The sequence below is a fragment of the Microvirga calopogonii genome (assembly GCF_003347665.1).
GTDB lineage: Bacteria > Pseudomonadota > Alphaproteobacteria > Rhizobiales > Beijerinckiaceae > Microvirga > Microvirga calopogonii.
Genome location: NZ_QDGA01000040.1, coordinates 1 through 43,451, shown reverse-complemented (window position 1 = coordinate 43,451; position 43,451 = coordinate 1). Strand labels below are relative to the sequence as shown.

The 43,451-nt window shown below is 59.6% G+C and carries 40 protein-coding genes and 1 pseudogene; 23 read left to right on the top strand and 18 right to left on the bottom strand.

The window, feature by feature from the left end; translation table 11 throughout:
- Positions 1-462: 462 nt before the first annotated feature.
- Positions 463-1,071 (bottom strand): PRC-barrel domain-containing protein, encoded by a 609-nt coding sequence (locus DDF70_RS22645; protein WP_114947081.1) that lies wholly within the window; start codon positions 1,069-1,071, stop codon positions 463-465.
- Positions 1,072-1,635: 564 nt separating this feature from the next.
- On the opposite strand from DDF70_RS22645, the gene DDF70_RS22640 reads away from it, so the two are divergent.
- Together DDF70_RS22640 and DDF70_RS22635 are read left to right on the top strand one after the other, a co-directional pair.
- Positions 1,636-2,178 carry a Ros/MucR family transcriptional regulator gene (locus tag DDF70_RS22640; RefSeq protein WP_114947077.1) on the top strand — a complete coding sequence of 181 codons (543 nt, stop codon included), beginning with the start codon at positions 1,636-1,638 and terminating at the stop codon, positions 2,176-2,178.
- 205 nt (positions 2,179-2,383) lie between these two features.
- Positions 2,384-3,064: a transglutaminase-like cysteine peptidase gene (locus DDF70_RS22635; RefSeq protein ID WP_114947076.1), complete on the top strand. Its 681-nt coding sequence runs from the start codon at positions 2,384-2,386 to the stop codon at positions 3,062-3,064.
- Here DDF70_RS22635 and DDF70_RS22630 read toward each other — a convergent pair.
- Both DDF70_RS22630 and DDF70_RS36835 read right to left on the bottom strand, forming a co-directional pair.
- Entirely contained in the window at positions 3,061-3,312 is a 252-nt protein-coding gene (locus tag DDF70_RS22630) for an NUDIX hydrolase (protein WP_114947075.1), read from the bottom strand. The genes DDF70_RS22635 and DDF70_RS22630 overlap by 4 nt on opposite strands.
- 262 nt (positions 3,313-3,574) lie before the next feature.
- On the bottom strand, positions 3,575-3,781 hold the full coding sequence (locus DDF70_RS36835) for a hypothetical protein (protein WP_162820583.1): 207 nt from the start codon (positions 3,779-3,781) through the stop codon (positions 3,575-3,577).
- A 444-nt stretch (positions 3,782-4,225) separates the two neighbouring features.
- Here DDF70_RS36835 and DDF70_RS22620 point away from each other — a divergent pair, with 444 nt between their 5' ends.
- A complete protein-coding gene (locus DDF70_RS22620; protein ID WP_114947073.1) occupies positions 4,226-5,206 on the top strand; it encodes an aldo/keto reductase in 981 nt (326 codons plus the stop codon).
- Between the two features lie 107 nt (positions 5,207-5,313).
- Here the strand turns inward: DDF70_RS22620 and DDF70_RS22615 are convergent, their stop codons facing one another.
- Positions 5,314-5,973, bottom strand: coding sequence for a gamma-glutamylcyclotransferase (locus DDF70_RS22615; RefSeq protein WP_114947072.1), 660 nt, complete (start codon positions 5,971-5,973; stop codon positions 5,314-5,316).
- A 296-nt stretch (positions 5,974-6,269) separates the two neighbouring features.
- A complete protein-coding gene (locus DDF70_RS22610; protein WP_114947071.1) occupies positions 6,270-7,352 on the bottom strand; it encodes an ABC transporter ATP-binding protein in 1,083 nt (360 codons plus the stop codon).
- A 97-nt stretch (positions 7,353-7,449) separates the two neighbouring features.
- Here DDF70_RS22610 and DDF70_RS22605 point away from each other — a divergent pair, with 97 nt between their 5' ends.
- The 7 genes from DDF70_RS22605 (at position 7,450) to DDF70_RS22575 (ending at position 14,087) form a co-directional block, all read left to right on the top strand.
- Positions 7,450-8,139 carry a GntR family transcriptional regulator gene (locus tag DDF70_RS22605; RefSeq protein WP_114947070.1) on the top strand — a complete coding sequence of 230 codons (690 nt, stop codon included), beginning with the start codon at positions 7,450-7,452 and terminating at the stop codon, positions 8,137-8,139.
- A gap of 8 nt (positions 8,140-8,147) precedes the next feature.
- Entirely contained in the window at positions 8,148-9,128 is a 981-nt protein-coding gene (locus DDF70_RS22600) for an alpha/beta hydrolase (RefSeq protein ID WP_205772465.1), read from the top strand.
- Positions 9,129-9,156: 28 nt separating this feature from the next.
- Positions 9,157-10,365, top strand: coding sequence for an ABC transporter substrate-binding protein (locus tag DDF70_RS22595; RefSeq protein WP_114947068.1), 1,209 nt, complete (start codon positions 9,157-9,159; stop codon positions 10,363-10,365).
- Between the two features lie 62 nt (positions 10,366-10,427).
- Positions 10,428-11,348, top strand: coding sequence for a carbohydrate ABC transporter permease (locus DDF70_RS22590; RefSeq protein ID WP_114947067.1), 921 nt, complete (start codon positions 10,428-10,430; stop codon positions 11,346-11,348).
- Entirely contained in the window at positions 11,345-12,181 is an 837-nt protein-coding gene (locus DDF70_RS22585) for a carbohydrate ABC transporter permease (RefSeq protein ID WP_162820582.1), read from the top strand. Before DDF70_RS22590 ends, DDF70_RS22585 begins: the two co-directional genes overlap by 4 nt.
- Before the next feature lie 32 nt (positions 12,182-12,213).
- On the top strand, positions 12,214-13,095 hold the full coding sequence (locus tag DDF70_RS22580; protein WP_114947066.1) for a sugar phosphate isomerase/epimerase family protein: 882 nt from the start codon (positions 12,214-12,216) through the stop codon (positions 13,093-13,095).
- A complete protein-coding gene (locus tag DDF70_RS22575) occupies positions 13,092-14,087 on the top strand; it encodes a Gfo/Idh/MocA family protein (RefSeq protein WP_114947065.1) in 996 nt (331 codons plus the stop codon). Before DDF70_RS22580 ends, DDF70_RS22575 begins: the two co-directional genes overlap by 4 nt.
- A 381-nt stretch (positions 14,088-14,468) precedes the next feature.
- Here DDF70_RS22575 and DDF70_RS22570 read toward each other — a convergent pair whose 3' ends face one another.
- Both DDF70_RS22570 and DDF70_RS22565 read right to left on the bottom strand, forming a co-directional pair.
- Positions 14,469-15,323 carry a 3-hydroxybutyrate dehydrogenase gene (locus tag DDF70_RS22570; protein ID WP_342633944.1) on the bottom strand — a complete coding sequence of 285 codons (855 nt, stop codon included), beginning with the start codon at positions 15,321-15,323 and terminating at the stop codon, positions 14,469-14,471.
- Positions 15,324-15,334: 11 nt separating this feature from the next.
- On the bottom strand, positions 15,335-16,333 hold the full coding sequence (locus DDF70_RS22565) for a hypothetical protein (protein ID WP_205772464.1): 999 nt from the start codon (positions 16,331-16,333) through the stop codon (positions 15,335-15,337).
- A gap of 368 nt (positions 16,334-16,701) precedes the next feature.
- Between DDF70_RS22565 and DDF70_RS36830 the strand changes: the two genes are divergently transcribed.
- The 6 genes from DDF70_RS36830 to DDF70_RS22535 all read left to right on the top strand — a co-directional run bounded on the left by DDF70_RS36830 (position 16,702) and on the right by DDF70_RS22535 (position 21,719).
- Entirely contained in the window at positions 16,702-17,772 is a 1,071-nt protein-coding gene (locus DDF70_RS36830; protein ID WP_162820581.1) for a helix-turn-helix transcriptional regulator, read from the top strand.
- Positions 17,773-18,098: 326 nt separating this feature from the next.
- A complete protein-coding gene (locus DDF70_RS22555) occupies positions 18,099-18,533 on the top strand; it encodes an amidase family protein (RefSeq protein ID WP_114947062.1) in 435 nt (144 codons plus the stop codon).
- A 355-nt stretch (positions 18,534-18,888) separates the two neighbouring features.
- Positions 18,889-19,290, top strand: a complete 402-nt coding sequence (locus tag DDF70_RS22550) for a pyridoxal-phosphate dependent enzyme (protein ID WP_114947061.1) — start codon at positions 18,889-18,891, stop codon at positions 19,288-19,290.
- Positions 19,291-19,377: 87 nt separating this feature from the next.
- Positions 19,378-19,599 carry a substrate-binding domain-containing protein gene (locus DDF70_RS22545; protein ID WP_114947060.1) on the top strand — a complete coding sequence of 74 codons (222 nt, stop codon included), beginning with the start codon at positions 19,378-19,380 and terminating at the stop codon, positions 19,597-19,599.
- Between the two features lie 50 nt (positions 19,600-19,649).
- On the top strand, positions 19,650-20,423 hold the full coding sequence (locus DDF70_RS22540) for an SDR family NAD(P)-dependent oxidoreductase (RefSeq protein WP_114947059.1): 774 nt from the start codon (positions 19,650-19,652) through the stop codon (positions 20,421-20,423).
- Between the two features lie 369 nt (positions 20,424-20,792).
- Positions 20,793-21,719, top strand: a complete 927-nt coding sequence (locus DDF70_RS22535) for a lysine/arginine/ornithine ABC transporter substrate-binding protein (protein ID WP_425374103.1) — start codon at positions 20,793-20,795, stop codon at positions 21,717-21,719.
- 133 nt (positions 21,720-21,852) lie between these two features.
- Here DDF70_RS22535 and DDF70_RS22530 read toward each other — a convergent pair whose 3' ends face one another.
- The gene (locus DDF70_RS22530) at positions 21,853-22,551 is read right to left on the bottom strand and encodes an IS6 family transposase (RefSeq protein WP_114947058.1); all 699 of its coding nucleotides are present in this window, start codon (positions 22,549-22,551) and stop codon (positions 21,853-21,855) included.
- A gap of 213 nt (positions 22,552-22,764) precedes the next feature.
- On the opposite strand from DDF70_RS22530, the gene DDF70_RS22525 reads away from it, so the two are divergent.
- On the top strand, positions 22,765-23,079 hold the full coding sequence (locus tag DDF70_RS22525; protein WP_245435605.1) for a transposase: 315 nt from the start codon (positions 22,765-22,767) through the stop codon (positions 23,077-23,079).
- A 111-nt stretch (positions 23,080-23,190) separates the two neighbouring features.
- On the opposite strand, the gene DDF70_RS22520 is transcribed toward DDF70_RS22525, so the two are convergent.
- The 6 genes from DDF70_RS22520 to DDF70_RS22495 form a co-directional block, all read right to left on the bottom strand.
- Positions 23,191-25,338, bottom strand: coding sequence for a beta-galactosidase (locus tag DDF70_RS22520; protein WP_114947057.1), 2,148 nt, complete (start codon positions 25,336-25,338; stop codon positions 23,191-23,193).
- A gap of 350 nt (positions 25,339-25,688) precedes the next feature.
- The gene (locus DDF70_RS22515) at positions 25,689-27,395 is read right to left on the bottom strand and encodes an ABC transporter ATP-binding protein (RefSeq protein ID WP_114947056.1); all 1,707 of its coding nucleotides are present in this window, start codon (positions 27,393-27,395) and stop codon (positions 25,689-25,691) included.
- 7 nt (positions 27,396-27,402) lie between these two features.
- A complete protein-coding gene (locus DDF70_RS22510; protein WP_114947055.1) occupies positions 27,403-28,596 on the bottom strand; it encodes an ABC transporter permease in 1,194 nt (397 codons plus the stop codon).
- Positions 28,597-28,606: 10 nt separating this feature from the next.
- Positions 28,607-29,593, bottom strand: a complete 987-nt coding sequence (locus tag DDF70_RS22505; protein ID WP_114947054.1) for an ABC transporter permease — start codon at positions 29,591-29,593, stop codon at positions 28,607-28,609.
- A 75-nt stretch (positions 29,594-29,668) separates the two neighbouring features.
- Positions 29,669-31,792, bottom strand: a complete 2,124-nt coding sequence (locus DDF70_RS22500) for a family 10 glycosylhydrolase (protein ID WP_114947053.1) — start codon at positions 31,790-31,792, stop codon at positions 29,669-29,671.
- A 138-nt stretch (positions 31,793-31,930) separates the two neighbouring features.
- Entirely contained in the window at positions 31,931-33,859 is a 1,929-nt protein-coding gene (locus DDF70_RS22495) for an ABC transporter substrate-binding protein (protein WP_114947052.1), read from the bottom strand.
- Positions 33,860-33,989: 130 nt separating this feature from the next.
- Here DDF70_RS22495 and DDF70_RS22490 point away from each other — a divergent pair, with 130 nt between their 5' ends.
- Positions 33,990-34,997 carry a LacI family DNA-binding transcriptional regulator gene (locus DDF70_RS22490; RefSeq protein WP_114947051.1) on the top strand — a complete coding sequence of 336 codons (1,008 nt, stop codon included), beginning with the start codon at positions 33,990-33,992 and terminating at the stop codon, positions 34,995-34,997.
- Between the two features lie 183 nt (positions 34,998-35,180).
- Here the strand turns inward: DDF70_RS22490 and DDF70_RS22485 are convergent.
- Positions 35,181-35,531, bottom strand: a pseudogene (locus DDF70_RS22485) (DDE-type integrase/transposase/recombinase); the annotation flags it as partial.
- 117 nt (positions 35,532-35,648) lie between these two features.
- Here DDF70_RS22485 and DDF70_RS22480 point away from each other — a divergent pair.
- Positions 35,649-36,347: an IS6 family transposase gene (locus DDF70_RS22480; protein ID WP_114947050.1), complete on the top strand. Its 699-nt coding sequence runs from the start codon at positions 35,649-35,651 to the stop codon at positions 36,345-36,347.
- A gap of 318 nt (positions 36,348-36,665) precedes the next feature.
- Here the strand turns inward: DDF70_RS22480 and DDF70_RS22470 are convergent, their stop codons facing one another.
- From DDF70_RS22470 to DDF70_RS36825, 3 genes are all read right to left on the bottom strand, one after another.
- The gene (locus DDF70_RS22470; protein WP_114947049.1) at positions 36,666-38,411 is read right to left on the bottom strand and encodes a M10 family metallopeptidase; all 1,746 of its coding nucleotides are present in this window, start codon (positions 38,409-38,411) and stop codon (positions 36,666-36,668) included.
- 857 nt (positions 38,412-39,268) lie between these two features.
- Positions 39,269-39,982, bottom strand: a complete 714-nt coding sequence (locus DDF70_RS22460; RefSeq protein WP_114947047.1) for an IS6 family transposase — start codon at positions 39,980-39,982, stop codon at positions 39,269-39,271.
- Positions 39,983-40,032: 50 nt separating this feature from the next.
- Positions 40,033-40,218: a hypothetical protein gene (locus DDF70_RS36825; protein WP_162820580.1), complete on the bottom strand. Its 186-nt coding sequence runs from the start codon at positions 40,216-40,218 to the stop codon at positions 40,033-40,035.
- Between the two features lie 42 nt (positions 40,219-40,260).
- Here DDF70_RS36825 and DDF70_RS39055 point away from each other — a divergent pair, with 42 nt between their 5' ends.
- The 4 genes from DDF70_RS39055 to DDF70_RS22440 all read left to right on the top strand — a co-directional run bounded on the left by DDF70_RS39055 (position 40,261) and on the right by DDF70_RS22440 (position 43,414).
- A complete protein-coding gene (locus DDF70_RS39055; RefSeq protein WP_114947046.1) occupies positions 40,261-40,875 on the top strand; it encodes a peptidoglycan-binding protein in 615 nt (204 codons plus the stop codon).
- A 375-nt stretch (positions 40,876-41,250) separates the two neighbouring features.
- A complete protein-coding gene (locus tag DDF70_RS22450; protein WP_114947045.1) occupies positions 41,251-42,243 on the top strand; it encodes a DMT family transporter in 993 nt (330 codons plus the stop codon).
- A 275-nt stretch (positions 42,244-42,518) separates the two neighbouring features.
- Positions 42,519-42,761, top strand: a complete 243-nt coding sequence (locus DDF70_RS22445; protein WP_281024382.1) for a GcrA family cell cycle regulator — start codon at positions 42,519-42,521, stop codon at positions 42,759-42,761.
- A 335-nt stretch (positions 42,762-43,096) separates the two neighbouring features.
- Positions 43,097-43,414, top strand: coding sequence for an integration host factor subunit alpha (locus DDF70_RS22440; RefSeq protein ID WP_114947043.1), 318 nt, complete (start codon positions 43,097-43,099; stop codon positions 43,412-43,414).
- The last annotated feature ends 37 nt before the right edge of the window (positions 43,415-43,451 follow it).

Genomic DNA, 43,451 nt, shown 5'->3' with positions numbered 1-43,451 from the left:
GTGTGGGCAACACGCCGCTTAGTCCGATCCAGATGGCGGCAAGCTCGGTCTGGAAAGCCGTGCAACTGCTGGACGACCGCTCCGCGCTGGGCTCAAAGGTCAAACTCCACGGACGGTGTGGCTATGGCGATGCCGATAGTCCGGCACGAGACCAAAGCCCAGTCGGCGACTGATCCAAGCCCCATGCGCGAACACGGAGAAGCTGTGTATGCCTGACCACACCTCGAATTTAGTGCCCTGCTGTGTCACCGATATCGGCCCAGGCCGCATCTGGTGGGAGTGGCGTCAGGGGCATTGGATTATCGCTGCAAAACCTGCCTCTGCGCCAGAGCAGAAACGCCACGACGCTATCCGCCACGGGTAGATGTGCCCATCCGCTTAACCCGGAAAGAGTTTTTGCGCTTCTGAGGCAACAGCAGAAAGCTGGAGGGCCGCTAAGCCCCTCCGTCACGATCAATGCTTCTACCGAGCGTATTTGAACTCGGGAGCCGCCTTTAGCTGATCCTTGGTCATGTTCGTTGTGAGTATCGCATGGTCCGGAGCCGAGCGAGCAGCCGTATCTGCGGTCCGGTCCGTCGCCACTGTGCCTGTGGTGGTCGGCGCAGTCGGGCTGACGGCGCCAGGAGCCGCTGGCGTCGCCGGGGTTGTTGCTGTGGTGGCCACCGCCAGAGGGTCGTTCACGAACTTGATCTGGTCGAACGGGATGGCCACGTCCCGTTCGCCGAGGCCGAGGAACCCGCCGACGCCCACCACCACGGCCTGGATTGTGCCGCTGCTGTCTACGATCAGTTCGCTGATGTCGCCGATCTTCTCATTGTTCTGGTTGTAGACGTTCAAGCCGTCGAGCTTGGAGGCGCGCCATTGCCCCGGCTGCTCCTGGGTCATCCAGTTGCCGGGGTCCATGCGGGCTGGTTCCTTCGCGCCGAAGCTGGGGTCCCCCGCCGAAGGGGCAGGCATTGAGCGTGCGGGAGGAGCGGTGGTCGAGCCTGCGGGCTGGTTGGTCTGGGACAGCGCCGCGGCTGAAATTAGGATCGTACCGAGAAGAGCCAATGTGAGAGGCTTACCAAGCATGCTTTCCTCCATTGTCTTATCCGCGCCACGCGGCGCATGTCATAACAACGGGAAGCTATGTCCCTTCGTTCGGCTCACCTTTCTTTCGTCAGCGGCAGGAACTGACCCAGGTGGGGCGACTTGCCTTACGCGGCATGATTCCTCCTGAAACACCTTACCTCGTCCGCAGGCGAGGGTTTTTGTGGAGATTTCGGATGGGTTAGAAAGCAATCATGTGAGCCTTGTGCCCGCCAAGGCGTTGGAACGGCTGAAGAACCTTACTAAGAAGCGTCGCTCCGCCAGCCGATGAGGATAAGGGAAGTCGACCAGTTTTATTCCTCAGGGGATTAGCCCGCACTGTAATCGTTTACATAAAGCCCCGCCAGGAACATCAACAATAAAAATCTCGCTAACCTGAGTTCACTTTCCAAAAACCGCTTGCCAAAAATTGATCAGATGCGTAGGTGCGGCGCAGATCACGGGTATTTATTGTGCTGCATGGGTTCTCCCTGCTGATCCGGCCAGAACGAAGTCTGTTCTCGTCACCTTCCAATCAGTCCCAGTGCAGCCGAGGACATGAAAACTATGAGTGAGAGCGCAATCGCTCCGAACTACATTGAACTCTGTGCTGATATTGTCTCAGCTTACGTCAGCAACAACTCCGTTCCCGCCGCAGACCTCCCATCGCTGCTCAACTCCGTCTACGCTGCCCTGACGAAAACGACCCAAGGACAGCAAGAGGAGCCCAAGGCCGAGTTGACGCCAGCCGTGTCGGTGCGGAAGTCTGTCACTCCGGACTACATCATCTGCCTGGAAGATGGGAAGAAGTTCAAGTCGCTGAAGCGCCATCTGCGGTCTACTTACGACATGACCCCTGAGCAGTACCGTGCCAAGTGGAGCCTGCCAGCCGATTACCCAATGGTTGCGCCGAACTATGCCAAGGCGCGCTCCGAGCTTGCCAAGACCATGGGACTTGGCCAGCAGCGCAAGAAGGGTGCGGCTCCAGTAGAAACTGCTGCCAATGATGGTGCTTCTGCCAAGCCGAAGCGCACTGCCGCCAAGGCCGCTGCGACATCCGAGGAAGTGACTGCACCGGCTAAAAACCGCCGCACGAAGAAGGCTGCATAGTTCATCCTCCTTCTATGGAGCGGCCATAGCTGTTCAAGTGCTGACGGCCAAACCCGGTGCGACCTAGCGCCGGGTTTGACCGCCGCGATCCCTCTACGCTGCTATGCATGTGCTGCGTCGATCATGTCGCTACCGGCGCGGATAGCTTTAAGACCCTGTTTACCATGATGGCCCATCGTATTGGCTCTGTGCCTGGAGCCTTGCCATGGATCATGTCGATCAGGCCCATTACACCTGTAATGATCTGAGTGGCGACACCGAGAGAAATGCTCTGAAGACGGCGCTGATTGGCATAGCGCTTGCCATCCTTGCGTGTTTTCCAAGCTCCGCCTCTGCCCAAGCATTGCTTCCAGCGCGAGCAACTGACCTCATCCAAGTGGTTGGACCAGCAGGCCCGACCCAAGCGTGGATTGATTTCTGCCGGAGGTACCCTCATGAGTGTCGTGTCGATCTCTTGCAGCCTGCGCGGATTTCGCTGAACTCGCAGGTGTGGGCTACCCTCACACAGGTGAATGGGCGCGTAAACTCATCGATCCTTGCTGTCACGGACCAGGATCATTGGGGTGTTCTCGACCGTTGGGACTTCCCTGATGATGGCCTTGGTGATTGTGAGGATATCCAGCTTTTGAAACGAAAGCTCCTCGTCCGGGCCGGTCTGTCGCAGCGGGCCTTGCGGATGACAGCCGTCATCGACGAGCAGGGGCAGGGGCATGCTGTGCTCACGATCCTCACCGACCAGGGCGACTTCATTCTTGACAATAAGAGAGATGCCATCCTGCCCTGGTGGCAGACCGGCTATAGCTTCATCAAGCGGGAGGGGACCGACGGCAAAGGCTGGGTTGCCCTTGGAGACTACGCAGCCCCCGCTTACACGGCCTACCGTTAGTTTGAATCGCCGTTCTCGAAGAACTGTCGCGCCACCTGCGTGTGCAGCAGAAAGGCCGCTTCGACCGGCTCGTGGATAACCAACACTTCGGAGACCTCGGAATCGTGGGTGAATGGACCCTCATGCTCGACGGGAGGGCTCTGGCAGACGATCAAGTTTTGCCGCCGATCTGGTGTAGTCGCGACCGTCAGCACCCTCAGGGTCTCTGGGGCAACCACGACGCCTGTCTCCTCCAATACCTCCAGCACGCCAGTCTCCTGCCATGTTTGCCCGAGCATCTGGTAGCCACCGGGAGCGCGAGCTTGCCGCAGCCCTCGCCAGGGAGCGCACGGCGAACCATCAGCAAACCTCTCCGGAGAGGCACCAGTACGACCACTACAGTAGGCGTGTTGTGATATTGGGCCATCTCTGCGCCGCTTCGTCTTATGATCTTTCACTCTGGGAAACCGCAGGGCTCGGCAAAGCGGGCACAGGCGGGAGCGAGGCGGTGAGGGATCAGGATTGGCAGTGTCAAGATCGCCTCTTAGACTTCTTCCGCGCCCCTGCTGACGCTTTCTTGGGCGAGCCTTTGGTGGCGAGCCGCCCTAATGGCTTCGTCATTTCGTTCAGCACCGTATTCTGCTGACGCTGCATCTCCGCCGACCAGAAGCCACGGGCTGCACCAGCCCAGGTGTTCGCGGCACTCAGCCAGAGGCTGAGCCAGGGATTCTTTGCCATCTCGAACTCCCAGCCCTTCAAATGCTCCCGGCGCTCCGGCCATCACTGGGATTGATCCCATCACTGAGGGCAGCCTTCAGGGCCGACTCGCAGCGCTCGATATGGCTCATGGCTCGTTGGCGCAACTCCTGTACATTGTGACAGGGGGCGCTCACGTCCTGCTGGCAAAACTGGCAGATCATTGGGCTGGCCTCATTTTTAGCGAGAGCATGTCAGGCCAATAGGGATATGGGACCGGGGTTCCCGGTCACCTTCATCACAGCAAGAGAGGAGAGGATAGGGGAGGGCCGCTGACAGCCGATCACCTGCTGGTCGATCGACAGTTGAGCCATATAACCTCTCCATCAACTCAAGACTTCGCCCATGACCTCCCCCCAATCTTCAGTTCGCGCGGGTCGGCGACGAGGCTTGAGCAAACAAAACGGATGCGAGGAGAACATCGTCATGGAATACGTGAGGCTTGGCCGCTCAGGCCTTGAGGTTTCTCGCCTGTGTCTCGGCTGCATGACGTACGGGGTTCCCGGTCGCGGAAATCATCCGTGGACCCTCGATGAGGAGCAGAGCCGCCCCTTCATCAAGCGTGCGCTGGAGCTCGGCATCACGTTCTTCGACACCGCCAATGTCTATTCCGACGGCACGAGCGAAGAGATCGTCGGTCGCGCCCTCAAGGACTTTGCACGCCGCGATGAGGTGGTGATCGCCACGAAGGTGCATGGGCGCATGCGCCCTGGGCCGAACGGCGCCGGCCTGTCGCGCCTGGCGATCATGACGGAGATCGACAACAGCCTGCGCCGGCTCGGCACCGACTATGTCGATCTCTACCAGATCCATCGCTGGGACTACGCAACACCCATCGAGGAAACGCTCGAAGCCCTGCATGACGTCGTCAAAGCCGGCAAGGCGCGGTATCTCGGGGCATCGTCCATGTATGCCTGGCAGTTCGCCAAGGCGCTCTATGCCGCGGACCTGAACGGCTGGACGCGGTTCGTGTCGATGCAGAATTACTACAACCTTCTCTACCGGGAGGAGGAGCGGGAGATGCTGCGTCTGTGCCAGGCGGAGGGGATCGGGGTCATCCCCTGGAGCCCGCTCGCCCGCGGCCGCCTGACCCGCGACTGGGATGAGACCAGCGCCCGGTCGGAAACGGATGAGTTCGGCAAGTCGCTGTACGCCAAGACAGCGGAGGCCGATCGCCGGGTGGTGGAAAGGGTGGCTGAGATCGCAGCCCGTCGCGGCGTTCCCCGAGCGCAGGTTGCATTGGCGTGGCTGCTGCACAAGCCAGTCGTGACCTCGCCTATCGTCGGCGCTTCGAAACCACAGCACCTAGAGGACGCGGTGGCTGCCTTGTCCCTCAAGTTGTCACGGGAGGAGATAGCGGAACTGGAAGAGTCCTATGTGCCGCACGGGCTAGCTGGTTTTGCCTAAGGGGAGGCGGACCAAGCACGGCCGCGAGGCTGATCTCCATACTTGTCTAGCCATATCTGTGTGCGCAGCCCGCCATTCACTCTGTCGCGAGTCGGGCTGCTGATTGCTCAGTCCCGGTGCTCTCGTACCAAGCGCGCGATCCGGTTCAGGTGGTGGTCGTGGATCTCGAATCCTGCCAGGCCGTGAATTGTGTCGAAGAGATAATCCCGGCAGGAGCCGAGGACCCCACAGGCCGTCGCAATCGTCTGGGCCGTGGCGGCCTCCGAGACAGGACGCACATAATTTGGTGCGGCACGGTTGATGGTGAAGGCAATGCCGGACATGCCGTGAGGGAGACCGAGTCCGTGCAGCCTGACCCAACGCGGTACATAGGCTCCTGTGACCATCTCGCGCCGCCAGACCAACTCGAGCTCAGCCTCTGCCTCGGAACGAGCGATGCGAAAGGCGACGCCCCGGCAGGAGCCGCCGCGATCCAGCCCCAGAACCAGACCGGGGCGTTCCGGCGTCCCGCGTCCAATCGGGGTAGCCAAGCAGAACTGCCGGTGCCAGCCTCGGATCAACACGGGTTGCCGCTCGGCATAGTGGAAGGCCGGGTTCCAGATCAGCGAGCCATAGGCAAACAGCCAGATATCACCCGGGACAGGTTGAGCCGCGAGCGTTGCTTCCAACGATTGGCGTCGCTCCTCGTCACTCAGCACCCGAAGGTTCGTGCCCGAGTGGGCGATCATCTCGTTGACAAACCCGTTCTGCAGAGCCTCCCGGGTCATTGGGTGACGCTGCCTCTTCCCGATCGATCCTTCCAATCCATCCTCCGCCTGACACTCAGCGAGACGTCGGGTGATATATAGCCCCGGAAGCAGCGGCGTATTCATGCCCCTGACGCATGGCAGTGCCCCGCAGCGTGTTGTACGTCCGCTTAAGGCAGGTACACCGGACACTCCCATAAAGCCGTGGATCTCAGGGTCTGACACAATCCGGACTTTCAGATAGAGGCCTCCGCCCCACCCGGTTACCGTAACTGAAGGAGCGTGTATTCAGTTCGCCTTCAAGGCGAGCTGACGTCTCAGTTCAGGCGGCCACCATTTTCAGCGAAGACATGAATGGCATCAGTTCGACCTACGATGGACAAAACTGTTCCAGGCGTCGCTTCGCTCGACCTCGGGAGTTCCACCGTAACGAGGCGTTCGGCCCCGATATCCAGATAGGCGTAGGTCTGGCCGCCCAGTCGCTCGACAAGGACCGTCTCGCCAGTGAGCCACGCATCACTGGACTTACAGACGCTCAGGTCTTCAGGCCGGATCCCAACAGTGATCGGCGCGCCGTCTCCGAAGGGCTGAACCGTCGGCGCTGGAATTTCAATCACGCTGCTTTCTTGCAAGCGCACGCCAAGAGCGCCCGGTCGTTGCTCGGCCCGTAGATTGAACGTGTTCATGGCTGGGCTGCCGATGAACCTCGCGACGAACAGGGTTTGTGGGCGGTGGTAAAGATCGAGAGGTCGGCCGACCTGCTCCACACGCCCCGCATTCATGATAACGATCCTGTCCGCGAGCGTCATAGCCTCGACCTGATCGTGTGTCACGTAAACCGTCGTGGCCCGCATGCGCCGATGCAGCTTCGCCATCTCGAGGCGCATCTCCACGCGCAGCGCTGCATCCAGGTTGGACAAGGGTTCGTCGAAAAGGAACGCTTCAGGCTCTCGCACAATGGCCCGCCCCATCGCGACGCGCTGACGCTGCCCGCCGGACAACTGTCCAGGCAGGCGCTCGAGATAGGGAGCGATCTTGAGAATGTCCGCCGCATTGGCCACGCGCTGCTGGATCTCCCCGGCAGGCGCGTTCCGCATCTTGAGACCGAAGCCCATGTTATCGCTAACGGTCATGTGCGGATAAAGCGCATAGTCTTGAAATACCATTGCGATGTTGCGGTCGGCCGGTGGGAGATTGTTCACGACGGTATGACCGATGCGCAACATGCCCGACGAGATCTCCTCGAGGCCGGCGATCATCCGCAGCAGCGTTGATTTTCCGCAGCCCGAGGGCCCTACCAGGACGAGGAACTCGCCGTCACCGATCGTGAGGTCGATGCCGGGGATCACCTCAACGCTGCCATAGCACTTTCCGACTCTCTCTAGGCTGATCTGGGCCATTCCCGTCTCCTGCCGAATGCGGATCTTCGTGGATCCCTGTTGATTACCATTATTGATAATGATAATCATAACTCATTGCAACAACGCTCGTGCGGCCATGGTCAGCTTGTACCTCCAACGGACTCAGCAGCCTCCGGCATTCCGCCCAGCCAAGTCGGGCGAGGTCTACGAGGCGGTCAAGCGGGACATCATGCTGGGTGAGCTTCCGCCGGGCGCTTCCCTTGTGGAACTCGATCTCGCCGCCGCCTTCGGGTGCAGCCAAGGACCCGTACGGGAAGCCCTCCTTCAGCTTCAGGAGGAGGGGCTGGTCATCCGGCAGGCGCACCGCGGCACCCGGGTTGCTGACTGCACGGCCGATGAAGCGGTCGAGATGTTCCGGCTCCGCCAAGCGGTCGAATGCCGTGGCGTGGTCAGGGCCCTCCAGCGGCCAAGCCGGACACTTGTCACCGATCTCAAGCGGCTGATCGATGCGATGGAGGAGGATGCCCGGGCCGGAGACGAATACAAGCTCGCTGAGCATGACCGGGATTTCCACCGGCGTCTGCTGCGCGATGCCAACCTTCCGGCCCTTGAGCCGATCCTGCATCGCTGCCTGGTCCACAACCACCGATTCAAGATCTCCCAGTCCAAGGGCGAGCGCGACCTGCTAGCCACCGCCCGGCGCCATTTCTCAATTCTTGAGGCCATCGAACGCTCGGATGCGGGCACTGCCGCGGAGGCGCTCGCGCATCACATCGCGACCATCGTGGATCTCGGGCCCGACGTTTTCTCAAATGGAGACCAATGATGCGAGAGATGCCCGAGGATCTCCCTGGCGATCTGGCGCCGGACACGGCTGCACTGATGGACCGGGTCGCAAGGGAGGATGGGCCGCAGCCCGATCCGACCCTCCTGCCACCCGCCGAAGGGCGTGCGGCGGCGGCCCAGGGCAATCGACGCTGGAATGTCGAGCTTCCCCCCATGGCCGAGATCCGCGAGCATGAGGTTCCGGCCGATCCCGCTGTGGGATCGGCCGCGTGCCGCGCGCGCGTGCTCGTTCCAAAGGAACGCGCCGAAGGCACCCTTCTTTTCGTGCACGGCGGAGGCTTCGCCTTCTGCAGCCCCGAGACGCATGAACGATGCGCCCGCCTTCTGGCGATCGAAAGCGGAATGGCGGTCGTTACGCCGGATTACCGGCTCGCGCCCGAGCATCCCTATCCGGCCGGTCTCATGGATGTGGTGGCCTGCCTGCGTGCTCTGCAAGCGGCGCCGTCCATATTCGGGCTTGCGCCCGGTCCGCTTCTGATATCGGGCGACTCCGCCGGCGCCAACTTGGCGCTGGCTGCGATGCTCCACGAACATCGACACGGGCGTGAGCTTCCTCAAGGCGCTCTCCTCTTCTACGGCGTCTACTCCGCCGACCATGGTTCGCCGTCGCATGTCCGCTTTGCCGAAGGGCCGGGCCTCACGACCGCGAAGATGCGCCGGTATTGGGACTGGTACGCTCCGAACGAGGAGGCGCGTCACGATCCTCTGGCATGTCCCTTGGCAGCCAAGGACTCCGAGCTTCAGGCACTGCCCCCGCTATGGCTCCATGCCGCCGGAATCGACCCCCTCCTTTCCGATACCCTGGCCCTCGGGCGACGGTTGCGCGAACTCGGCCGGGACGATCCCGTGAGTATTGTTCCAGGCGTCGTTCATGGATTTCTGCAGATGAGCGTATCGCTTCAGGCGGCACGCGACTCTCTGATGGCGGCAGGGGCCGCCGCGCGAAAGTTGGCGAAGACCAACAGCTAACAATCAACAACCCAGCACGGAGGAAACGATGAAAACACTGATGAGGAAATTACTGGCAGCCTGCAGCTTGGCGGCCGGCCTGGCTCTTGCAAGCGGCGCGCAGGCCGAGACGGTTCGCTTCTGGTATCATTTCGACAACCCGGACAATCCGATGTCGAAGCTCGTCGAGAAGTTCCAGGCGCAGAATCCCGGTATCACGATCGAGGCCGAAAACGTCCCCTGGAACAGCTACTACGACAATCTCTACACGTCGGTCGTCGGCGGCAACGCTCCCGATGCGGCCATGGTGAAGCTCTTTGCCCAGCCGAGGCTGGTGGAAATGGATGCGCTGGAGCCGATCGGCGATCGGATCGACAAGTGGGCCGGCAAAGCCGACCTTCTCGATAATCTCCTCAATCTCAACAAGGGTCCGGACGGCAAGCAGTATTATCTGCCGATTCAGTACGTCGTTCTCTATCTGTATTACCGCACTGACCTGTTCAAGGCCGCCGGCCTTGAGCCGCCGAAGACCTGCGATGAATTCCTGAATGCTGCGAAAGCCCTCACGAAGGCGCCGGACCAGTACGGCTTCGGTTTCCGCGGCGGCAAGGGCGGCTGGGATCAGTGGGGCACGTTCGTCTTCTCGAAGGGCGCGAAGTTCGAGAAGGGTGGGCTCACCACCCCTGAAGCGATCGCGGCCAATCAATGGGTCATCGACCTCTACCGGGTCCATAAGGTGTTCCCGCCGTCCGCGCCGAACGACGGGTTCCAGGAAATTCTTGGCGCCTTCAAGAGCGGCAAGACGGCCATGACCATCCACCACATCGGGTCGTCCGCTGATATCGTCAAGGCGCTCGGCGACAAGGTATCGGCCGTGCCGGTTCCCCGCTGCGGCGACAGACCGTGGACCTCTTATGGTGACGAGTCGCTTGCGATCTTCTCGTCCTCGAATGTCAAGGACGCTGCCTGGAAATGGATCTCCTTCCTCGCCCAAGGCGAGAACAATGTCCTGTTCAACCAAGCGACCGGACAGCTGACCGTAACGAAGAGCGGATCGAAGAACTGGAAACTGCACGAACAGCGCTTCGTCGACGCGACCGTCGCCTCTCTGCCGTTCGCCTCCGTATTGCCTCAGACATCAGCCACGGCGGATTTCGTGAACACGGTGCTCCCCACCACCATGCAGCGTGCGCTGACCGGGCAAATCACCTCCGAGCAGATGATGAAGGAAATCGAAGGCCTTTTCGCATCGCAGTGACAACTCTGTTCAGGCTGCGCCTCCAGGGCGCAGCCTGACCCGCCTCCATAAGAGATTTGCCCATGTCCTTTTCGGCCGTCTTGCCGGATCAGGCTGTCCCGGCGCGCACGTGGCGTCACCGCCTGCTGCCTTATGGTCTGCTCACACCGGCTGTTCTCGTGACAGTTGTGATCGTCTTCCTTCCGATGATCGAAGCCATTGTCACGAGCCTGTATGAATTTGTGCTGTTCAGGCCCAACGCGGCCCGCTTCGTGGGCTTGGGCAACTACGTCAAACTCCTCCAAGATCCCGTGTTCTGGATTACCCTGGGCCATACGGCGATCTGGATTGGTCTGACGGTCCCGCTGCAAATGGGACTGGGCCTGGTTGCAGCCCTGATCCTGAACCGTCCGTTTCCATGGCGGGGCCTCGCCAGGGCTTTGGTGATCGTCCCCTGGGCGCTGCCCAGCGTCGTCATCGCGCTCATGTGGCGCTGGATTTACGACGCCAACACGGGCGTCATGAACGAGATCCTACTGGGTTTGTCCATCATTCAGTCTGCCATTCCATGGCTCGCCGATCCGGACAAAGCCCTTTACGCTGTGATCGTTACCCTCACATGGCAAGGCTTCCCATTCTTTGCGGTCATGATCCTGGCCGGTCTTCAGGGCATTCCCAGGAGCCGCTACGAGGCGGCGGCCATTGACGGCGCCAGCGCATGGCGTCAGTTCCGCCATGTGACATTGCCGGGAATCGCTGGCGTCCTAGCGACCGCCGGTCTGCTCCGGATTATCTGGGTGGCGAACTCCATCGATGTGATCTTCGTGATGACCGGTGGCGGTCCCGGCTATGCGACGCAGACGCTTCCGCTCTACGCCTTCATCAAGGCGCGCCAGAACCTCGATTTCGGCTATGGCACCACCATCGCGGTGATGTTCACGCTGCTCTTGGGCGTCGTTGTCGCCTTCTACATTGCACGCACGTCGCGGGAGGTGGAACGATGATCGGAAAGCCGACCTTGACGCGGCGCATCCTGACGACCGACCTTCCGGCGCTCGGCGTCGTTCTGCTGGCCGTCGGCCCCTTCCTCTGGATGCTCATGACGTCCTTCACCCCGCAGGAGAGGCTTGCCGCCTTGGGGGTTGCAGTCAGTCCTGCCAGCTGGTCCCTCGAGAACTACGTGCGTCTGGTTGCCCGTACTTCGTTCCTCGGGAACATGGGGCACAGCCTTATCGTGGCGGCCGGAACCACCGCACTCGGCCTGTTTGTTTCGGTCACGGCGGCCTATGCGATTTCGCGGTTCCGGTTTGCAGGCCGCCGGCTATTGATGATGCAGTTCCTGCTGGTGAACATGTTCCCGGTGGTGTTGCTGATCCTTCCGCTCTTTGTGATGATGCGCCGGCTTGGTCTCCTCGATACGCATGTGGCTCTGATCATCGCCAATGCCACGGTCGCTATTCCGTTCTCGGTCTGGATGCTGACGAGCTATATCAACGCCATTCCGAAAAGCCTCGACGAGGCAGCCATGACGGATGGCTGCAGCCGGCTCCAGGCGCTCTGGCGTGTCATCCTGCCGCTGGCAATGCCGGGCATCATATCGACTGGTCTCTACATCTTCATCACGGCGTGGAACGAGTATCTCTATGCGCTCACCCTGGGTGGGCGGAACGTCCGCACAGTCACCGTCGCAATCCAGACCCTGATCGGCGAATACCAGATCGAGTGGGGGCTCCTCTCCGCGGGCGGAGTCGTTGGCGCTTTGCCGGCCACCATCCTGTTCCTCATCGCCCAGCGCCGTCTGATCGGCGGACTGACTCAAGGCGCGGTTAAAGGCTGATTCACGGAAATGAACTCTTATCAAGGACGGTCATGAATCCCATCGGTTTGATATCCATGCAATACGCCCGGCCTTTCACGGCCGAGCACTTTCCGCTCTTCTCACGAATGAGATCGCTCGGCTTTGATTTCGTCGAGCTTCTCGTGCCGGAGCCCGGTGAGATCGACCTCGACGCCGCCCGGCGCGCCCTTGCGGATGCCGGGATCGGAGTCATTCTGGCCGCCCGCGTCAATCTCCAGCGGAATCTGGCCAGTGACGAAGCAGCAGCTCACCAGGCCGGTATCGACTACCTGCGCTATGCCGCCGATTGCGCAGCCGCTCTGGGGGCCGAGATCGTGGGGGGGCCCCTGACGGGGAACCCCCTCGTGTTCGCAGGGCGCGCGCCTGCTCCGGTCCAGGAGAGCGAGAGGCTCGCACGCAAGGAGCGGTGCGTCACCGGGCTTCGGCAGGCGGGCGATCACGCCGCAGCTGCAGGCATCAAGCTCGCCGTCGAGCCGCTCAACCGTTTCGAGAGCGATGTGCTCTGCACGGCACAGCAGGCGATCGAACTCCTGGACGCCGTCGAGCACCCTGCCATAGGACTGATGCTCGATACCTTTCACATGCACATGGAAGAAGCCTCGATACCCGAAGCCATTCGGCTTGCGGGCCCGCGGACTATCCACTTCCAGGCGAACGAGAACCATCGCGGCTTTCTTGGGACAGGCTCTACTGATTGGGTCGAGGTCTGCCGGGCACTTCACGACGTCGGCTATGAAGGTCCGATCTCGCTTGAGCCGTTCCGGCGCAACGACGATCGCTTCGGCGTACCCTTTGCCCAGTGGCGTCCGCCTCATGAAGATGAAAGCGAGCGCCTCGCCGCCAGCACGTCCTTCCTGAAGTCCCACCTGAACCTGACGAGATATCGGCGATGACCATTAAAGTTGGCTGGATTGGTTGCGGCACTCACGCAACGCAGATGCTGCTTCCGCAGCTCGTACGCCACGATGTCGAGGTCGTTGCCCTCTGCGACGTCGATGGAACCAGGTTGGCTCATGCCGGCCGTCAATTCGGCGTCAAGAACCTCCTCACGGATGCCCATGAACTCATCAACAGTCGCGGCATCGACATGGTTGGCATGGCAGTCGGTCCCAATCAGCACCTTGCCTTTGGAAAGGCCGCTCTCGAGCGAGGCCTCCCGGTCTTCATGGAGAAGCCACCCGCTGCGACTGCGGAAGGTGCCCGCGAGCTCTTGAGGGCCTCCGAACGCAGCGGAAAACCATTGGCTCTCGGCTTCATGAAGCGCTATTCGATCGGCAACAGGATCGCCCACAACATCATCGCATCCGGCCGGTTCGGGCGGGTGCTCGGCCTGACAGGCTACTATATGACCGCCCCGACCTACTTCGTCGGCAACGTGGATTACAGCGGCTTCTTCCTGCACCATTGCATCCACTACATGGACTTGGTCTCATTCTTTGTCTCACCGGTGCGGGAGATGAACGCCCGTAAGGTCGAGGCAGCACCGGGGAAGATCCTCTTTCACGTGGATTTCGGGTTCGAGTGCGGCGCCATCGGCACCGTCGCCATGGGAACGATGCAGTCACGCGGTACCCCCGTCGAGCGCATAGAGCTGATGGGCGACCATCAGAGGCTTGAAGTCGATGACGTGATCGAGGTCCGCTGGAACCGGAATCCTCCATTCAAGACGGACGATCTCGCAGCCACTTTGAGCGAGGATGTCGATACGCTGACGTGGAAACCTAATTTTACAGCCGCGGCCAATGAAGATCACAAGGGCTATCACGCCTTGCTGGCGGACACCGTCAAGCTGTTTCGGGGGGAGGCGTCTGCTGCGCCGACAATTGCCGATGGTGTAGTTGCCATGGAGCGATTGGAGAAATTGCGCCAGCTCCTTGATGCCTAGGAGAATCCTGGAGAAGGACCCCCGGAATGAGGAGTCATAAAGTCGCCGGAGAACCCATACGATGGCGGGTTTTTATGTGGCCTCGCCAAAAGCCAAAGGCTTGTCTGCGATCTGCGCAGGTTTTCTGGATCTGCTGCAAGCGTGCTCCAGGGCTGCAACTCCTATCCCCTCAGTTCAATGACGAAAGGTAGTGTGTTCAAAAGTAGGCATTGTGTTGGATGGTCGGCTTCTAGCACACTTGAGACGTAAACCCGAGGGCAGCAATCCTCACCTAACCGGACGTTCCGAACCGTCGGCGAACTTCACTGCCCAATCCTGAGCAGGTGCATCCCAACAATGATGGGCAGCCCGACTGAGAGGTCGGCATCCGTGCCACCACTCTTAGACTGCCGCCCAGCCGCCGTCCATCGTGTAGGCGGCTCCCGTAATTGTCCGCGCATGGGAGCTACAGAGAAATACCGTGAGTGCACCGATGCTCTCGACCGACGAGAACTCATACATCGGCTGCTTCGCTCGCAGCAGGTCAATGCGTGCCTCTTCCGGGCTCATGCCGGATGCCGTGGCCCGTGCTTCGACCTGATGCTGAACGAGTTCCGTCAGAACCCATCCCGGGCAGATCGCATTGCACGTGATTCCATCATTGGCTGTCTCCAGGGCAATGACTTTGGTGAGCCCCAGCAGGCCATGTTTCGCCGCGACATAGGCGCATTTGTTTGGGCTCGCGACCAGGCTATGAACAGAGGCGACGTTGATGATGCGTCCCCATCCACGGGTGCGCATGCCCGGCAGCACCCCTTTGATGGCATGGAATGCGGCGGTCAGATTAAGTGACAGGACGTTGTCCCAACACTCGTCGGCGAAAGCCTCGATGGGGGCGACATGCTGAATCCCGGCGTTGTTGACCAGAATATCGACGGTCCCGAACTGCTCCTGTGCGAATGCGACAAGCCGCTCCACATGGCTGCTCGTTCGAAGATCCGCCGCATGATAGCGCGCCTCAACGTTCCAGGTCGCGGCGATCGCGTCCGCAAAGGGCTCGCCCTCCTTGCTCGACCGGCGGCCGTTGAGGATGAGGTTGCAGCCTGCCTCCGCCAAGGCTCGCGCAATCCCCTCGCCGATGCCTCGGGTCGATCCGGTGACAAGGGCAGTACGGCCTGAAAGCGGGCGAAGCATCGGGTGCGTCGCGACCTCAGCCGTGAGCCTGTGGTCTTCTGGCGGAGATAGAACGGCGTGCATGGATTGTGTCCTCAGGGTTTCGGAGGCATCACAACGGTGGCTGGGTTGGTGGACGGCTTGTGTCTGTCGAGCGTACGGACGAGACGGGTTCTGGCACTGATGACGCCCTTGACCGCCAGCGGCAGGGCCAGCACGGGAAGGACACAGGCGGCCACGTAAGCCTCTGTGGCTGCGGGAAGCGTTGCTCCAGCGGCCGCCCAAGCCAACGTGACGTTGCGATTGCCGCTCACGAGCCCTACCGTGAACGCGTCCTTGGCGCCCCACGAGGAGAACAGGAGCGCTCCGACGAGACCCGCCCCAAGGTTCACCCCAACCGCTGCCGCGATGAACAGGCTGAAGGCATCCGGATCGGTGGCCCAGTGGGCCCGGATCCCGCTCATCATCGCGAGGCCAACAATCACGAGCCCGATCACAGCCACTCCTGCAGCGGCCGTTTGGCCCGGCAGCACAACCTGAACCTTGCTGCGCCAATATCGCGCCATCTGAGCGACCATGGCCGCCAACCCAATAATCAGCGCCAAGCGCCAAGTCAGATGGACCATATCGATTGAGACGTTGACACCGAGCACCGTCGCGAATGCCGGCATCGAGAGAGGTGACACCAGTGTCAGACCAATGGAAGCGGCGAGCGCCAGGCGTGGCTGCAGGCCCAGGATGGCTGCGATGGCAGCGGCACTGCCCACGGGCGGGGCCAGCACGGAGAGGATCACGCCTGCCTGCAGGGCAGGATCGAGGCGCAAAGAGAAAACAATGGCAGCCGCAATCAGCGGCACCCCCAGGCCGATCCAGGTGAGTGCCAAGAGGATGCGCCGCCAGCCTAAGCCCTTCTCGGGAGGGGCAAGACCAGCCGTCAGAAACGACCCCAATGTGAGCAGGAAAGCCGAAAGGGGCAGCACCTGATAGGCGGCTGTCGCGAGTGGTGCCACAGCCGCGCCAAGCAGCAGGGAGAGGACCAGCAGAGCAGGCCCGTGCTGGCCGATCGTCGTCAGACCTTGTCCCAGAACGCGCATAGCAATCTCCCGACGGCTGAGCGCAAGGGCACTCAGCCCAGCAGAACGCGGGGGAACTCAGACATCTGCAATCTCGACAGCTGAATGCTGTTGCAGAACAATTCAACCTGACCTGGGCTCAGATTGGCGAACCGGGCCTAGTTCCGCATCCCCCGATCGGGGGATGCCCGACTTCAGAGGTCGTGCTATGCTACGGTTAGTAGCCACGGCCCGCCTCTAATCGGAGCGGCGCGACGGTCGCCTGGGCCGCCATAGTCACGGAGGTTGACTCCATGTCTGATGGTCAGTTGCTTGCGCTTACTGAAGAAATCTATGATGCCGCAGCGGGCGGAACGCCCTGGACTGCTGTTGGCAGGAGCCTGTCAAGCTTGCTCCGGGCCAGCAATGGCTGGGTCTGCGTCTCGGATCAGCAGGGCGAACACGCGGAACTCCTCTACCGGGCTGACTACCCCGATAAGGAGATTGTCGCCTATCAAACTTACTACCGCCATGTTGACCTATGGACAATCCGGACGGCGGAAGCCGTTCGGCAGGTGGATCCGAACGCGCCGCCGCGAGCAAGGACCAGCGGTCACTTGGTGCCGGATGCCGAGTACGTTCGAAGCGAATTCTACGCCGATCTCGGGAGGCATGTCGGCCTGCGCCATGTGGTCGGCACGGTCGTGCCGCTGGGGACTGCCGGGCTCATGCCGGTTTGCCTGCACCGCGCCGACGGGGAAGGCCCCTTCGAACAGGCCGATGCCCGTCTGCTGGATCATCTGCTGCCGCATCTGCGACGCGCCATGCAATTGCGCCATCGTCTCACCCCTGGTCCATCCTCCAGTTCGCCTGGCACAGCGGCACTCGATGCACTCTCAACGGCAGTGGTGGTTGTGGATGCCGAGATGAGGGTCCTGGTGGCGAACGCAGCCGCTGAGGCCATAGCAGTGAACAGGTTAGGATTGCGGTTTGTTGCGCAGAAAGTTGGGCTTGGTGTCCGTCACCGCGTTCTCGCAGCCCTCCACCACGAGGATCAGAAAACTCTAAATACCCTTGTGCGAGCCACAGCCCTGGATGGCTCCCCGGGCGGGGGACTACGGGTGCGGGATGCATCGGCTGCACCCGTTCTTGCTGCTCTTGTGAGTCCGTTGCCGCGCCGGCTGTCGGAAGGAACAGGAGGGTTGTCCGGACGTGTGCCTGGTCAAGCGCTCATCCTGCTGCGGGATCTCAGGGCAGCATCCCGAGCACCGGATTCGAACCTGCTTCGCCGGCTGTTTGGATTGACGCAGGCTGAGGCAGAAGTAGCATGTTCTTTGTATGGTGGTGCCACCAAGAGTGCTGTGGCAGCCATGCGTGGGCTCAAGGAATCGACCATCAAGAGCCAGGTCGACGCCATCCTCCTGAAGACCGGAACGGTCAATCTGCGTGATTTGGAGCGCCTCCTGGCTGACCTGCGCTAGGAAGCCTGGAAGCGGTGTAGCTAAGCATCAGTGTCGCGCTGTGCGGAAACTGGGGAGCGCGAAGGTTTGTGCAATAAACCGCGCCAAACAGGACAAATTCGGAACAGCATCTCTCAGACGCTGTCGGTTTCTTAGTGGCGACGCGCGCTGAAACACTCAGAAACTCTCAGGAGATCAAAGCTCTAGCCATATTGTCGATCTCTCAGCCGATGATCAGTACCATCAAGCACCGTGCGTTCGTCTAGCACCCGACTGCCGACCGCGTTGAGGCGTCATGCAAGGCGGGAGTGCCTGCAAAACAGCGTCAATCGGATGCTGTCGGACCGATGTTCACGCTTCGTCCAAGTTGCCGAGGTTTATTGCACAAACCTTGCGCGCTCCCCAGCTTCTTTCAGTCCCATGATGTTCTGATCACGCCTGCCATCACGATCAGCCCACGGCCATGGCGGGAACCTTATCCAACTGAGATCGACGGGCAGCGGACACGCAACTACTTTCACTGGCTGGCGATGGCCTATTATGTGACACTGTCAGGTCACCCTGCTGTTTGTCTGCCTGTTGGGCTTGACGCGCAGGGGATGCCCTTTGGTCTGCAGATTGTAGGTCCCAGAGGAGGAGACGCCTTCGTCCTGGGCGTAGCGGCTGCACTTGAGGAGGCGTTCAACGGTTCCCCGACGCTTCAACGGCCAGTTCCAAACATTGAGCAACTTCGAGTGGCTCCCCCGATCAGCAGCATGGATGGGTTCCTTGGCTGGGCGTGACGACCCGCAGGGGCATATCGCTAAGGGGAGGCAACCCCAGGTCACGACGCCGTGTCTGAGTCGGGTCAGTCTAATCTTGTTGGGCAAGCATACGCCGTGATCCGCAACCTCGACCAAGGTCAAATCCCGGGTGGTCTTACTTTCAGGCCCGCCAACATTGCTCATTCAGTCGTGGCCGGGAGGGGCCTCCCCGGGCGTGGCGAACCGAACCTCAATGCGCCTTCCCGGGCGCCCGACGCGGGGCGATTGCGCGGCAGACTGCGGCCCGCCCCACAGATCATCCATTCGATCGCCGTGTTCCCGGCGTGTTTGCTGAAGCAGCTCCTACTTCGATACTGTCCAGGAGGACCCTGCCGTGATCACGCCTGACAACATCCTGTCTGCGCAGGAGCGTATCGCCCCCTTCATCCGGCGCACTCCGGTGCTGTCAGCCATGCAGATGCGCGAAGCCGGCGGACTTGAGGGACGGGTCACGCTCAAACTCGAGCTTTTGCAGGTAGCCGGCTCGTTCAAGGCGCGAGGCGCCATGAACCGCCTGAAGACCCTGCCGCCGGAACGATTGAGGCACGGACTGGTGACTGCCTCCGGAGGCAATCACGGACTGGCCATTGCGCGCACGGCCCATGTCGCGGGCGTCGCGGCCAAGATCTTCCTGCCGTCCAATGTCGCACCCGATAAGGTCGCGAAACTGCAGGGATGGAACGCATCCGTTGAAATCGTCGGCTCTGTCTGGGATGAAGCGGCTCTGTTGCATTAACTATGGGAGGCACAATCCGTAGCGTGCCCGCCCGCCGTTACCGCCACTATATCCTGTGGCGTGACGGGTTAATGCAACAGAGCCGTATTGAAGGAGCAGCAGATTGCTATTCCTGCTGATATCGCAGTGACCGGGTGCGACGACATTCTTCTCGCAGGGCTCGTGTCGCCTCCATTGACGACGCTGCGGGTGGCGAAGGAGGATCTAGGCGAACTCGCAATGCGAATGCTCCTTGACCGGATTGAGGGGCGTCATACCCAGCATGGTATCGTGATCGAACCAGACTTGATCGTGCGGGGAACGACCTGACACCTCTTCCATCGCAGGCTTAGCTAACAGGCGAAGAGGCACGGACACAAATGACAGCGGCATCGGATCTTTTCGACCTTACGGGTAGAGTTGCGTTGGTAACCGGATCGAGCGCAGGACTTGGCCTCGCCATGGCTCGCGGCCTGGCAGGGGCTGGCGTACGAGTGGTCCTCAACGGACGCAGATCGCAAAAGGTTCACAATGCTGCCAAATCGCTCCGTGAACTCGGCTACCAAGTCGCTGAAGCACCATTCGACGTCATAGACAGCGCGGCTGTCGGTAGCGCCATCGATCACATCGAGAATGAGATCGGCCCTATTGAAATTCTCATCAATAATGCCGGCATGCAGCGTCGGGCGCCGCTCGAAGATTATCCTGAGGAGACCCGGCATGAACTTATGTCAACAAACGTGGACAGTGTCTTTCTCGTCAGTCAGGCTGTGGCCCGCAGGATGATCCCTCGCAAGCGCGGCAAGATCATCAACATCTGCTCGGTCCAAAGTGAGTTGGGTCGCCCCTCAATCGCGCCCTACGCTGCGTCGAAGGGAGCGGTCAAAATGCTCACGAAAGGGATGGCAATCGATTGGGGCAAGTACGGCTTGCAGGTAAACGGGATCGGACCGGGATATTTCAAGACCGAGTTGAATCAAGCACTCGTCGATGATCCCACATTCTCCGAGTGGCTCATTGCGCGGACTCCTTCTAGACGCTGGGGTGAACTGGACGACCTCATCGGCGTACCAATATTTTTGGCATCAAAGGCGTCGGCATTTGTAAATGGGCAGGTGATTTATGTTGACGGAGGAGTAACCGCGAGCTTGTGAATGCCTTTGCAAGAAGCACGGCCCTCGCAGGCTCAACTAAACGTTAACTCGTCAAGCCATCCCGCGCGATTTCAAGCTTTGAAGAGTACTGTCACATCATCTCAGACATGAAATCAAGCTGTGCAAAAGAGACGGCATGCCAAAATTCTTAGGCGCTACGGTGACACAAATGCAACCAAGCGTACTGAAGTCGCATCTGAAGGAGCAAGGCCTGGCTGCGTGTGAGCGCAGACCCAAATCGGTCTCATCGGTCCGCTGTGTAGCTTTCCTGATGAATGCATTAGACGGATGTCAGGCTGACGGTCCAGGTTGGGCGTGACGGCTCACGTTGCATCCCACATTTTCACACGGGTGCTAGAGAATCCGGGGTTGGAGCATAGTTCCAATAAGCTGATTTCCGTTATAGAATTCAAGATCTTCATCGCAGGCCAAAAGACGAAGGTGACAGAAATGACTATCATGAGGAGCTTCGCGTTAGCTGCGATCGCTACCACTCTGGCAGGTGGTGTGACTGCTGCACAGGACAGAGTCATCAAGATCGCAACGGAAGGCGCTTATGCCCCGTGGAATTTCACAGGTGCGGGCGGCAAGCTCGAAGGCTTCGACATTGATCTCGCCAATGAACTCTGCCGCCGTATCAAGATAAAGTGCGAGATTGTGGCCCAGGACTGGGACGGGATTATCCCTGCTCTTCAGGCGAAGAAATACGATGCCATCATGGCCGGCATGAGCATCACCGACGACCGCAAGCAGGTCATTGACTTCGCAGGACCCTACGCAGACTCGCCAAATGGTTATCTTGTAGCGAAGGACTCGCCACTCGCCAAGATGCCGGGAACGGGGCAAACCTATAATCTGGTAAGCCAGCGAGCGGAGGCCGAGAAGGCAATTGAGGCGACGAAGCCGCTGCTCAAGGGCAAGACGATCGGCGTCCAGGTCTCCACCACTCATCCCGTCTTCGCCGAGAAGTACCTGAGGGGTACGGCCGACATTCGGGAGTACAAGACCACCGAAGCCCATGACCTGGATCTTCTGGCCGGGCGGATTGATGCGGTGCTGGCGGACGCCACTGCGATTATCGGCACCCTCGGTAAGCCGGAATTCAAGGACTACGCCCTCGTCGGGCCTGCTGTCACCGGTGGCATTCAGGGCGACGGGGTCGGCATTGGTTTGCGCAAGGAGGACGCTGAGTTAAAGCAGAAGCTCAATGAGGCAATCAACGCGGCCACTCAGGACGGCACCATCCAGAAACTCTCGATGAAGTGGTTCAAGATCGACATTGCTCCTAAAACCTGAGGGTAGCAGCGCGATACACACTTATTGGCTCATTAGAAACGCCACTGACGCGGCCTGAGCTTACGCTATGTTCAGCCACGGCACCGTTGCAGTAACTTGAAAACGGCATAGCGGACCCCGTTTAACGGGCCGCTCAGGCAGCCAGACCGAAGAGCTGATTGATCAGACGAATTTCGCTTGTCGCTTGCCATCCCCGCTTGTTGTAATGACCGCGGCGGATCATGCGCATGATTTCAAAACCCGTCAGAGTTGCGGCGGCGGTTTTCATGCTCTGGAAGCCGCGTGTCGGACGGATCACGCGCTTGAGCGCGCCATGATCCGCTTCAAGGATGTTGTTCAGATATTTCGAGGTGCGGTGTACCACATCGTTCGGCAGAAGCCCTTCGTTCTGCAGGCGCAGGATCGCCTTGGGATACGACGCCAGTTTGTCGGTCGTGATGGATGAAGGAGGATAGTCACTCACCGCTCGCAGGGCTTTGCGCAGGAAGCGATACGCCGCTCCGGTATCACGCCGGCTGGACAGCATGGAGGCAATCAACCGACCATGTTTATCGACCGCTCGAAACAAGTATCGCCAGCGCCCACCCACTCGGACATAGGTCTCGTCCACGCGCCATGAGCCTGAACGATGTCCCTGGTAGGGGCCCACCCGCTTCTCGATCTCCGGAGCATAGCGTTGGACCCAACAAAAGATCGTGCTTGGACTGACGCGGATACCGCGCTCGGACATCATCTCGGCCAGATCGCGATAGCTGATCTCGTACTTGCAGTACCAGCGCACGCACAGCAGGATGATCTCAACCGGGAAGCGACGGCGCTTGAACAGACACACGGGTGCGGATCCTTGATGAACCGCTCCTCGCTTTACGGCCGAGGTTAATGCAACGGTGCCCCCTAGCCTTCGGGGTCTGGGCCGAGGTAACTGGCGTCGCCGCGGGCTTCTGAGTTAACGGTCCAGGACGGCGGACCTACCTCAACCCGTTAAGTTGACGATGCCAGCCGCACCGCCTCATCCTGGAACTCTCTCGTAAAGCGTGTCTGGGGCATGGAGATCCTCCTTCTTCATGAAAGGCTCTCCATTCTTTCGGAGCAAGTCCACCTGCCGGTTGTTGAACATCGGCAGAGCCGATATCTCAACAACCGCTGTGAGGTGTCGCACCAACCCACCCGACGGCGGGAGCGCCACATGAGGCGGTTCAAGTCAGTCCGGCAGGCCCAACAGTTTCTCGCCACCCACACCCCGATCCACAATCACTTCCAGCTCCGCCGTCACCGTCTTTGCGCCAGTGAGTACCGGGCTGCGCGGGATCGCGCCTTCGCTTTGTGGCGCGAGGCGACTGGTACTGCCCTCGTCGGCTGAGTTGGGCTGACGTGATGACTATGTCGGGGCCAGCTGTGCCGACTTCGCGCCAAGTTGACAGTACCCTCCACCGCATCCGCTTGGGCAATGGCCATGCCACAAGCCTGGATCTCAAGCTGTCACAGCCGCGCCTGTTGGCACCCGCTCGTCTAATTGCTCCAAGGTTAGTATCAACACGTCGCGCGGAGGTACGGTAATATGCTGACCGTTTTGTGGGCTTTGCCCGACGGGCCACAGCGCGTTGCCAGCAGCCACTATACTAATCCTGTCGGCGAAACTTACAGCGGTTGATTGTGCCGCACGACTCGGATTGACCAACCAAAGGAAGCTGCCCCTTTCACCTTTGTGAACGCGGGCATATAGAGCCGGATTCGAAAGCGAAACATGTCGCCTGCTGCCAGACCACTTGAAGAGTTCCGCAAAAAATGAAGCGTTCGCCTTTCCGTTCGTGCGATAGTAAGCGACCGAAGGATTTGTACCAATTAATAGCGTGCGGCCTTTCCCAAAGTGATTCTCGACTACCGCCAGACGCCCGTCTTCGAAATGCCCGCGGCCGGTACCACCGGTCAAACGATAAGATTGTAGGAAACCACCGCCATCCACGGCAGTCTCGCCGAACCTGAAATGGATCCGGTCCCCGATATCAGGCATGAATTCAACCTCTTCCTCGCGTACACCGAAGACGGTATCCAAACCCATGTTTGGCTGCACCTGACCGACATGGCCACGATCACCGAAATAGCCGGGGCAGGCTTCAGCGATGAGCGTGCCGCCATTCTCGACCCAGGCCTTCAGACGGGCCGCCTGCTCGGTGGTAAACATGATCGGGTAGGGGAAATAGAGCACTTCGTAAGCCTCAATATCATCGATATGCACCCAATCCGGTTGTAGTCCATTGTCCAGGAAGGCGCGGTAGGCACCCCACATGGCTGCCGGATAGGGCTTTTCGTTCCGTTCATAGTTCAAGAGGTAATCCCATTCCTGCGTCTCGCGGACAACGAGAATGCCGATCTCGCCGCGGACGGGCTTCGCCTCCCAAAGCGGCGCCTGGGCCGGGTCATTCGCCCATTTTGCCAATGTGCTTTGCATCTCGGAGCGCGGCGTGCGTGAACCATCCATGCCGTAGGCGCCGAAAGCACCGAAAAGCGGGCCGTCAAGGAGCGGACGCCAACGCAAGTTCAGGACACCGCGCGCGCCACCCGCAAGCGAGGTCATGCTCCAAATACGAATATCCTCAGGTTCGGCGACGCGGCCGTCCTCCTTGTCGCGGCCGATTACCTGCGGCTGCAACCAGAGGGGGCCACCCTGTCGTTCCGCATGCCAGAATGGTTTACCGCGCGCTGCCGCGCGGTTGATATCGACGCCATACCAGGTCTTCCACGGTTCAGTGCCCTTTCGAGCTTGAATCCAAGTGAAGCCGTAGACCTCGACCTTGGAGGCGGCCAGCCAATCATCGCAGCCATGGGCGGCCATGTCGGGGATTGACCCGGAAACGCCGTGGGCAGCGATGACGTTCTTCCGGTCGATTGAACGGATGGTATCGATCCGCCACTGCATCTGCTCGTAAAAATTGTCGCGTTTGAACTGTAGCCAATCGATGCATTCCGGATAGGCCGCCATTTGGACCGGCGGTTCGACATCATCCCACTCGGCGTAGCTGTAGCGATGCCAGGCTCTTGCGAGAGCTTTCAGACTCCCGTACTTGCTTTCCAGCCATTTTCGGAACGAGACCTTCGTGTAGCTGCTATAGTCGATATTCTCCCCATAGTTGCACTCGTTCCAGACATCGTATCCATAGATGGCGGGATGATCCTTGTAGCGAGTGACCATGGCCTTGAGAAAATTCCCAGCGGCTTCCCTCACTTCTGGGCAATTGAGCGTCAGGGCGCCACCACCGTTTTTGGCGAAACCACCCGTTGCCGATGAAACCCCCATGCTGGAGCTTAGCTTTCGACCATCCGCTGTGATTTGAACGGCGTGTGCATATTTGCGAATGGCCCAGTCCGGGACAGCTTGGATGAGTTCGGCAATGACTGTCTTGATGCCGTTCTTGGCCGCAAGATCAAACTGCCGGTCGTATTCATCCCAATCGTAAACTCCGGGCGCAACTTCAATGGCGCCCCACATGAACCAATGGCGAAAGACATTGAGGCCGTCCTCAGCGGCAACTTTGTAGTCCCGCTCCCAATGCTCCTGTGGTGGATTTGACTTCCGAAAATACACGGCTCCATAAGGAAATTGAATGTCGCTTCTCAACATTGTGTTCTCCTGTCTTGACGCAAAGCTCCGCCAGCCCGACATCGCGGGTTCCTCATGGCCGGAGGCTGTCGCATCAGGCAAAATGGATTAGTCAGCCAAGTCCCCAGGCGTTGCTTTCAAGCAGCCGCCGCTATGGGAGACGGTGTGAAGCTACGGGCAGCCCTCGACGGTGGCGGATCGGGCCCATGCGCCTTGAGCGCGTCCGCCACCCTTTCCTCTGGCTCCGGACGGGGGCCGGGATGTCGGAGTGTGTCAAATCCTTCCCTTGCCGCAGCCGCGAAGTGATCGAGGAACAGCAGGTCCTGCCGGAAGAAGGAGAGATTGGCGGAAAATCTCGGCATGGACCATCCTTATGGATTGCCGGCGGCGCTAAACCGGTGACGATGCAGCATGCGCTTGTTTCGGGGATCCGGATTGGGGACGGCGGAAATCAGGCTTTTCGTATAGGCCTCCCTCGGCGCGGTGCAGATCTGCTCGGAGCTACCGAGTTCGACGATCTTGCCGCGATGCATGACAGCGACCCGGTCGCAAAAGTAGCGGACTACGGAAATGTCGTGAGAGATGAAGATGAAGCTCAGGTTCAGTCGCTGCCGGATACCGAGCAGGAGATCGAGGATCTGGCTGCGGATCGACACATCGAGTGCGGATGTCGCTTCGTCCGCGATGATGATCCGCGGCTCGAGCGCGAGCGCGCGCGCGATGCCAATACGCTGCCGCTGGCCGCCCGAAAAGGCATGCGGATAACGCTCCATACCCATCGGGTCGAGGTCGACCAGCCGCATCAGTTCGGCCACTCGCTCCTCCAGCGCCTTGCCTTTCGCGAGTCCATTGACGATCAATGGATCGCCGATCACCTCCTTCACTGTCATTCGTGGGTTCAGCGAGGCGAACGGATCCTGGAACACGAGCCGGACTTCGCGATGGAAATCGCGGAGCGACTTCCGGCCAAGGCCAGTGACCTCGATCTCGGCTCCGTCCTTGCTATGATAGATAACCTTGCCGGTCGTTGGTTCGACGGTACGCAGGATCAGGCGGCCGAGCGTCGTCTTGCCCGAGCCGCTCTCGCCGACGATCCCGAGATTCTCGCCCGGGTAGAGATCGAAGCTGGCGTCGTCGACGGCTTTCAAAGACTTATTTCCGGCAAAGCCGAAACTCTTGCCGAGGTTGCGTACTGAAAGAACCGGCTTTGAGGATGTCGGTGGCGGCGCCAGAGCCGGCTGGCTGGTTTCGGCGTGGTGGGTGAGCTTCACGGTCGAGGCGAGCAGTTGGCGGGTATAAGGATGCATGGCGGCATGATAGATGGCATCAACCGGCCCGTGCTCGACAACCCGGCCGAAGCGCATGACAGCGACCTCATCGGCCACCTCGGCTACCACGCCCATATCATGAGTGATGAGCAGCATCGCCATGCCACGCTCAACCTGCAGCCGCTTGATGAGGTCGAGGATTTCGGCTTGCGTGGTGACGTCAAGCGCCGTGGTCGGCTCGTCAGCGATCAGGATGTCAGGATCGCCGGCGAGCGCCATCGCGATCATGGCGCGCTGGCGCATGCCGCCAGAGAATTCGAACGTGTAGCGATTTGCCATCTCCTCGGCATTCGGAATTTCGACTTGGCGGAGCAATTCGATCATCCGGTTCCGGGCTGCCTTCTTTTTCATGTTGGTATGCAGGCGAATCGCCTCAACGATCTGCGAGCCGATCGAGTGAACGGGTGACAGCGAGCTCATCGGCTCCTGGAAGATGAGGCCGATGCGCCTGCCGCGGATTGCCTGCATCGTGCTACTGTGTGGCAGCAGCGTCGCGATGTCGGTGGTCGTGGCGCCGATCCTGAGCAGGATACTCCCGCCGACGATCCGGCCGGGCCGGTCCACAATCTGCAGGAGCGAGCGCGCCGTGACGCTCTTCCCGGAGCCGCTTTCGCCGACAAGGCAGAGTGTCTTGCCCCGCCTCAGTTGGAAGCTGACCTTCTCCACTGCATGCAGGATGTGGGTGCGCAGGTGGAAGTCGACGCAGAGATCCTCGACGGAAAGGGCGATATCATTAGGTAGAGTCGTCATCGCTCCCTCAACGATTGTCATAGGGGTCCGCAGCATCGCGCAGGCCATCACCGAAGAAGTTGAACGACAGAACCGCAACCACGACCGCCAGAGACGGCCAGATCAGCAGCCACGGGGCAGTCGCAACGGTACGGATGTTCTGGGCGTCCTGCAGCAGCACGCCCCAGCTGACGACCGGCGGCTTCAGCCCGATACCAAGGAAAGACAGAGAGGTTTCTGCGACGATCATGGTCGGCACGGCGAGCGTCACGACGGCCAGGATATGACTCGTCAGCGAAGGTAGAATGTGGCGGAAGATCAGCCGCGCCGCGCTCGACCCATCGAGCTTGGCGGCGGTGACGAAGTCTTCGTGGCGCAGCGCCAGGAAGCGGCCCCGCACCTCTCGCGCGAGGCTCGTCCAGCCAAGCAGCGAGACGATGATGGTGATAACGAAATAGACCTTTTCCGGTGACCATGTAAGCGGGATCGTTGCCGCCAATCCCAGCCAGAGTGGAATGGTCGGCATGGAGCTGACCACTTCGATGGCGCGCTGGATCAGCGTATCAATCCACCCCCCGTAAAAGCCGGAGATCGAGCCGAAGACCACACCCAGGACAAGGGAAATGGCAACACCAACGAGACCGATGGACATGGAGACACGGGTTCCGTAAACGAGTCGCGAAAAGACATCGCGGCCGAGGCGGTCCGTACCGAGAAGGTACATGGGATCGTTGAGATTGATCGGGGCGATGAGGTGGCGGTCCATCGGGATCAAGCCCCAGAGATTGTAGGCAGGTCCTTTAACAAAGAAGCCGACCGGCACGACCTTGTTTTCGTCGACGACGAAGGTTCGCCTCAGCGCCACCTTGTCGATTTCGACCTTATAGCCTTTCACATGCAGATTGAACTCGGTGCTGCCATCCGGCTTCGTTACGAACAGGCTGAGGCGCTGCGGCGGCGCATAGGTGTATTGCGGCTTCGCCGTTGCGGGCAGGGCAGGGGCGAGAAACTCGGCAAACAAGCCGACCAGATAGAGGAAGAGAATGATCGCGCCGGCGACCATCGCCACCTTCTGGCGGACCAGTTTGCCAGCCACCAGGCGCCAGGGCCCGACCGTAGCCGTCGAAATGACCTTGCCCTGCTCCAGCGGGCTGATCGAAGGTCCATCGACCATGACCAGTGGCGCCTCGGCATGTTCTCCAAGTGTCTCGTGAATGCTCATGCCAGCCCCCTCAGTTGAATCGTATCCGCGGGTCAAGCAGGGCAAGCAGGAGATCGGAGATCAGCATGCCGACAAGGGTCAATGCGCTCAAAAGCAAGATGAAGCTGCCAGCGAGGTACATGTCTTGGGAGACGAGAGCCCGGAACAGCAGGGGGCCGGCCGTGGGCAGATTGAGGACGATTGCGATGATCGTCACGCCCGAAACGAGATGCGGCAGCACCCAGCCGATAGCGGAGACGAAAGGATTGAGTGCAATCCGTACCGGATATTTGAGGATGACCTTGTATTCCGGCAGGCCCTTCGCACGCGCGGTGATGACGTAGGGCTTGTGGAGTTCATCGGTTAGGTTGGCGCGCAGAATACGGATCAACGCTGCCGTGCCTGATGCGCCTATGATGATGATCGGAATCCAAAGATGCGCCAGGAAATCGGCGGCCTTGGCAAGGCTCCACGGTGCCTCGGCATATTGGGGTGAGTTCAGCCCTCCGACGCTCAGGCCGAAATATTTGTAGGCGACGTACATCAATGTCAGCGCCAAGATGAAATTTGGCACGGCAAGGCCGATGAAGCCCAGGAAAGTGAAGATGTGATCGCCAATGGAATGGCGGCGCACGGCCGAATAGATGCCGATCGGCAGTGCAACGATCCAGACGAATAAAAGGCTGAGCAGGGAGATGACAAGCGTCGAGCCCATGCGCCCCCAGATGAGGCCTGAAACGGGCTGATTCCACTCGAAGGACCACCCGAAGTCGCCGCGGCTCAAGATGCCCCAAATCCATTTCAAGTACTGGATATAGAACGGATCGTCGAAACCGTAGATTTCCTTCAGGCGTTCGATCTGCGCTGGATCGACCGCTTGGCCGCTGTCACTCATCGTGGCAATCATCGAGGTGAGATAGTCGCCCGGCGGCAACTGAATGATCAGAAACGAGATCAATGACATGCCGAACAGGGTTGGAATCATGTAGAGCACCCGTTTTGATATGTAACCGAGCATTGCGCTATCTCTCCTCCCGTTGAACGCCAAGCGACACTTTCTCCGGTCCGCTACCCACCCCCGGCCCGTCCGGGCTCATGCCTCCGCATCTCCTCCCCAGGTAAGATGCAATACCTCCAATCGCTCAATGCCCGGCACCTCCACCCGCGCCCGGCCGTTCTCGATGCTGAAGCTCGCGGCACAATCGGCCACCGCAAGCCAAGCGCGGGCCACCGACTTGCCTTGCGGAATGTCCACTGAAACTGTCTGGCGTGTCAGCGGATAATTTTTACGAACCGGGCCTTTCATCATCATCGGATTGGTCAGGTTGAAAAGACTGAGCGCGATGCCTTCGCCATTCTCGCGCAGCGCCATGTCGATGATACCTGGCCCTTCAACGGTGACGCGCGGCGTCTTACCGAGCGCCCAGCGCACCGCATTGGCTATGAGCCGTCCGTGGTCGACCGCGAACACTTCCCAGAAGATCTCTCCGATGTTCCACGGAATGTAGACGGACCGGCCGCCCTTACCGGTTTCCCGGGCTACGACAGCCGCCCCTTCCGGCACCCTGCGCGGATAGACCTCTTCCATCGGGAGATCCGGAAAGTCGGGAATATAGAGGAAGGGCGTATCGACCTTGCCGACCGGCTCCACATGAATGAGCCTCGTCCCACCCATAATGCGGGATGCGCCTTCATACCCCTGGTTGACGGGGTGCTCGCTGAAGAGCGCCACATAGGTGTTCTTGACGATACCGCGAGGGCCGGCGACGAATTTTACACCGAAGACGTCCGCCAGTCCGAACTCCGGTCGTGCCTTGCCATTCTCGTCACGGAGAGAGGTCTCGTAGGAAGCGACTACGCTGCCGCCGCGCTCTACGTAGGCGCGGACCGCTTCGTCCTGCGCATCGGACAGGCAGGAGGCATTGGCGAGGATGATGACCTTGAAGCGGTCGAGATTCTCCCTTGTCAGCACCTGATCGGAGAGGAGTTCGAAAGGCAGTCGCGCCTCGATAAGCGCATGATAGAAGCCGAGATCATGCTTCTCGGCGCTGCTCCGCTCATCCGGAGCCCAGTGTCGGAGCGTCGTCGACGGATCAATGATCGCGATTTCCGCCGTTGGTTTCATGCTTTCGATGAGCGATTCGACCGACGCCTGCAGCACGAAGGCATCGGCTACCGGCTCCACCCACCGCTTGTCCGGCACGACGCCGTTGAACTTGGTGAACCACGCGGAAAGTCCATGGGTCGTGCCATTGTTGATCCAGAGCTGGATTTCCTCGCCGGACGTGACCGCATCCTTCCACCGATATTCCTCCTCGGGGCCGATCGAGGTGATCAGCACGACGGGACGATCGGCGAAGGTGGCGCGGATACGCTTGCCGTTGCGCCCCGCCGACCAGCCGACCTCCAGGCCCTTGCGGCCCTGATGGTCGACGACCAGGAACGGGCAATGTTTCATAATGACGGAAAGATCAAATTCCATGAGCGAGGCGCCGCTCATGTTGGGGATGAAGCTCGCATGGGGGCGGATCGCTTTTACCGCATCATCCCATTGGACAATCATGTCGGTCAGCACTCGGCGCCGCCATTGCAGCCAAGCCTGCCAGGCAGGGTCTTCGGCATCCGGCTTCTTTGGGAGGTCGTGGCCGAACATGTCCTTGAAGCGTCGGGCGCTGTCTTCGCTGTAATCGACGCCGTGGCCCTGCCAGCGGTTGGCAAAGATCGCATCGATATCGTATTCGCGGACGATTTCCTTCACCACTTCCGGCATGAAGCCGGTGTTGTAGTCGCCGTAAGCGTTTGTGACCCAGACATCCGGGTAAGCCCAGTGGCGCCGCTGCGTGCCGTCGGCATTGATCGTCACCCATTCCGGATGGGCCTTGGCGGCAGCGTCGTGGATAGCGTGAGGGTCGACACGCGCCATGACATGCATGTCGAGCTTGCGGGCCGCATCGACGAGAGCGCCGAATATGTCCTTGTCGCCAAGATATTTGCTGACGTAGTGATAGGGGACCTTGCTTGGATAGTACGCGATGTAGCCGCCGGCACTCAGGCACACAGCGTTGGACTTCGTGCGTTTGAAGACGTCGATCCAGAAGGCCGGATCATATTTCTCCGGATCGTCCTCCACGAAGGTCAGCTGTGCCCAGCGTGTCGCAGTCCTGAACCAGTCCGGAGTCCGCAGGGTGGTGATTTTCTGTTGTCCAGTGGCGAGCATGGCGTCAGATCCAGTCATCAGGAAAAGAGAGCCCGTAGCGCCCGCCACCTTGAACGAGCCCCGATCGGAGTTGTCATGTGCGAAGGATATGAAGCACGCCGGCCTCGAGGGTCGGACGACGCGCTTTTCCCGTGTGCCTCATGCCTTATAGTACTGCTCCGGCATGGTGGGCGCGGGCGTCGGCCAGCCGAACGAGTTCGGCATGGTCCGGGTGATGTTCTTCATGTTGTTCTTGACGATTCCATAGCTGTCCGGCGGCTGTGAGATGCCGAAGACATAGAAGGTTTCCGCAGCCCCTCGCAGGATCTGTTTCATAATCTCGCGCTGCCCCTCCTGGTCGGAGGTCACTTTCAGCTTGTCATAAAGTGCCAGTTGCTTCTTCGTGTCTTCCGGCGGTTCCTCGGCGCTGGCATTGGTGGGATCAAGATACCACAGCTGCCATGCCGGCGCGTACATGGCGTTCATGTCGGTCGGCGCATAGTAGCGCGGATCAAGCATGGCCGCGACTCCGCCATTGGCGCCGAACTGGTGCGCGGTGGCATCGAAATCGCGCCCTTGGCGGACGCGGGTTTCCCATAGCGACCGATCCATGCTGCGCATCTGCGCATCGATGCCGACTGCCTGGAACATCGGTATGACGAGTTGGAAGAGGTCGAGGAAGATCGCGCGCGCCTGATCGATCTCGAAGATGATGGTGACGCGGCGCCCTTTCTCGTCGAGACGGAAGTTCTGGCTGTCGCGCTTTGGGATGATTTGGTCGAGCATGGTGTTCGCCTTGTCGACGCTGTATTCCGTGAACTGCTTGGCGAGCGTCTCGTCATAGAGCGGATCACCTTCCTTTATCGACGGCTGGGCGGGCGCTCCCTGGCCGACGAGGACAGCATCGATCAGCGTCTGGCGATCGAGCGCCATTGACATCGCCGCACGGAAGTTTTTATTCCGGAAGAGCTTACGCTTGACCTCATCATTGTGATTGAGATTGAAGATAAAGGTCATCACATTGGCTTCGGTCGAGGTCAACGTGTAGAAATCGTAGTTTCCTTGCTGACGCGCGTCGTAGAGCACCGCCTTGTTGTTCGGCGTCGCGATGTACTGGTCCATCATGTCGATCTCGCCCTGCATGCATTTCAGCAGCAGCACCTGCGGATCGGCCACCATCTGGTAGACGATGCGGTCCATGTAGGGCAGTTGGTTGCCCTCTGTGTCTACCTTGAAGTAATAGGGATTGCGCTCGGCAATCGCTCGTTCAGTGTTCTCACCTGGAGCGATTGTGAACATCCACGCGTTGAGCGTCGGCTTTTTCGAGGAGTTCTGGTAATAGGCATTGTCACTTTGGAATCCGCCGATTGTCTGGAAAGCCGCGATCCAACTCTCGTGGCCGCGCTGTTTCGCCAGATCGTTGGCCTGTGGATTATAGTCGATGTGGAACTGTTCCAAGTAATGCTTTGGACAGCGTGTCGTCTGGTCTGAGTTCGACCATGCGACTTGCAGGGGAAACAGACCATTCGGCTTTTCGAAAATGACCTTAAAGGTCTGTTCGTCCACGATTTCGAGCTTGGCGACCTTGCCGTTGGCCTTCCAATGGCCCTGCCCAGTGGTTGAGACGCGCTTGTCGGTCAGCACCGTATCGTACCAGAACTTCACGTCAGCCGTGGTATACGGGTGTCCGTCCGACCACTTCATGCCCTTGCGCAGGCGAACGGTGTAGACCTTGGAATCCTCACTTGCTTCAAAGGCCTCTGCTACGTTCGGCGTCACGCCGGACCAGTCGGGTGTGTAGCGCAACAGCGGCTCATAGGTCTGGTAACGAAATAGCATGGACAGGGAACCGCCGCCGACGAGGGCCAGATTCCAGTCCCCGCAATACTTGCCGATGCTTTCGACGGGCGTGATAACGAGTGGATTTACGGGTAGGCGCTCCTTGAGCGCCGGGAGCTCGCCACTTGAGACCTTCGCCTTCAGAAGGTCCGCTTCTTTATAATTTGTAGCGGCCGCAGCACGTAGGGCTGGAAAAACCAAGGCGGCCGCAGTCCCGGCCAAAAACGTACGACGTCTCAGCTTGATCATGGCTTCCTCCAAGAACCGTACTCTTATTTATGTTTTCATCTCGAGCCCGGTGAGAAAAAGGATTACATTTGCTGTTTGTTAGGTAAAGCGTTATTTTCCTTAGCGCCGATTAATGGCAGTTGGAGCAGCAATGGTTAGGAAAAATCGTATTTCGCTCCAAACAATCGCTGACGAAGTTGGCTTGTCGAAATATGCCGTTTCGCGTTCGTTGGCAGGGAAGAGCGGCGTCAGCGAGGAAACGCGTTTGCGGATCTCAAAAATGGCGGAACGCCTTGGGTACGTAAAACCGGAACTTCGGACCAAAAGTGATGTCGCCGTCCTTTTTTACGATCTGGACCCCGTCAACAGCGAGTTACATGTTCAGCATCAGAGCGGCATTCAGGCCGAGGCTCAAAGATTAGAGATCGGGGTGCGAATACACTGGATGCACGACGCTGGTGGGCTTCCCGAATTGCTCAAGCGATGTTCAGGGATTCTGCTCGTCGGGCCACACAGCAACGATACCATCGCTTCTATCGCAAAAACCAATCTTCCAGTCGTTCGAATTGGTTGGCCGGGCCCTTTGGAACAGGCGGATGTGGTAATGGGAACGGATCATGAGGGAGGCCAAGCAGTCCTTGAATACTTAATCAGCCTCGGTCATCGGTCCATTGTTTATGTCTACGGCGCTCCCATTTACCGCGGGCGGCATGAACGTTACTATGGCGCGAGAGAAGTTGCCGAACGTCATAGCGACGTTACGTTACATCCGATGCAGTTTGACGAAACCCACGGCTTCGCTAAGGCATTTCGTGATTTACAAGAGACGGATTTCCGGCCCACGGCCTTTTTCTGTTCCCACGATGGTTTGGCTTTGACAGTCATCTCTGAGCTGCTTGGACAAGGCTACCGAGTTCCAGATGATGTTTCGGTTGTTGGATATGGCAATTATTCCGTTGCTACCCAAATCGCCCCGGCTCTAACGACCGTCAAGACTAACGGTCAGGAAAGTGGGGCCGTGGCGCTCCGCCTTCTCAATGAACGCATTCAATCCTCTGCAGGCACTCATCAAGCCCCAGCACGCCGGGTGCAGATTGTGGCAACAATCATTGAGAGACGATCTACGGCACCTGTAATTGTACCACAGCCTAGTGTCTGACGAACACGCTCGCCCGGCTCGAGCCTCCGGACCCGTTTGCGGATTGCTATGAGTGGGCGATGCGGCGGAACATGAGGCTACGCATGGCCGCTCCGATCATGGCTTCCGAGACATCGGACCGCTCCTCATAGTGCGCCGTCAATTTAACGAGCTGAAGGCAAAGCGCCTCCTTGGGGCGCCAGATCAGAAGCTCACGGCAACGCCTGTCACTTCGGCCCAAGCAGTAAAGGTCTTGGAGCGGGCCTCGCGACGTTCAGCGGCGTTGCTGCTGGCGAAGTTGCGGAAGAGGTTTGCCACCTGGTCGTGGACTGAGAGGAAGCGTTGTACGTGCCCAACTGACTTGAAGCGCTTCATGATCCGCTCCCGTCCTCGGGTCGGTTGATGGCTGTTTTCCGCTGGATTGTTTAAACTCTTATGCTGGCGATGCTCGACGCCCGGCATAATCTCTCGCTTGGCCGCGCCGTAACTTGCGGGTTTATCGGTGATCATCACGCGCGGTGCGATGCCTTGCTTCTTGAGCAGCTTGCGCAGCAGACTAAGCGAAAAGCGGACCTTATACAGATTCCAAGGTCTAAGGACTTTTGCAGGTTCCGTCGCAAACTGTTCAGTAACTCAGTTCGGTCTAGGCCTCTGGCCAAACCCGGGGGGTCTATGTTCAAAGGCCGTCATTTCGATCGCTCAATCATCCTACTGTGTGTCCGGTGGTATCTCGCTTACGGCCTGAACCTCCGGAACTTGGAAGAGATGATGGCCGAGCGCGGTATCTCGGTTGATCATGCGACTATTCATAGATGGATTGTGCGCTATTCGCCCGAACTGCTCGATCAGTTCAATCGGCGCAAGAGAGCCGTCACCGGGAGGTGGCACATGGACGAGACGTACATCAAAGTCTGCGGGCGTTGGATGTATCTCTATCGCGCGGTCGACAGCAATGGCGATACGGTCGAGTTCTGGTTCAGCGAAAAGCGCAATCTAGCTGCGGCCAAGCGATTCTTTCGCAAGGCCCTTAAGCGACATGGCCGGCCCGAGAGAATCGTGATCGACGGCAGCCAGACCAACCGGGAGGCCATCCTGTCGTGTGATGCCGACAGCCGGCTGCAGGATCGTTCAAGACGCAAGCTCAAGCCGATTAGAATCCGGCAGAGCCAGTACCTCAACAACCGTATCGAGCAGGATCACCGCGCCATTAAGCGCCGTGTGCGCCCGATGCTCGGCTTCAAGTCCATGGCCACTGCCCGTGTGATCCTCGGTAGGATTGAGATGATCCACATGATGCGCAAGCAGCAGGCGAAGTATCCCTGCAATCGGCAGCCGTCCCTCGCTGAGCAGTTTCACCTGCTCGCCGCATGAGCATATCAGGAAGACCGGCTCCTTCCTCGTCCCTGCCCCAGATTTGCGACGGAGCCCATCGAGTTTGTCCAGGATTACAGCCGCGGCTTTGGGAGCGGCTCCGAATGACGCGGCTTAGTCTCTTTCACCAGCCGGAACTGCACAGGGCCCGACATCCAGTCCCACGGGGACTGCAGGGGCTGCCCGCAGGGGGTGAACAGGCTTTGCCCCTCGGCATTCTTGACCTCGAAGACGAATCCAGGCCGCTCCATCTGAACGCATTCATTCCATCGGTCAAAGTCGATCCAGTCGCTCATCATCATCTCCCTTACCGGATCATCAGAGATAAAAATCACCTTTGGCGAGCGCCGACACGCCTGAGACATTGATCTCGAAGTCCGACATCTTGTCGCCGTTGATGTCGCCGGACAGCACACCGCTGCTGAACTTCAGCTGGCCGGCGTGACCGCTGAACGCTTTGCTGCCGATGAACGAAAAGGCTTGATTGCCGCTCACCAAGCTGTTGGCGTCAATGGTGCTTAGGTCGATGTGATCAACCCCGCGCACGAAATCCTTGATCGTGTCCCGTGCCGTCTTGAGGGAGTCCTTTCGAGAGTTGAAGTCGAAGACATCCGCGCCAGCCCCCCCGAAGAGCACATCCTTCTCGGTTCCGCCAACAAGCAAGTCGTTGCCAGCCGAGCCATAGAGCTTGTCGTTGCCGCCCCGGCCATAGAGCTTGTCGTCGCCGCCCTGGCCATAGAGGCTATTGCCGCTGTTGGTTCCGTTCAGCGACAGGTTCTGTGGGACTGGCTCGATCGGGGTCGCAGTTGCGGTGACAGCATTCGTCTCAAGCTCTGCCAGAGTGTAGATCTTGTCCACGAACTGGAACCACTCGGCCCCCCAGACCACGTCGCTGCCATCCGGTGTGCCCGACCGCAGGTCAGCCACCTGAACGGATCCATCCGACAGTTTGGAGATGCTGTAGTACGCTCGAGCGCCGCTGAACACCGCAGTGTCGTCGCCGATCCCACCGTCGAGAGCATCATTGCCCGTTCCGCCAAACAGGCGGTCATTACCAGCGCCACCCTTAAGCGAGTTGGCCGCATCATTGCCGGTGATCGTGTCGTTGCCGGATCCGCCAACCGCGTTCTCAATCAGGGAGCGGGTGTCACCGTTGTACTGGAGCGCGTTGGCAATGTTGCCGACCGCAACCTTGGAGCCATCCCAGTGGAGCTTGACTAGTTGCGTCGCGGCTGTGGTGGTCCATTCACCAGGCCGCAGATCGACTTTCAGGTTGGAGGCATAGTTTGAGAAGTCATAGGTATCGTTCCCGCCGCCATCCCACACAGTCCGGAGGATCTTGTTGCCGCCGGGCGCGCCTTGGCCGACGCCGTTGAGGAACATCTCGCCACTCGTCGGGCTCCAGGAGTAAACCGTATCGGAGCTGTTGGTGGCGTAGTTAGCGCCGTACATGTGCTGCAGCGCGGCAATATCGTACATCATCGGTGACTGGGCATAGCCCCAGGTCTCGTTGACATAGCCGCTGGTGGTGGAAGCACCAGTATAGGAGCGGTAGCTCATCACCGTGTACTCAACCGAATCCCGGTCGGCCGGCATGCCGCTTTCATGCGGATGCTCCAATCCGAGCGCATGCCCGATTTCATGAACAAAGGTCATGTACGCATAGTTGCCCTTTACCGGCTGAGCGTAGCTGCCGCCGGACTTGTTGAACCAAGCATCGCCACCCTCGGCCGAGGTGCTGGGGAAATAGGCCCAGGCCGTGCCTGGTTTATCCGACAGTGCAAAGCGAAGATCCGCGTGCTGGGTCGAGGTTTCGCCAACCTCAGCAAAGCTGAGGTTGGCCACTGAGGCGTACATCTTCAGGGCGTCGCGGGTAACCGCCTGCTGGGCCGTGTTGAAGGCGCCGAAGTTGGTGACATTCTCGCCCGAGCCGTACGAGCTGCCGTAGTACGAGCCGCTGGTGGGAAAGCTGAAGGTGAAGCTAGTGGTCGCCCACTTATAGCCGCCAAGAACACCATCAATGTATGCATTACCAGTCAGGCCGTAGGAAGCAACAGCAGGCATAAATCCATCCAGGTTTTATTTGAGGTTAGTTTGCGCAGCGGCCGCACTTTGCATGCTTGACAGCAACATCTTGAGCATTGCGCAGGCTCATTTTGCAGGCGCCATACAGATAGGAATTCTTTTATTCTTTCAAGCGGCAACAGACGACTTGTCTGCTCGTTGCCGCAGCCCGACTGTATCTTTCATCTGCAGGCCAAGAGCGCTCTCCAAGGAGTATTGTCTTGCGTATCTTCTACAACTGCGGCAGGAATAAGTTCGCGTGTGAAGTTTTGGAGAACCCAGAAGAAGCCCGGCAGAGCTTGGCCCTACCCCTCTGACGGCGCAGCGCGCGATAGCAGGTCGAGCAGGGGAAGCCAAGCTTCGGGAAGAGGCTCTTGCGAGGCGACGCTGTAAACACGTGCAAGCTCTCGGCCAAGGTGAGACAGGAGGTCTGAATAAGCAATTGGTGCTGGAGCATAAACCTTTCTGCTCCAGAGACTCTCGTTGACCAACATACCGGAACCACTCACCTAGGGTCTCCCTAACCGGATAAATGCAGCTAGCCTGAATCAGTTCGCAGAAACTGGCGAAAGTTCCTATTGCAGATCACTTGGACGCAAGTGCTGCTACGGCTCACCACTCATGCCCTGAACCGCATGCTTGAGCCTGGCCGCCCGAAGTCCGTCCGCATCGCTTGGAGCCGGGGTTGTCGGCCTTCAACGCGCTTACAATCTGATTCATGCAACAAAAGGTCGGTGACGGCTGTGCATCGCGTGCAGGGCCCACTCATTCAGCGCGCCATCGAGCGTGTAGTTGAGGCAGCAGGTTCCGTTGCAATCCCTGACATAGGACACGCGCGAGCCGGAATGGACCTCAGGTCAAGCAGCCGTGCCAAAGAGCGCGGCAATGAAGTCGCGCTGAGCGCCCATGTCACTCGCTGGCGCGCGCGCCACTTGGCCCTTGCGGATCATCGCCATGGCCTCATAGCCCGCAATCGTTCGTGAAGCCGTCGCAAAGCTCTTGAAGCCCAGCCCAGGATTAACCAGCCGCTTGATACGTCGGTGATCCTGCTCGACGATGTTGTTCAGGAATTTCAACTGTCGCAGTTTGGCGAAACGCCAGAGTTCTCGGGCCCGCTTCATGGCTTTCACTGCAATCGGGTAAGCGGCGTTCTTGTCGACCGTGACGGTCCGCGGATTGACTGTATGCGACTGTCCCAAAGCCTTGCGGAAGAACCGCCGGGCGGCCGCTGCATCCCGCTTGGGTGAGAGCAGGAAATCTATTGTCTGTCCGGCTGCATCGACGGCGCTGTACAGATAGACCCATTTGCCCTTTACTCGAATGTAGGTTTCGTCCAGGCGCCAGGAGCCGTTCGTCATTCGGAGATGCGGACGGATGCGCTTCTCGATCTCAGGTGCGTAAGCCTGGATCCAACGAAACAGGGTGGTGTGATCCACCTGAACACCACGGTCAGAGAGCATGCATTCGAGATCACGATAGCTGATCGGGAATTGCAGGTACCAGCGCACCGCCCATAGGATGATCTCCGCCGTGAACTGCCGACCCTTGAACGGGTTCTTGTTACTTTGCATCACCGCCAGCCCCTCTCAGCTCCCCTGTCGTAGCTCAGGCCGAGCAAGCTTCAAAGCTGCAACAGAACCTCCGAAACCCGGCAGGCGGCCAACACCTGCTCCAGATTACGATTGATTAACCGTGCGAAGCCAAAGGCCACGCGCGCGAAGCCAAAGGCCACGCGCGCGAAGCCAAAGGCCACGCGCGGGCTCAATTGCGTCACAAGCTCGACCCAATGCGACGCTGAGGTGAGCACACAACGCTCTTAGAATTTCAGCTAACAACCCGGAGTAAGCTCATGAGCTATGAAAGAAGCCGCGCGGAGTGGCAGTTTGGCACAATGGGCATAGGCCTCCTAGCTACGACAGTCGTCGGGTGGGGTTTGTTGACATACTCTGTCCTGTCTACCGGACCTGAGGAGCACACTTTTGAGAGTGAGATGTCGCAGCTTCGGCAGCAGGTTGAGACCGTCACTGCAGTGCGCGACCAACTGGCGACGGACAATGAGCGGAGAATTCTGGCAGGCCAGGATCTGAACACGATGCTGACGCGGATCGAAGCGGCAACTGAAGAACTCCAGCAACTGGATTCTTTGCGGGCGAGCGTCAGTCAAGCGATTGAGCAAGGGCGCCTTCAGCTTACAGGACCATCAGACCCATCTGCGGCGATTACGGCAAGTCCCGCAGTGAGCACAACATCAGCTGCCCGACTTTCCAGGAGGGAGATACGCACGGTGCAGGAAGCGCTCGTTGACTTCGGGTATGGAAAGCTCAAAGCTGACGGGGCATTAGGACCTGCGACCCGCAGAGCGGTTGAGGCCTTTGAACGGGCTAAGGGTCTTCCCGCCACGGGCAGGCTAGGAGCAGCGACCCTTCAGGCTTTGAGAACCCACACTGCCTCGGTGGCTCAATAGCCTCTGCGAATTTGTCTACACTGCTGACAACAGGTAGATGGCACGCGCACCGAGGCGGCTATCAGCCATTCATCAAAACTGTGCTGGCGCCACTTCGCGCGCCAGAGCGGCGGCATGCGGGCAGCCTGGATCAGCAGGATCGCGGGTAGCTGTTGCCCCGTTTGGACAGGTGGTCCAGTCCAATGCGGGCAGCTGATCAGTCCGAGGAGATCACAGACATCGCTGCCATGGCGCAAAGGCCATGCGCCCACCGCAGGGGTGCCACGCGCGACGATAGAAGCCCATTTCACGTAAGATTCAGCAATGTTGGGTCATTGTATTGGCCCAACAAAGCGCGTGAAGCCCCATGCGCCCGTCGAGATCCTCTAAGCGCCCATGAGCCCGCCTCCCGCCGTCTCCGCCGCAGCCGACTGTCCATCCATTACTGCGGCCGCTCCCACGCGACCAAGCGCGAGGAGCGTCGCCCCTGCCAGGGAGGTGACCTTTGCCGCCATCGGCTTGGCCCTTGTGTCGACCATCTTCTTCGCCATGGGCGATGTGGCTGCGAAAGTGCTGACAGGCACGCTGCCGGCCATCGAGGTCGCCTGGCTGCGCTACTTCGTGTTCTGCCTAGTAGTCGTGCCGACAGTGTTCGTCGCACGCGGCGCGAGGGCGATGCACACACCGCGCCTGCGCCTTCAGGTTGTCCGAGCCTTGGCCGTGGCCGGCTCAGCCGTGCTCTTCATCCTCGGACTGGGATACCTCCAGGTGGCCGAAGCCACGGCGATCAACTTCATCTCGCCGCTCTTCATCACCGCCCTGTCGATCCCGCTCCTCGGCGAGACGGTGGGCATCCGGCGCTGGGCCGCGGCCGCTGTGGGCTTTCTAGGCGTGATGCTCGTCGTCCAGCCCGGTAGCTCGGCCTTCCAGGTGGCCGCGCTGCTGCCGATGAGCGCGGCACTCGCCTGGGCTGTGGCTGCCATCGCGACCCGCCTGATGAGTTCTGAGCGGCCCGAGGCGACCTTGGCATGGTCGGCCGTGATCGGGCTGATTGCTCTGACAGCCTTTGTGCCGTTCCACTGGCGCACCCCCACAGCCTGGGAAATTGGTCTGGCCGCCCTGATGGGCACCTGCTCGACCACCGGTCACTGGCTTATCATCCTGGCCTACCGCAAGGCCGCAGCCTCCACCATCGCCCCGTTCTCCTACGTCCAGCTCCTGTTTGCCGGGCTGCTGGGTTTTGCCGTCTTCGGCACTGTTCCGGGGGCTATGACCCTCGTCGGCGGTCTCGTCATCGCAGCGAGCGGCCTTTACACGGCCCACCGGGAGCGCATTAGGACCCAGGAGGCGAAGCTGGTCGGTACTATCGGGTTTCCAGCTGGGCAATAAACTCCGAAGCCACTCATCGGCTCTCATCTGGTCCTTCTGAATCGTGCCTTGGTGAAGTGACCTGTCTTTCACCTGCCATAGGCCGTTGATCTTTGGCTGACAGCCAGGGCGGCGTCGGCTGCGCTTGCAGTCATTACCCTATGCGCTTGATTACCGTAGGATGGCTCCCCAAAAGCCTTCCGACCCGTCGCCCTCGCAATTCCTGAGGGACTCAATCAAGTTGTTGATAGACTAAGAAAGGGTGGAACTCTCCCGATCCCTCGTCGTGTTGCTCTCTGGCCCATGAACCGGATGCCAGAGCCATGCCTGAGATCAGCGAGCCGTCGCATCGGACCCGAACCACCCTGTTCAAGCTTCGGGCACGACAATGCCGCTTCATTGTCTCCGACGAGCGATCCGAGGCGATCTTCTGCGGAGGCGAGACGCATCACGGATCGAGCTGGTGTCCCTGGCCCCGCCGGCTGGTCTACACGAAGCCCATGGGGATGGGATCCGGTGGCGGAAAACGCTCGGCGTAAGAACCTGCGTTTGCCATCCCGTGATCGGATCAGTGCTTCAGAACTCGTCCTAACGGGTGAAGTGTCCATAACCGTGCAGAAGTACCTGGGAATGCTCCATTATGCGACACACTCTTAAAATGGGCTTATACGTCCAAGGTTTGATCATGCGTTACGTGCATAAGGCGCGTGACGAAATTTCATGCTAAAAAGGGCCGCATTTTGGTAACAGCCTTTCGGGCGGTCGCATCTCTACCCTGCGGCGTCGTTCCCTCAGAGGTAAGGTCCTCTGCACCTCCGGTCGCTGGCAACAGCGGCCTTTTTCTTAAGCGAATGGCCAGCATCGAGGGATCACCATGGCGGGCAAGACGATCACCCGGGCCGATCTGACCGAGGCTGTTTCCGACACAGTTAGCCTCTCCCGAGCGGAAGCGGCGGCCTTGGTCGAGCAGGTACTTGCGGAGATGAGCGCAGCTCTTGTCGTGGGTGAGAATGTGAAGCTGTCAGGCTTTGGCGTCTTCACCGTCCGGCGCAAAAATGAGCGGGTCGGCCGCAATCCCAAGACAGGTGTGGCCGTGCCGATCAAGCCCCGTCGGTCGCTGACCTTCAGCGCCTCGCATCTTCTGAAGTCCCGCATCAACGGCAGCACGCCCGAGGACGAGACCGATGCCTGATTTCTACCGGATTAAGCGCCTTCCGCCTTACGTCTTC

Bases quoted from the DNA above. Each gene is read 5' to 3' on its own strand.
- DDF70_RS22645 (WP_114947081.1), bottom strand. From the start codon at position 1,071: ATGCTTGGTAAGCCTCTCACATTGGCTCTTCTCGGTACGATCCTAATT.
- DDF70_RS22640 (WP_114947077.1), top strand. From the start codon at position 1,636: ATGAGTGAGAGCGCAATCGCTCCGAACTACATTGAACTCTGTGCTGAT.
- DDF70_RS22635 (WP_114947076.1), top strand. From the start codon at position 2,384: ATGGATCATGTCGATCAGGCCCATTACACCTGTAATGATCTGAGTGGC.
- DDF70_RS36835 (WP_162820583.1), bottom strand. From the start codon at position 3,781: ATGGCAAAGAATCCCTGGCTCAGCCTCTGGCTGAGTGCCGCGAACACC.
- DDF70_RS22620 (WP_114947073.1), top strand. From the start codon at position 4,226: ATGGAATACGTGAGGCTTGGCCGCTCAGGCCTTGAGGTTTCTCGCCTG.
- DDF70_RS22615 (WP_114947072.1), bottom strand. From the start codon at position 5,973: ATGACCCGGGAGGCTCTGCAGAACGGGTTTGTCAACGAGATGATCGCC.
- DDF70_RS22610 (WP_114947071.1), bottom strand. From the start codon at position 7,352: ATGGCCCAGATCAGCCTAGAGAGAGTCGGAAAGTGCTATGGCAGCGTT.
- DDF70_RS22605 (WP_114947070.1), top strand. From the start codon at position 7,450: ATGGTCAGCTTGTACCTCCAACGGACTCAGCAGCCTCCGGCATTCCGC.
- DDF70_RS22600 (WP_205772465.1), top strand. From the start codon at position 8,148: ATGCCCGAGGATCTCCCTGGCGATCTGGCGCCGGACACGGCTGCACTG.
- DDF70_RS22595 (WP_114947068.1), top strand. From the start codon at position 9,157: ATGAAAACACTGATGAGGAAATTACTGGCAGCCTGCAGCTTGGCGGCC.
- DDF70_RS22590 (WP_114947067.1), top strand. From the start codon at position 10,428: ATGTCCTTTTCGGCCGTCTTGCCGGATCAGGCTGTCCCGGCGCGCACG.
- DDF70_RS22585 (WP_162820582.1), top strand. From the start codon at position 11,345: ATGATCGGAAAGCCGACCTTGACGCGGCGCATCCTGACGACCGACCTT.
- DDF70_RS22580 (WP_114947066.1), top strand. From the start codon at position 12,214: ATGAATCCCATCGGTTTGATATCCATGCAATACGCCCGGCCTTTCACG.
- DDF70_RS22575 (WP_114947065.1), top strand. From the start codon at position 13,092: ATGACCATTAAAGTTGGCTGGATTGGTTGCGGCACTCACGCAACGCAG.
- DDF70_RS22570 (WP_342633944.1), bottom strand. From the start codon at position 15,323: ATGCACGCCGTTCTATCTCCGCCAGAAGACCACAGGCTCACGGCTGAG.
- DDF70_RS22565 (WP_205772464.1), bottom strand. From the start codon at position 16,333: ATGCGCGTTCTGGGACAAGGTCTGACGACGATCGGCCAGCACGGGCCT.
- DDF70_RS22555 (WP_114947062.1), top strand. From the start codon at position 18,099: ATGTTCACGCTTCGTCCAAGTTGCCGAGGTTTATTGCACAAACCTTGC.
- DDF70_RS22540 (WP_114947059.1), top strand. From the start codon at position 19,650: ATGACAGCGGCATCGGATCTTTTCGACCTTACGGGTAGAGTTGCGTTG.
- DDF70_RS22525 (WP_245435605.1), top strand. From the start codon at position 22,765: ATGGAGATCCTCCTTCTTCATGAAAGGCTCTCCATTCTTTCGGAGCAA.
- DDF70_RS22520 (WP_114947057.1), bottom strand. From the start codon at position 25,338: ATGTTGAGAAGCGACATTCAATTTCCTTATGGAGCCGTGTATTTTCGG.
- DDF70_RS22515 (WP_114947056.1), bottom strand. From the start codon at position 27,395: ATGACGACTCTACCTAATGATATCGCCCTTTCCGTCGAGGATCTCTGC.
- DDF70_RS22510 (WP_114947055.1), bottom strand. From the start codon at position 28,596: ATGAGCATTCACGAGACACTTGGAGAACATGCCGAGGCGCCACTGGTC.
- DDF70_RS22505 (WP_114947054.1), bottom strand. From the start codon at position 29,593: ATGCTCGGTTACATATCAAAACGGGTGCTCTACATGATTCCAACCCTG.
- DDF70_RS22500 (WP_114947053.1), bottom strand. From the start codon at position 31,792: ATGCTCGCCACTGGACAACAGAAAATCACCACCCTGCGGACTCCGGAC.
- DDF70_RS22495 (WP_114947052.1), bottom strand. From the start codon at position 33,859: ATGATCAAGCTGAGACGTCGTACGTTTTTGGCCGGGACTGCGGCCGCC.
- DDF70_RS22490 (WP_114947051.1), top strand. From the start codon at position 33,990: ATGGTTAGGAAAAATCGTATTTCGCTCCAAACAATCGCTGACGAAGTT.
- DDF70_RS22480 (WP_114947050.1), top strand. From the start codon at position 35,649: ATGTTCAAAGGCCGTCATTTCGATCGCTCAATCATCCTACTGTGTGTC.
- DDF70_RS22470 (WP_114947049.1), bottom strand. From the start codon at position 38,411: ATGCCTGCTGTTGCTTCCTACGGCCTGACTGGTAATGCATACATTGAT.
- DDF70_RS22460 (WP_114947047.1), bottom strand. From the start codon at position 39,982: ATGCAAAGTAACAAGAACCCGTTCAAGGGTCGGCAGTTCACGGCGGAG.
- DDF70_RS39055 (WP_114947046.1), top strand. From the start codon at position 40,261: ATGAGCTATGAAAGAAGCCGCGCGGAGTGGCAGTTTGGCACAATGGGC.
- DDF70_RS22450 (WP_114947045.1), top strand. From the start codon at position 41,251: ATGAGCCCGCCTCCCGCCGTCTCCGCCGCAGCCGACTGTCCATCCATT.
- DDF70_RS22440 (WP_114947043.1), top strand. From the start codon at position 43,097: ATGGCGGGCAAGACGATCACCCGGGCCGATCTGACCGAGGCTGTTTCC.